Genomic DNA, 57,359 nt, shown 5'->3' with positions numbered 1-57,359 from the left:
GGCCGGTGACGTGTATGTCCAGCCCTTCCACCTTCACCACACGGCAGCGCGAGACGCCGAGCCGGTTCGGGCGGTTCTTGCCGCGCTGGGCGAAGATCCCGACCAGCGGCCAGTCGGGGTTGCCGCGCGGACGGCGCGCGCCCGACTCGATCTTCTCGGGTGCCACCCGGTCGAAGTGGTACACGACCTCCAGATGGGAGAAGTCCGTCAGGCCGAACAGCGCCTCAGGGCCGAACTGTTCGGCGTCGATTTGGATCACCGCCGACTCACCGCCCCAGTGATCGTCGGCCACTTCGGCCCGCCCGCCGACCACCCGCCCCACCGCCCGGCACACCACTTCCGCGCCGCGCGCGTGGGCTCCAACGTCCGCCATGTGCTTCCTCCCGTACCCGATCCGCATCCGAGGGCCGGCTCCGTATGCGATTCGAGGCTGCCCTTGCAACAGTGGTGCCTTGCCGCCCGCCCGAAATCGCATTGCCCATCGATCGACAGGCTGCCAGGATCGTACGCATGATGATCCGAAAGGAGGCCTCACGATCCCACGGTGATCGTTGATGGCCCATTCCACTCCGCCCCAGCCGCTGACCCCCGAGTGGATCAGCGCCCACTTCGACTCCCTGCCGTTCCCGGCCCGGATGCCCGCCCTCGCGCGCTACGCGCGAACGCTCGCCCCGGACGCGTACGCCACCCTGCACCGCGCCCTCGACGCCGGTGACGAGGACGAACGGCACACCGGACTCTTCCTCGCCGTCGCCCGCCGCGACCTCGACACCGTGGTCGCAGCACTCGACGACCCCGTGCTGCGCCGCCGGGCGCTCGCCGCGGCCATCAGGCTCCCGGTGCCGGAAGAGCCGCTCGCCGCCCTCGCGTTGAGCGACATCCGCGCGGTGCGCCACTCCGCGTACCGCGTACTGCGGCTCAGCCGCCGTCGCCGCCTCGCCGATCGGCTCCTGCCCGAGGTGTACGAACGCCACGGCGCCCAGGAAGCGGCCCGGCTGCTCAGCGCCTGCTCACCCGGGACAGTCGCCCGCTGGCTGCCCCGGACGGATGTCCCGCCAGGGGTGCTGTCCACCCTCGCCCGTACCGCGCCGGCCGCCGTCGCGGCCCTGCTGATCAAGGAGTACGGCGAACGGGCCGACGGTCCGTACGCCTACCGCTATGCGCAGGGCAGGAAGCTCGTCGCCACCGTCGTCGCGGAACGCGACGCGGCGGCGGGCCTGTCTATGCTGCGCGACGCGCCCCGCCTCATCGGGGAACGCGCGGCTGTCGCACTCCTGCGACGCCCCGCCGAACTCCTCGACGTCCTGCGGGGCATCCGCGCACTCTCGCCTGTCCCGCTGAGGGAGGAGGCCGGACCCTTCGAACTGACCGTACCGGCGGGCCCCTTGGGCCGGGCGGCCGTCGCCGCGCTCCGCGCCCTCCCTGCGCCCGACCTCGTCGAACTGGCCACTCGTTGCCGCGCCACGGGCAGCCATATGCGCGCACCGGGACGGCAGGAGGTGGCCGCCGACCCCCTGCTCGCGCTGCTGCCCCCGGCCGAACGGCGGCGGCTCGTCGCCGAACGGGCAGGCGGCGACACGGGACACCGGGTCCCGCTGGTCGCCCTCGCCGCCCTCGAACCGGCCGACCGCGCCGAGTTCAGTGACGCATGCCTTGAGCGCTGGAAGCGACGCCCGGTCCATCTCATCGCCGTGGCCGTCGGCCTGCCTCTCGCGGACGCCGAACCGATCCTGCGAGAACAAGCCTCCCAGCATCGGATCCACCAGCGAGTGTTCGCGTGGCCCGCGCTGCTGGCATGCGCCGAACTCAGGGGAGATCCGGACGAGTTCTCCCGCATCGCACTGAGCTGCGAACGGGCCTGGCACGACCAGGAGGAGGTGCGCCGCTGTACGCTGCAACAACTGGCGGGAACCGCCGCGCGCCTGCTGGCCGCCCTACCCGAACAGGTCCTCCGGGACGCCACACTGACGGCCGTCCAGTCCCGCGACTCCAAGGCGGAGACCCTCGCCGCCGCCGCGTCGCTGCTGCGCCGCACGGCGGAGAGCGCCGCCGCGCGCGGAGACCGGGAGCGCGCGGCGACCGCCGCCCTGCTCCTCTGCCAGGTCGTCACCGACCCGCGTCACCGCGGCTCGTCTCGCCCGCTGCGCGTGGATCTGGCCTCGGCACGTCATATCTGGGAGACGGCATCCTCGTCTGAGCCGGCACAGCCGGCATCACCCGAGGACCCCGCTCTTCGGATCGTGCTGGCCGAACTGCTCGCGTCGCACCTCACCGAACTGCCGGACGCCGACGCCCTGATGCGCCGGACCGCGCTCACGGACGACGACCCTCGGGCCGCCGCCCGCGCGGCCGCCGTATGGGTGGCCCCGGTTGGTATGCGGGAGGACCGCTCTGCCCAACTGATCGCGGCGGACCCGTCGTTCGCCGCCGTACCCGAGGTGCTGACGACGATCACCGAACGTCGCACCGATCTGCTCGCACCCGTCCTCGCGGCCGTGCAAGCGGGCGACGGGCGGGGGCTGCGCGGCAGGATCCGGCCACGAGGCGGGGCATGGGTGCCCCGGCCGAGAGCCGGAGCCTCCGGACGCTGGCGGCCGAAAGAACGCCAGGAGTGGTACGAGGCGCTTGCGGTGGTCGCCACCGACGAGCGGGCGCCGATGCGCGTCCGCGCCGACGCGGCGGCCCACCTCCGGTCACCCGCCCACCTCCACCCCCTTGCCGAGCATGCACTCCAACCGGTCTCGGCCGCTGCCCTCACCGCCCTCGGTGAGACCGGTCCGGCCACGCCGGAGTTCCTGGTCACACTGCTGCGGCACGCCGGAACCGGTGGCGTGCGCGGCCGCGCGGCCGTCGCCTCCCTGCGTCGTCTCCTGGCCGAGGCTCCCGACGGCCAAGCGATCGCGCTACTCACTCCTCTTCTCAACTCACCGTCGATGCCGGTTGGTTCCCGAAAGGAGGCGGCCCGTACGCTCGGGGTTCTGGGTGGGGAGGGCGTCGGCGCGGCACTGATCGAGGCGTGGGACCAGCCGCACCAGCACCGGGACGTACGGGCCGCGATCGCCCCCTTCCTGCTTCGGCTCGCGGGCCGGGACGGCATCGGCCGCCGGCTGTTGGAGGGTGTGCGCGAACCGGCCGTCCGGGATGCGGCCATCACGCGGTCCGTGGCGTCCGCCGCGTACATCGCCTTCCTCGCGCGCGTGGTCCGCGAGGGCGACGACGACAGCGCCGCCGCGGCCTGCGCCACTCTGGCCGGGCAGATTGTGGGGGAGAGTCCCGTCATGCGGGACGCGGCCCACGCGCTGGGGGAGGCCGCGGTTGCGGAGGGGCGGCCGTCGAAGGTGTGGCATGCGGCGGTCGCGGCGATTGCGGGGATGACCTCAATCGCCGAGGGCGCCGGGGGCGTCGAGGCTGCCGTGGTCGCTGAGGCGGCTGAGGCGGCTGAGGCCGCTGGGGCCGCTGAGGTCGCGATGGGGCGCCCGTCGAGTGATGTTCTGGGGTGTGTCCTCAGCGTTCTCGTGGAAAAGGCGACGGCGAGTTCGAACACGGAGCACGTGAGGCGGCGAGACGCCCTGCGGCGGCTCGAAGGGTGCGCGACCGCGGTCAGTTCGGGCTACGGCTCGTACGTGGAGGTGCGCCGCGCCGACGCACTGGCGACAGCTCTGGAGGATGCCGGGCTGCTGCGCGAGGCCGCGCGCCTCGCCCTGGATGCGGCGTGGGCCGCACTCCGGCGTGGCGACCCGGCGCCCGAACGGTGGGCGAAGGCGCTGCGGCTGGTCGCGGACCATCCCGGTCGGCTGCCGGACCTGAGCGGGTTCAGCCTCGGAGCCACACCTGTCCGCCATGCCGAGACCACGCTCCGCACAGCCCGCATGCTGCGTGAACGCGGCACACCATCCGCCGGACTGCTTGCGGAAGTCCTCGTACGGGCATCGGGGGCGCGTACGGGTTGGGACGCGGCATGGCGCGCCGAACTGTCCGCGCTCCGCCGCCATCCCGACCCCGATACGGCGATGGCGGCGCTGCTGACCGAGCCTGTTGGGGGTGGGTGAGGGGAGCGGGCCGGGGGCGGGCTGAGACGGCCGGGGGGCGGCTTTGGGTGCGCGGGTGTGGCTCAGGACGGCCGTACGGCGATCGCGTCCAAGGCTTCCAGGAGCTCCGGCAACTTGGGTCCGCGCCCCACCGGCGTCACCTCGCCCGGCTCGTCGTCCAGCAGCACGAACGCGATGTCGTCGGTCCTGGCGACGATCGACCACCCAGGGCCATCGGCCCGCAACATACGCGCCCCGCCCGGCGCGAAGCTCGACCGGACACGCCCGAGCGGGGGAGGGGAGTCGAGGTACTGGCGTACCTCGTCGAGAACTCGCTCTACGCGCGCGTTGAGGATGCCGGTGGCGGCGGAGGCGTCGGCATCTGGCTCCTCCGAGGTCTCGGAAGCCGACGGTTCGGCAGAGTCCGATTCGGCAGCTTCCGGTACGGAATCCGCAGGGTCATTCGATTCTGCGGACGCCGTCGGCTCCGCGTCCTCGCCGCCGCCGTCGCTGCCGCCCTCGCCCTCATCCTCGCCGTCGGCTATCTGGCCGCGCCACATCGCCCACTGGAGGGCGACTTCGTCGGCGCCGAGACGCCGTTGCGCGGAGCCCCACACGCTCGTGTCGGGTGGCGAGAGCGGCGGCCGCATCGTGCCGTCTTCGTCCGGCTCGGGCTCGGGGTCGTGCGGCGGCGCCACTCCGGGCGCGGCGACGGCGAGTTCCAACGGCCAGCCCGGCAGCGCGGCCACCACAGTACGCTCGTCCGGAGACAAGTCGTACTCCATCCCGCAGTCCCACGACGCGATCGCCACCGCGACCAGCGACACGTCGTGGATGATCACGGTCCAACGGGCGCCGCTCCCGTCCTGGCCGAGGACCAGGCCGTAGCCACCCGGGTACGGTTCGAGGTCGAGGGCTGCACACGCCTCCGGGAAGTCGTCACCGAGCACGCTGGGGAATTGCGCGGGCGTGAGCAACACCGCCGTGAGCACATACAGCGCGTCGTCATCGACCGCGTCGGCTGCGGCTGTGGCAGTCGCGGCCTCGTCCGTCCCGGTCACGGAACCCTCCCCTTCGGATCGCTCGTCGGCGCACCATAACCAGTCGGTAACCCGATCGTCGAGGGTTTGCTGCACCGGAGGACGCTGCGAAGGAAACCGATGGGACCGGGCAAGGTGAGAGGTCAGGCGCGGCGCGCGGAGAGATCGGGTGACATCGGAGGGGATGGGGCGAGATCGCGTGGAATCAGCCCAGATCGCGTGCCCTGATCGTGCACCGACCCAGCCGGTACGGGGTCAGGCGGCCGGCAACCCCATGAGCGAGCGTGCAACGGCCTGTGGCGACTCGTCGCGCTCCCGCGCCAGCGCGATGAGCGCCCGGCACGCCAGCTCCCGCACCCCGAAGGACATCGCCTCCGGCGACACCCACCCGACCGCCTCGTCGAGCGCCTCCTGGTCGTCGTCCGCGCAGGCCGCGACGTAGGTGGCGGCGGCCTCGAAGATGTTGTGCTGTCGCACGGGCTCGCGCCGTTCCGGCTTCCGGAATTTGCCGAACATACGAAACATCCGGACCGCCTTCCCTGCGGGTGCGCTCGCCTGGTGCGAATCAACGTGCCTTTCTCAAGCTAGAGTTGACGACCTGGTGACAGATAGGGGTCGGAGCGGGTCGGTTGACGTGAACCGTCGGCGAGTGCCGTGCCGTGAGCGGCTTACGAGCGGTTCGAGCCGCGCGACCTCGTTGTGCCGGTCACATCGGTCGTGTCGGTCGTGGCGCCCGGCTCGGGTGATCCAAGCGACCGGAGCGTGGCACGCAGCCACTTCAACTCCGCCGCACTCGTGGCCCGGGCCACGGTAAGAATCCCCTGCCGGAAAGGGTCGTCCAACTCCTCGGCCCTGAGCGGACGTTCGCCCTCGTAGAAGAAGCTCGCGGGCTCCTCGAGGAAGCGTAGTCGTCGCCACAGCACCTCGGCCTGCCGGGCGGGCTCGGGCAAGTGCCGCAGAAACGCGAGCAGCGTGAACCACCGGTTCTCGTCCGTGATCTCCACCTGCTCGGGTTCCGCGAGCCGCCGCACCAGCTCCGCCCTGCCCTCGGCGGTGAGGGTGAGCGTGTGGCGGGGCGCCGCCACCGCACCGGGCTGAGTCTCCCGCGCCAGCAGCCTTGCCTTCTCCAACCGCTTGATCGCCGGGTAGAGCGTGCTCTCGGCGACAGGTCGTACGTGTCCGGTCAGCGCGGTGATCCGTTTGCGCAGCTCATAGCCGTGCAGCGGCGCTTCGTACAGAAATCCCAGGATGGCGAGCTCAAGCATGACCGCATTCTGCCGCATGAGCGCTGTACATCGATGTCGCTATACATCCAGACCGATGTATAGTCAGCGCGCCGAAGCAAGCCTTGGAAGCGCCGGGCAGGCGCAAGCAGAACGGGGGACGGAACCGTGCGACAGACGGCATTCGACAAGCAGGGCAGCCAGATCCGCTGGACCGAGTCGGAGGGACTGCCTGATTCGGAGGAACTGTCTGAGGCAGTACGGCTCGACGCGGCCCGACCGGAGGCGGGCCGCGGCGAACGCAGCCCGAACGCCGCCAAACCGCCACTCGTCTACGTACACGGCCTCGGCTCGGCATCAACCGTCTACCACGCCCACGTCGCCGCCGACCCCCGCCTCGCCGCCCGCAGGCAACTGTTCGTAGACCTGCCCGGCCACGGCATCAGCGACCGCCCGGCCGACTTCGGCTACAGCCTGGAGGAGCACGCCGACGCCCTCGCCGACGCCCTCGACGCGGCGGGCGCCGCCGGAGCCGACATCGCCGGGCACAGCATGGGCGGCGCCGTGGCCATCGTGCTCGCCGCCCGCCGCCCCGACCTCGTGTCCCGCCTCGTCCTCACCGAGGCCAATCTCGACCCCCACCCCACCCCGACGGCCGGGAGCAGCGGCATCGCCACATACGCCGAGGACGACTTCGTCCACGGCGGCGGCTTCGCGGCCGTCCTCGACCGCATCGGCCCGCTGTGGGCGGCGACGATGAGGCTCGCCGACCCCCTCGCGCTGCACCGCACCGCCCTCGGCCTGGTACGCGGCACCCAGCCCACCATGCGCCACCTCCTGATGGGCCTGCCGATCGACCGCACCTACCTGGTAGGCGACGTCGATAACGACCTCCCCGGCCGCGAAGAACTCACCGCCTCGGGCGTCCACGTAGAGGTCGTACCGAACGCCGGCCACAACATCATGTTCGACAACCCCCAGGCTTTCATCTGTGCGGTGGCAGGCGGCAACAGCCCGGCGGCGGGCCACCACCAGCCCTGACCGGAACCGTCAGGCAAGGGGAGGGGGCCCCTTCCCCCTCCCCCCACCCCCGTCACCCCTCCCGCACAGCAATCGCAAGAAAACGCGCGTCCTCGTCCACGTACGACACCATCCGCCAGCCCGCCCCCGCGAGCAGCGGCCGCAACTGCGGCTCCGCCCGGAGGTCGTCCGGTGTGATCTGCCGCCCCTGGCGTGCGGCAAGGGCCGCGCGTCCGATGGGGTGGAAGAGCGCCAACTGCCCACCCGGCCGCACCACCCGCGCCAACTCCCGGAGATTCGCCCCCGGTTCCGGAAGGTGTGAGATCAGGCCAGCCCCGAACACCGCATCCAGCCCTCCGGTCCGAAGCGGCAGCCTGGCCACATCGCCCAGGGCCAGCCACCCGGCCCGGCCGCGCCCGGCCCGTACCGCCGCTTCCAGCATCTCGGGCGTCAGGTCGAGGCCGAGCACCGTGCCCCCGGGTCCCACCGCGTCCCGGAGCGGCGGCAGCGCACGGCCCGTCCCGCACCCGGCGTCGAGTACGGAGGCTCCGGATTGCAGCCCGAGCTCCGCGACCGCGGCCGCGTACGCCGGCCCGTCGTCCGGAAAGCGGCTGTCCCAGTCCGCTGCCCGAGCCCCGAAGAATTCCTGAACGTGTGTGTGGTCATCGGCCATCTGGCCATGATCCCTCACCGGCTCGAACGGTCCACCGCTGACTCGTCTGGCTGAGACGAGTCCTCGGTGCGCACGTTCGAACGCGGCGCGATCGTTCAGAGGCCCAGTCATGTCAATTTTCAACAGCTTTCGAAATGCGCCCCAGTCGTGCGCCCCCGGCCGGACTACCGTCCCGGGGCCATGGGACACCTGGACCACGCCGCCTTCGGCTGGCTTACCCCCGTGCTGTCGTACGCGATGGCCTGTATCGGCGCTGCCCTCGGGCTGCGCTGCACCGTCAGGGCGCTCTCGGCGACCGGCCGCTCCCGCCGCAACTGGCTTGTCACGGCAGCGTCCGCGATCGGCACCGGCATCTGGACCATGCACTTCGTGGCGATGCTCGGCTTCGCCGTCACCGGCACGGACATTCACTACAACGTGCCACTCACCCTCCTCAGCCTCCTCGTCGCGATGCTCGTCGTCGGCGCCGGGGTCTTCGCCGTCGGCTACGGCAAGGACCGCACCCGGGCGCTACTACTGGGGGGCCTCACCACCGGACTCGGCGTCGCCAGCATGCACTACCTCGGCATGGCGGCCCTGCAACTGCACGGCCAGGTCCACTACGACCCCGCGCTCGTAGGTCTTTCCGTGCTCATCGCGGTCGTCGCCGCCACTGCAGCCCTATGGGCCGGACTCAACATCAAGTCGCCTGCCGCTGTTGCCGTCGCAGCCCTGGTCATGGGCGCGGCCGTGAGCAGCATGCACTACACCGGCATGATCGCCGTGAGTGTGCACGTCACCCCGTCCGGCGCAGATCTGCCCGGAGCGACTGCCATGCAGTTCATCTTCCCCCTCGCGGTCGGTCTTGGCTCCTACCTCTTCATCACCTCTGCCTTCGTCGCGCTCTCGCCCACCGCCGGTGAGCGCAGCGCCTACCGCTCTGCCGAACTCACGGATGTGGACGCGCCTTTGGCATCCCCTCGCGACGCGATCGCCCCCTGACCGCATTCGCGTCTCTGGCCCCGTTCACCCCTCGCCCATCCACTCTCCACAACGACCGTCCATGGCCCGAAGTTCCGCTCGCAGAACAGCCGTTCCCAGATTTTTTGCAGAACCGTTCCCGTAAGCGAGGCGAACCGTGCGCACACCCCGCAAGGCCCCGGGCGCCGCCCCCCGGCCGCTCCCCCCGTCACCCCCACCCGCACGCGGCCGACGCGCGCACGCCGGGCCGCCCGCTGCTGAGGACCACTCCTCAGGGGCTGACCGGATCGAGGGTCCATGGGCGTATGAGCGAATGGTTCGCGCTCGCACGGAACCAGGGGAGCCGGGGGAGTCAGGGGCGCGCGGTCGGCTCCGCCCGACGACCGTCCGGGCGAAGATCGTGTCTCTGCTGATGGTTCCGATCGTCTCGCTGCTGGCCCTCTGGGGATTCGCCACCGTCACGACCGCGCAGGACGTCTCGGCCCTGCGCCAGCTGCGCCGCGTCGACGAGCAGGTGCGTACACCCGTGGCCGCAGCGGTCGCTGAGGTCCAGGCCGAACGGCGTGCGGCGGTACGGTACTTGTCCTCCCCGGCCGGCGACCGTGCGGCCGCGCTCACTCAACAGGCCAAGCGCACCGACGGCGCGCTCGCCCAGCTCCGCCTCGGTGACAAGAACACCGTCGCGGACGACGGCGACCTTCCAGGCGACGCGGCCGACCGGCTGCGGCAGTTCGTGTCCCGCGCCCAGCAACTGCCGGCCCTGCGGGCGAACGCCCTCGGCCGGAAGGCGGACTGGGATGCCGCCTACCAGCAGTACACCGACACCATCGCTCTCGCCTACGACGTAGCCGGTGCGCTCACCGGTATCAAGGACGGCTCACTCGGCTCCGACGCGCGCGTGGTCCACGAGTTCAGCCGCGCGGCGGAGATGCTCGCCCGTGAGGACGCCCTGCTCAGCTCGGCCCAGCTCGCGCGCACGTTCACCCTTCCCCATCACACCGCATTCGCCGGTGCCGTCGACTCGCGCCGCACCCTCACCGACGCTGCCACAGCCGACCTGAGCGGCGCGGAACGCTCCGCCTGGCGCACCCTGAGCGGGCAGCCCACGTACGCCGCGCTCCGTGCAGCCGAGGACAAGGTGCTGACCGCGGCGCCCGGACGCGACGCGGCCCAGGTCGTACCGGAGGCCGCCTGGGACGACGCGCTCACCACTGTTCAGAAGGGCATGCGCGACATCGAGTCCGGTGCCGTGAGCGATGTCGTGGCCCGCGCCGATCCGTTCGCCCGAGGCCTGCTCACCCCGGCCGGGGCGGCCGTCCTCTTCGGGCTGGTGGCTGTGGCCGCGTCCCTGGTCATCTCTGTCCGGATCGGCCGCGGTCTCGTCGTCGAACTGGTCAGCCTGCGCAACACGGCACTGGAGATCGCCCGGCGCAAACTCCCCGCCGCCATGGGTCGGTTGCGGGCGGGCGAAGACATCGACGTCGAGGCCGAAGCGCCCAGGGGCCCGGCGTCCGAGGACGAGATCGGCCAGGTCGGGGAGGCGCTCGGCACGGTACACCGGGCCGCGCTGGCCGCCGCCGTGGAACGCGCCGAACTCGCCAGCGGCATCTCGGGGGTCTTCGTCAACCTCGCCCGCCGCAGTCAGGTTCTCGTCCACAGACAGCTCAACCTACTCGACAGCATGGAACGCCGTGCCGAAGACCCGGGGGAGCTGGGCGACCTGTTCCGCCTCGACCACCTCACCACCCGGATGCGCCGCCACGCGGAGAGCCTCATCATCCTGTCCGGGGCCGCCCCCGGGCGCGCCTGGAGCGTGCCCGTTCCGCTCACGAGCGTCGTTCGGGCAGCGGTGTCCGAAGTCGAGGACTACGCGCGCGTAGAGGTGCGCCGGCTTCCCGAGGCGGCAGTCACCGGAGGCGCCGTCGCCGACCTCACCCATCTGCTGGCCGAACTCGTCGAGAACGCGGCGCAGTTCTCGCCGCCCCACACCAAGGTGCGCGTCAGCGGCGAACCCGTCGGCAACGGCTACGCCCTGGAGGTCGAGGACCGGGGCCTGGGTATGGGCAGAAAGAGCCTCGACGAGGCGAACCACCGGATCGAGTACTCCGAAACCGTCCACCTCTTCGACACCGACCGCCTCGGCCTCTTCGTGGTCAGCCGACTTGCCGCACGGCACGGCATCAAGGTCCAACTGCGCACCTCGCCGTACGGCGGCACCACTGCCGTCGTCCTTCTGCCCACGGCGCTGCTGGACAGCGCCATCACCGCCGTCGCGCGACAGGCAACGCCCTCCGGCCCCGACGCAGAGCGGGCACCGCTTGCCAGGTCGGGCGCAGAGTGCGACGACCGAGCGCCCACTGGGGCGCGACAAGAACAACGCAGGACGCTCGCCCCAGCCCCGGCCCCAGCCCCGGCCCCGGCCCCGGCCCCTCGGCCCGAAGGGACAGACGACGATCGCCCTGAGAGCCCCAGCACGACTGTCTCCACCGCGCCGACTGCGGTACGCCCCGCCCTCGTCGCCCAGCCCGGTACTCCACCTACGCGCGCGACGACCGTGCCCGCGACGGCTCCCGCGCCGCCGCCCGGTGTGGCCACGCTGCGTCATCGGGCCCGGACTGTCGCTCCCGACAGCGCTCATGGGGACGGACTTCCGCGCCGCGTACGACAGGCGAGTCTCGCCCCCCAACTGCGCGAAGCCCCCACCGAGGAGCCTCTGACCGACGAAGCCGCCGACACACGCACTCCGGAGGTGGTCCGGGACCGTATGACCGCGTACATGGGCGGCTGGGCCCGTGGCGGCGCCTCCCATGGAGGTGTCTCCCGTGTCGGCGCGGCCCAAGGCACGACCTCTCGCGCCCCTGAGGTCGGTGCTGACACCGATCGCACCACCACCGGCTCTTCCGCCGCCGAAGACGCCTGCGGCGACGACCACACGAGCGAAGGAGACCACGCATGATCGACCACCAGAGGCTCGACTCCCCGGTTCGCGCCGGGGAAGTCGACTGGCTGCTCGACGACCTGGTCCTGCGGGTCGGAGAAGTCCGGCACGCCGTCGTACTGTCCAACGACGGACTGGCCGTCGGCGCGTCCAACGGCCTCAGCCGCGAGGACGCCGAGCATCTCGCGGCCGTCGCCTCGGGGTTCCACAGTCTCGCCAAGGGAGCCGGACGCCACTTCCACACCGGAGGTGTGCGACAGACGTTGGTCGAGATGGACGAAGGGTTCCTCTTCGTCGCCGCGGCGGGGGACGGTTCCTGCCTCGCCGTGCTGAGCAGTCTCACCTCGGACATCGGGCTCATCGCCTACGAGATGGCCCGTCTCGTCAGGCGTGTCGGCGAGCATCTGCACACCCCGCCCCGGCACACCCCGCCCCGGCACACCCCGCCCCGGCACATCCCGCCCCGGCACACCGCGCGGCCTCCGGCCGCTGGTTGACCGGACGACGAGGGACGTCACACTCCATGACCGAGCACGAGGAGGCCGCCCCGGGGCCGGTGGGAAACCGCTGGTACGACGCCGACGCGGGTCCGCTCGTCCGCCCGTACGCCATGACGGGCGGCCGTACCGAACCGGCCGCCGGTGGCATCCGGCTCGACTTCATCGCCCTGGTCTCGATGGCGACCGACGCCCCGGGCGCCGCCGAGGAGTCGTTACTGGGGCCCGAACACCGGTCCCTGCTCGCCCTGTGCCGGACGGAGCCCCAGTCGGTCGCTGAACTGGCCGCCGACGCGGATCTGCCCGTCGGGGTCGTCCGGGTCCTCATCGGCGACCTCCTCGAAGCCGGTCACATCAGCGTGCACCGGCCCGTACCGCCCGCGCAGTTGCCCGACGAGAAGATCCTGAGAGAAGTGATCGATGGCCTCCGAGCACTCTGACCCCACTCCCGCTCTCGCGCTCAAAATACTGGTGGCAGGCGGATTCGGGGTCGGCAAGACCACCCTCGTCGGCGCCGTGAGCGAGATCCGGCCCCTGCGCACCGAAGAACTGCTCAGCGAGGCGGGTGAGAGCGTCGACGACACCGACGGCGTCGACCACAAGACGACCACCACGGTGGCCATGGACTTCGGCCGCATCACGATCCGGTCGGGTCTGTCCCTCTACCTGTTCGGCACCCCTGGACAGGACCGCTTCTGGTTCCTGTGGGACGAGCTGTCGCAAGGCACGCTCGGCGCGGTCGTCCTGGCCGACACACGACGCCTGGAGGACTGCTTCCCCGCTGTCGACTACTTCGAGCACCGCCGCATCCCGTTCGTCGTCGCCGTCAACTGCTTCGCGGGCTCGCGCGCCTACGGCGCCCATGAGGTCTCCCGGGCCCTCGACCTCGACCAGGGCACCCCCGTCGTGCTGTGCGACGCCCGCGACCGCGACTCCGGAAAGGAGGTCCTGATCCGCCTCGTCGAGTACGCCGGGCGCGTTCACACCGCCCGGCTGCTCGATTCCGTCGGATGACAGGTGCCGTTACCGCCCGGAACCCCTGCTTGCCCCTACGCGAACCATGGGTAAGGCTTGCCGCAGACCTGGGGGAAACGGGGAACGCATGAGTGGGGTGAGGCTGTAATGGCACTGAACAAGGAACTCGACTGGCTGCTCGACGACCTGACCAAGCGGGTCGAGCACGTGCGGCACGCCATCGTCCTGTCCAACGACGGTCTGGTCACCGGCGCCAGCGCCGATCTGCCCCGCGAGGACGCGGAACACCTCGCCGCGGTGTCCTCGGGGCTGCACAGCCTGGCCAAGGGGTCCGGCCGCCACTTCCGGGCCGGCCGCGTGCGCCAGACGATGGTCGAGTTCGACGAAGCGGTTCTCTTCGTTACGGCGGCGGGCGACGGGAGTTGTCTGTGCGTGCTGGGCACCGCCGAGGCCGACATCGGCCAGATCGCGTACGAGATGACGCTGCTGGTCAATCGTGTCGGTGAGCACCTCGGCGTCGCGGCACGGCGGCCCGGCCCCCCGGTATCCGGCCTCTGAGCAGCGGTTATACGGCGAAGACTGTCCAACTTGCGAAAGTTATCCACAGGCCCAGCGGGATGTCCGCACGGAGAGTTACGGTCGTCACCGAGAGTATTGGCAACTCGCGGGGGAGGACCTCATGACCACTACGACCACGGCCAAAGTGAGCGGAAAGACAGCCGCGTTGGGCCGAGCGGCCCAGCAACTGGCGCTGAAGCGCGGCGAATTCGACCTTGCCGTGCAGCTCGGCCATGTCCGCACCGTGCGGGAAGACCTCAGTGCGCGCCCACGGGTCGCCCAGGAAGAGATCGAGCGGATCCGCTCGGCCGAAGGCTTCCCGGAAGCGCTGCGTGAACGAGTCCGCGTGGTGGGCACGGCGGAGGCGTCGCAGTTGCTCGACGTCCCCGCCCACCGCTTCACGCGGCTGGCCCGCGGGGGCCACTTCACGCCGGTCAAGTGCTACCTCAACCGCTACAGGGCCGTCGTCTGGCTCTACCTTGCCGAAGAGGTGACCGACCTGGCCCTTCGGCATCCGGAGCTGCTCAACGACCGGCAACTGCCCAAGGAGACGCTGGTCCGGCTGGGCGCGGGCGAGGACCGGCGCCCGCGCAACTGGCGTGGCCGCCGCGCCGCCATGCTGCTGCAGCAGACCGAGGACCCGTGGGAGCGTGCCGCAGGCATCGCCTCCGCGCTCGCCTCCGCGCATCTGGCAGAGGTGGTCACGGACCCCTACGAGCGGGCGTATCTGAGCCGACTCCGACCCGAAACGGTCCGGGTCGGCCCGGATTCGCCCACCGCTCGGGAGATCATCGAGCGGCTGCAACTGGCTCAGGACCCGGACGAGGTCCTGTGGTACCGCATGGATCTCGCGCAGCACCTGAGCACCGCCCGCTCGACCCGTCCGGCACCGCGGCCGGAGTGGGAGCGACCCGCGATCGGTGCGGCCGCCACCGCGCGCCCGGTCCACGTGCGTGGGCCAGCTTCCACTCCCGGGCCGGTGGAACCCAAGCAGAGCGAACCCAAGCGGAGTGACCTCAAGCAGAGTGAACCCCAGGGGAGGGAACTCGAGCCGGTCGGGGTCGAGCGGGTGGATCCGATGGCCCGCCACGGAAGGCTGAGGCGTGGCCTGGCACGCTTGCGGCGGCCCAGGACGGCCGTCCGCTCGACGACCACCGCGCCCTGATCCCCGGTGGCAGCGATGACGGGGAGAGGGCTCCTCAGTGGGATCGGAGCGGCGGTCGGATCAGCTCTGCACCGGATGCTGTGCGGTGGCTGGAGGCCGCCCGCGCCGCCCGTGTCCGCGCCTGCGTGTGCGGTCCCGCTGCGGCCACATCAGCACGTACGTCGTGGAGATCACCACAAACGCGAGACGTATCAGGCCCTGTGCCGAGTCGTCCGGGACGACGAAGACACTGCCGTACAGGGCGATCAGCGCGAGCCAGCTCCACCACGGCACCAGCCGGCGCTGACCGATCACGTCCCAGAGCAATGTGCCCAGCAGGACGGACGCCGTGTAGTACGTGTAGACGCTCGGGTCGAGGACGATGCGGGCGTTGGCGCCGAGCAGCACCACGGCCGTCCAGCGTTTGCGCCAGACCGCGATGCCGCCGAGCACCAGGCTCAGCGCTGCCTGGGCGGGCCGGTCCCAACCGGGGGTCTCGGCATCGCCGACGCCCAGCCAGCGCAGCGCGGAGGCGGGTTGGTTGGGTATCGCGAATCCGGTGGCGGCGAAACTGTCCGCGTTGCCGAGGAAGAACGGCAGCCAGGCCAGGGCGACGAGCCCCGCGCACCACAGCCCGGCCCGCAGCCACGACTGTCTGGGCAGCGCGAAGAGCAGCATGGCGAAGCCCAGCGCGGTCGGTTTGGAGTCCATGGCCAGGGCGAGCCAGATGCCCGTTCCGGCCGCGTTGCCACGGGTGACGGCCCGCACGGCGAGGGTCGTGAAGAACAGCGCCAGCACATCGTCGAGGTGGCCGAACCGGACCGAGACCTCGATCCACATCGGGATGAAGGCCAGTCCCGCGATGAGGACGCGCTGGCGCAGCCGCTGATGGTTGGTGCCCGTGCCCAGGAAGTGCCAGGCGGCGCTGCGGCCGACCAGCACCAGGATCACCAGGCCGAGCACCGACATCAGCGCCGCGGCGAGGAACTGCCCGGTCGAGTCGGGGAACGGATTGAACAGCCCGGCGATCAGAAAGCTGACCGGCCCCATCTGCAGCTCGGGATGGTGGGCGTACAAGTTGAGCCCGCCGGTGCCGTCGCCGGACGGCCCCTGGTAGATCAACTCCCCGCCGGTGCGCAGGTAGTGCCAGGAGAAACCGCCGTTCGGCTCCACCACGACGAACCAGAGAGCGGTCCAAGCGGTGAGCAGCACGAGGTGCATCCGCTGACTGATGGCCGGCACGTGTGTTCAGCTCCTGTTTCCCCGCCGGGTACGTCGACTGCTCGCAGGGGCCTGCGGAGTCCGGCAGGGAAGACGGGAGTCCGGTACGACTCGTTCATCGGGGCGCGCAATTGTGCTTCCGCCCACACCCGAAGGGTGACGAATGGGTCAGCTCACGCTGATCACCTTGGCGACGCTCGGTACGCCGTCTGTATTGAGGGCGAACAGCAGGTACGTGCCGGGGAGCGCGACTCCCGGGTCGCTCGGGATGGAGAGGTCGTAGGAGCCTTCGCCGGCCTGCCGGAACGTCAGCGGCACGCGCCGCTGGTCATTGTCGATGGAGTGGGTCGCGGCCCCCGAGCGGACCAGGGCGAAGGCGCTGACGGGCGCCCCAGTGGTGACCGGCAGCGTCGAGCCGAGCGTCACATGGGTCGGTGGGGTGCTGGTGATCACGGGCCGGGGCCGCTCGCTGCCGTCCGGGTTCAACAGGTAGGGCGGGGTGAAGACCGCCCCGTTCAGGTGATTGGTCGCGCAGTCGCCACAGAGCCCGCCGCCACCCGAGAAGATCCGTCCGTCGGGCAGCAGGTTCGCGGTGCTGTGATAGTTGCGGGGGACCGCCATTGTGGCGAGCGGTGTGAAGTGGCCGGTGGCCGGATCCCAGATCTCCGGGGTCATGACCGACTTGGCGTCGCTGAACGGAACCGGGGTCTCCTGGCCGCCGAAGACCGCGACCTTTCCGTCCGGCATCACCACACTGTTGCTGAACGCGCGGGCGGCGGCCATGTCGCCGGTGCGGGTCGCCGTGGGCCGTCCGCCCCCGTTGAGGTCGACCGTGTAGGCACGGCGGGTGGCGGGGGTGTCCTGGTAGGCGGGCGCGCCGCCCAGGGTGAGCAGCTTCCCGATGTCGTACGAGACGGCGTTGCCGTTCATGGCGTCCTGGCTGTCGGCCCGTGTGCCGGCGGGGGTGATGCTGCCGTTGCCGTCGGTGGAGATCCAGTTCATCTGCTTGCTGGGGCCGAACTGGAGGACGCGACCCTGGGAGGTGGCGTGCAGCCACATGTGGTTGTCGGCCCGGTAGGCGCCCTTGGGGTCGGCGGTCATGGCGCCCTCGACCGGCACGCCCGGGAGCTTGCGCCAGGTGCGGGCGGTAGCCGACCACACTTCACCGTCCTTGGGGCCGTCCCCGCCGCTCCAGGACCCGCCGAGGACGAAAGCGTCACCGTTGGAGAGCAGCGTCATCGCCTGGTAGCCGCGGGCGATGTTCATGTCGGCAGTCGAGGACCAGGTGTCCGTACGGGGGTCATAGATACTCGCGCGCGACGCGTTGCTGCCGCCGGTGACCAGCACCCGCCCGTCGGCGAGCAGCGCGATGCCGGGGCAGAACATGTCGTGCCCGGTGTTGTCGACGCGGCGCTGGGTCACACGGCCGGTGGCGAGGTCCATGACGGCGGTCTGGGTGTAGCCGTTGCTGCCGCCGTATCGGTCGACGGCGTACGCCGACCAGGCCAGCAGTTTGTTGCCGGGCAGGACGGCCGTGGCGACCGGTACCAGGGGGAAGCCGGTGACCGGCCCCCAAGAGCCCGACACGGAGGGGTCGCTCGGGCCGCTGAGTCGGATCTCGGCGGCGGAGCTCCAAAGGCCGCGCTGCCCTGCCTCGCTGAGGGCGACGAGTCGTACGTACCGTGCGGAGACGGTGCGGGTGAAGGTGGCGGTCTTCACGGTCGCGTCGTCCTTCCAGTGGCCGCTCGCGACCAGCGCGTCGAACGAGGCGCCGTCGAGGCTGGTGGAGACGGCATAGGTGCCGATGCGGCCGTTCAAGCCGGTCTGACGCGGCTGATAGGTGAGTGCGGAGACGGCGGTCGTGCGGTGCATATCGATGACCAGGGCGTGCGGGAACCGTGCGGTCTTCGGTGACCATCTGCTGTGCCAGAGGGTAGTGGGATCACCGTCCAGGACATTGGCGGCGCGGTCGTTCTCCTGGGTCGTCTCCTCGTCGGTTGCGGAGGCTGTCCAGCCGACGACCGGCAGGAAGGCGGTGGACGGCGCCGCAAGGCCGGGGTCACCCAGGAGTTGGACATCGGCTTGGGGGGCGAGGGGTGCGGGCGGGGAGCTGGGGGATGTCCGCTCCATTCCGGCGGCCCAGCCGTCGCGACCAGCGGCCGGTGTCGTAGCCGAGAGCTGTACGTAACGGGTGCCCTGGGCGGCGAAGTTGAGGGTTTTGGTAGTGGTGTCGTCGGCCAGGATTCCGGTGGCGACGGGTTTGGTCCAGCGCCGCCCGTCCGTACTGAGACGGATGGCGTACTCGGTGACGCGGCTGCCGCCGCCGGTCCTGCGCGGCTGGTAGACGAGCGCGGAGACGACGTCGGTGTGGTGCATGTCGATGGTGAGGGAAGTGCCGCTCGCCGTGACGCTCCAGCCGGACTGGGCGAGGACGGGTGAGGTGGGGCGCATGGCGTCGGCGGGTGCCACTCCGTGGTGGGGAGACGTGTTGGGGTCGATCAGAGGGGAGGCAGGGCGGCCGGCGACGGCCGCGTCGCTCGGGGTGACCAGCGGCAGCAGTGCGGCGGTCGTCGTCGCAGCCGCGAGGAGGACGAGAACGCGTGGTCTGAGGCGGGTGAGACGGAATGATCTACGCCAGAACCTGAGTGTCACACGAGCCCCTCGGCTGAGATGTGGCGGCAATGTTCTGGCTGAAACTAGGACATGTGGATGTCATGTCAAGGTGAGTGGCCGGAATTGCCCCGGGCCCCGGGCTTGGACAAGTCCCGGCGCAGGAGCGGTGGGTGGCCCCTCTTGACCCTTGATGGTCCAGACCAATAGCGTCGCCGACGTATGCGCACCGCACGTCTCTTCGCACCTTCTTCCCACCCTCGGCACCGTCCGCGCACCTTGCGGCAGGCGAATCTATCCGCATACGTACAGAAGAGAGCCTCATGCGTCGAAGACTTCTCGGCAGAGCAGCCGCCGCCGGCTGCGCCGTCGCCCTTTTGCCGCGATCGCCTCTGCGGCGTCGGCCCGCGATGGCCAGGGCACGGAAGAAGCTGGCCGACTCCGGGGCGTACAAGGTCTACCGCGACCGTAGGGCCGGATCCGCGTGGCTCTTCGACGGCACGACGCTGTGGACGTACGACGATCCGCAGGTGCTGCGGACCGAGACCGCGTACATGCGCGACCGGGGGCTGGGCGGGTCCCTGGTCTGGTCGCTGGACGGCGACACGGCGAACGGCGAGCTGATGGCGGCCATCGACCGCGGGCTGTCCCACCGGTGAGGCACCGGCCGGCAGTTGCCCGAAGCGGGGGCCACTGCCGGCTGGACTCTCTCGTGGGCTGGACCGGCGGAGGCGAGGCGGTCTGACGCGCCGCCGTGCGCCGCTCGCGTGGCCGCGCTGCGTCGTGCTCTGTTGAGCAGCCACTCGGCCTCGCCCCCGGAGTGGAGCCCCCGTCCGGCCCCGGCAGGCTTTAGCGGGCCACCTCGTACGCCGCCACGCTCGCTCGGCGGCCCGCGAGGGCCAGCAATGCGACGCCCGTCAGGGTCCCGGCGACGAGTACGGTCGCCCCGGTCCATGCGGCGTAGCCGACCGCGTCCGTGAAGGCCGCGCCCGGGTTGTTGGCGCCTGCCGCCAGCCGGTCCGTGAAGTGGGAGGTCATCAGGGTGCCCAGGATGCTGGTGCCCAGGACCGCGCCGACCTGGCGGGCCGCGTTGACCGTGCCGCTCGCCTCGCCCTCGCGGCCGCGCGGGACATGGCTGACGCCGAGTGCGGTGGAGGGCGCGTTGGCCAGTCCGCAGCCGAGGCCGAAGACGACGAGAGCGGCGGCGTACCCGGTGAAGGTGTCGTCCGGCTCGACGGTGGCGAACAGTGCCGCGCCGAGGGCGGCCAGGAGGAGCCCGGCGATGACCAGCGGCCGGGGACCCCACTTGCGTACGAGGATTCCTGCCGCCACCGACGCGGCGATGAAGGTGACGAATTCCGCCAGGAGTTGGACGCCCACGTCCAGGGCGCTCAGTCCGCGTACCTGCTGGAGCCACAGGACTTGCAGCAGTGAGATCCCGACGAAGCCGAAGAGGACGGTGGCGGCGAGCAGCAGGGAGGCACTGTAGGACGGGTCGCGCATCAGGCGCAGGTCGACCATGGGGTGGTCGCGGCGGAGTTCGACGGCGACGAAGGTGCCGAGGAGTACGACTGCTGCGGCGAGTGAGGAGAGTGCGCGGGTGGAGGCGTAGCCGTGGTGGCCGCCGTCGATCAACCAGTAGATGAGCAGGGCGAGCCCGGCCGTGCCGAGCACCTGACCGGCCCAGTCGGGGCGGCCGCCGGGGACGCGTGACTCCTCCACCCTGGTCAGCGCCACGAGGACGGCCAGGGCGCCGAGTGCGAGGTTCAGCCAGAAGGCCGCGTGCCAGGTCCACCATCGCAGTGCGAGCCCGGCTGTGACCGGGCCGATGGCCAAGCCGAGCCCCGAGGTCGCGGCCCAGGCGGAGATGGCCCCCGCGCGGCGGCGCGGGTCGGGGAAGGCGTGACTGACCAGCGCGAGCGAGCTCGGCGTGATGAGCGCCCCGCCGAGGCCCGCGAGGGCCTGGCCGACCAGGACCGTCGACAGGCTGGACGCGAGGACCAGGACCAGTCCACCCGCGCCCATCGCCACGGCGCCGGCGAGGAAGACCCTTCTGCGGCCCCACCGGTCCGAGAGGGCGCCGGCGCCGAGGACGAAGGAGGCGACGACCAGGGTGTACATGCTGGGCACCCAGACCAGGTCGGCGGGGGCGATGTCGAGGTCGTCCTGGACCGCGCTGAGCGTGCCGATGGTCTGGGTGGTCTGGAGGAAGACGGTGAACAGGCCGAGGCAGGCCGCCACGAGGACGGCCATGGGGCTGCCCTTGGAACGGAGTTCAGCGCGCGGCACGCGGCACCCCCGAGAGCGCGGCCTTGACCTGGCGGGTGATCTCGTCGGCGAGCACTTCCTCCCGGCCCGCCTCGACCGCGTCGAGCACCTGGTGGGCGACGTCGACGGGGCTCGTCTTCGGCTGGTCGACGCCTGCGGCCATGTCGGTGTCGATGAAAGCCGCGTGTACGGCGACGGTCAACGTGCCCTGCGGGCGCAGCTCTTCGCGTATCGCGTTGGTCATCGACAGTGCGGCCGCCTTGGAGACACCGTACGAACCGATCTGCGGGAGGGTGTGCCAGGACAGCACGGAGAGCATGTTGACCACGGCCCCGCCACCGTTGTCGGCGAGTACGGGGGCGAAGGCGCGGCACATCGCGAGGGTGCCGAACAGATTGGTCTCCAGCTCCGCCCTCGCCCCTTCGAGTGAGTCCGCCCCGATCAGGGAACTCCCGCTCAGAATCCCCGCGTTGTTGAGGAGAAGGGAGGTGTCGGAGCAGAGTTCGGCGGCCGCGGCGACCTGGGCGGGGTCGGTGATGTCGAGTGCGACCGGGGTGAGACCCGGGTCGGTCACCGTGCGTGGATCGCGCGCCGCCGCGTAGACGGTCTTGGTACCCCGCTCCAGCAGGGCGAGGGCGAACGCACGCCCCAGTCCTCGGTTGGCGCCGGTCACGAGTGCCGTGGTGTTGCGCATGCGTGTCTTCTCTCGGGAGTTGTGGAAGGCCGTCCGGTCCGGAGCCTGGTGAGTTGGAAATCTGGACTCACCATAGCGGAGTGGGTTGGATATTCAAATGGAATGGGGTTCGCGTGGACGAGGGGCGATCGACGGGTGCGAGAAAGGTAGGGGAGAGGGGTGGGAGAGGTGGGGAGCGATTGGGAGGGAGGGTGTTGTGGCGGTTGATGTGGTGGTGCGCGGTGGCGGGGTTCAGATCGCCGCTTCGACCTCCAGATAGCGGTGGCGGCGCGCTCCCCGGTACTCCAGCGACTCCCAGCCCAACGGCCGCAGTGCGTCCGCGCACCGGCGCAGCGCCGCGGGTTCCTCCTGGGCCGCACCGCTCCCGGCCGGGCCCAGCCACTCCACGCGTACGACTGCGGGCTGGTCGGCCGGGCCCACGCGGTAGCCCTTCGCGGTCCGCTCTCCGGCGGCGTCCACGGCCGACGGTGGAATGCCTGCGGCCTCCAGGGTCAGGGCGACCGCGCGCACCATCTGCTTCCGCTCCCAGGCGGCGGGCGTGGAGAGCGGGTCGGGGTGCTCGGTGTTCATCAGGCGCCGGATCTGTCGCAGCCCCTCGAAGGCGACCAGTACCGCGGCCTTCCGTTGGGCGGGCGGTTCCGTCGGTGCGGGCCCGTCGCCGGTCGCCACCTCGAAAGCCGCTGCCGCGGGCCGCTCGCCGCGCTCGTGGGGAGGTGTCACCGTGATCCCTTCTCTGGGTGCCGGGGACGATAAGTGTGGCCGACCTGGAGGGGGTGCGGAGCTTGAGGGTGTGTGGGCCGCGGTCCTCGGTGGCGGTATGGCCCTCGGGCCGATCATCGGCGGTCTGCTGGTCGGCATGGGCGCGGTGCTTTTCCTGGTGACACAGTGGTTCCACTACGCGCAGGGGTACACACCGCTGCAGGCCGGTCTGCGGCTGCTGCCCGCGCCGCTCGGCCTGATCGTCACCTCGATGACCACACCCGCGCTGATGCAGCCTTCCCCATCCGGCATGTGATGGGCGCCGGACTGGTCGCGATGGCGGTGGGGCTCGCGCTGCCCTGGGTCGTCCAGCAGTTCGCCCTTCGGTGTCGCCCTGGCGGTGCTCGGCCTCGGTGTCGGAGTGGCCACCACGGTGGCGTCCGTGACCCTCATGGCCGCCGCACCCAAGGACGACGTCGGCGGCGCGGCCGCGATCGAGGAGACCTGCTACGAACTGGGCGCGGCCATGGGGGTGGCCGTCCTCGGTAGCCTCGCCATCGTCCTGTACACGGCCAATCTGCCGTCGCTCGACCTGACCCGGCCGGGCGCCGACAAGGTGCGTGACTCCGTCGGTGAAGCGGCGCACGTGGCCGACGAGATAGGCGGCCGGCCGGCAAGGCGCTGCTCGACACCGTGTCGCACGCCTACAGCACGGCCGTGCCCCCGGCCATCCTGGTCGCCGCGGGCCTCGCACTCGCCGCCGCCGCGATGGTGTGGGCATGGATTCCGAGGGACCTGCGCCCGACGGAGAACGCGCACTGAGGCGTACGGCCCGCGGCCCCGGCCCGGTCAGTCGCCGTGACCGGGCCGCAGACCGACCAGCTTGTCGGGGTTGCCCTGGAAGCGCAGCTGGTGGATGCGTCCGTCCAGCAGGTCGAAGCTGAGCGCGCCCACCGGGTGGCCGTCCACGCTGAAAAGCAGGCCCTGCTCGCCGTTGAGGGACGCGGACCGGGCCTCCAGGGCTTCCAGGCCGGGCTTGGCGAGGACGCCGAGCATCCACCGCGCCACATGGTCGGCGGTGTGCACCGGCCGGCGGGCGGCGGTGACCTTGCCGCCGCCGTCCGACCAGGCGGTCACGTCGGGGGCGAGCAGCTCCATCACGGCGTTGAGGTCGCCGCCCTGGCAGGCGGCGATGAAACGGCGGGTCACCAGGGAGCGCTGCTCCGCGTCGGTGTCGTACCGGGGGCGGCGCGCCTGGACGTGCTCCCGTGCGCGGTGGGCGATCTGACGGATCGTCGGCTCGGGGCGTTCGAGGACCTCGGCGATCTCCGCATGGCTGTAGCCGAAGACCTCGCGCAGCAGGAACACCGCCCGTTCGACGGGGCTGAGGGATTCCAGGACGACCAGCATCGCCATGGAGACGCTGTCGGCCAACTCCGCCTCCTCGGCGATGTCGGGTGTGGTGAGCCAGGGTTCGGGCAGCCAGGGGCCGACGTATGCCTCACGGGTGACGGCGGCCGAAGTGAGCCGGTTCAGCGCCAGGTTGGTGACCGTGCGCACGAGGTACGCCTTGGGTTGCCGGACCCCGCCCCGGTCGGTCTGGGACCACTTGAGCCAGGCATCCTGGAGGATGTCCTCGGCGTCGCTGACGGTGCCGAGCATGCGGTAGGCGGTGGCGAACAGCAGCCGCCGGTGCTCGGTGAACGGGTCGGGGGCAGCGTCTTCGGCGGTCGTACGGATCACGGCGGTCAGGCTGTCAGACACCCAGGGTGCGGGCAAGTGAGCGCACTCCTTCGACACTGTCGGCGTGGCTCGGCTTCCAGCCCAGCTCCTCCTTGGCCTTGCTGCTGTCCAGGCGCAGATTGGTCGCCATGACGGTGTGTGCGAGCGGGGCGGGCTTGAGCAGCCACAGTGGGATACGCAGCGGAGCCGGGGCGCCGAACGCCTCGGCGACGGCGCGGACGTGGCTGCCGAAGCCGGTCGGCAGGTCGTCCGCGATGTTGTACGCCTGTGAGGGGCGGCCGTGTTCGACGGCGGCCGCGACCGCGCGAGCCGCGTCGTCCACGTCCACCCATGCCAGCGCCCGGCCGTGGTCGGCGACGACCGGCAGCCTGCGCTTGCGCAGCATGGCGAGGACCGTGGTGTCGGTGACGTCCTTGCCGTAGAAGAGGCCGAAGCGCAGGCTGACCGCGTCGATCCCGTCGGCGGTGAAGGCCAGCTCCTCCTTGGCGCGCATCGCGCCGACGTGCTGCTCCAGCCAGGGGTTGGTTCCGGCCGGGCCGAACGGCGTGCCGTCTTCGGTGAGGGGCCGGTCGCCGTGGTCGCCGTAGCCGTAGCCGAACATCATGTTCTCCAGGACGATCCGGCGGGCGCCGGTGGCCCGGGCGGCGGCCAGCAGGTTGGACGTACCCCGCACGCGCAGGGCGTTGGTGCCCGCCATCTCCTGGTGGCGGATCAGGGACGTGCCCTGAAGCGCGGTGGCCGCGTGGATGACGACGTCGAACGCCATCCCGTCGACCGCCCGCAGCACCGCGTCCCCGTCCAGCAGGTCCGCCCGTACCGTGTGGGACGCGCCGCGCCCGAGTCCGGCCACCTCGTGGCCTGCGGCGGTCAGCTCCCGCACGGCCCGCTGCCCCAGCACGCCGCTCGCCCCTGCCAGCAGAATCCTCATCGCCGTTGCCTCCGTCTCGCGTCTCCACTGTGGTGACGTCCATGAGACAAGCGGGGGAGCGCGGACGTGACAGGCTCGAATGTGACCTGCGTCACAGCTTCAGATGGTCGATGCCGATCTTGTCGGTGGCGTCGGGATCGCCGCCGAGCCGGTGGACGAGGACCCAGGTGCCGTCCGACAGGGCGCCCGCGAAGACGGAGGCGTCCTTGGTGGCCCCGTTGTGCCAGAGCAGGCGACCGGCTCGCTGCCAGGACGGGGCGGGCTCGCCCAGCCGGCGTTCGACGAGCAGCGAGGTGACCAGCCGGGAGGCCGCGACCGGGGTGGCCCACAGGCCACCGGCTGGGAGGATCGCACCGGTCATCGTCCACGGTTTGACCGGGCGGCCGAAGGGCCCGCGCGCGACCAGGCGCCGCTCCGGCGCCGGAGCGGAGGTGACGTCGGTGATGTCGAGCGGGCTCAGGACGTATTCGTTGAGCAGTTGCTCGTACGGGGCGCCTCCTGCGGCCGTGAGCGCGGAACCCAGCACCGCGTAACCGAAGTTGGAGTACTCCTCGTGCTGCCCCGGGGGTGCGGTGGCCAGGGTGTCGAGGCGGCGGACGAGCGCGTCGAGCGCCTCGGCGTCGAACGGGGCGTACGGGTCGCGGCGGTTGAGGCCCGGAGGCAGCCGGGGCAGGCCGGAGGTGTGGGTCGCCAGGTGCCGCAGGGTGATGCCGGTGCCCGCCGGTGCGGGCAGGAAGCGTTCGAGGGGATCGTCGAGATCAAGCGCGCCCGTGGCGGCGAGGCGGACCAGCAGGGTGCCGGTGAGGGGCTTGGTCAACGAACCTATCTGGACGAACAGTTCGGGGTCATGGCCGTGCTCCACCCGGGGCGGGGCGGAGCTGCTGAGGATGCAGAGGGGTACGGGGCGCACCCTTCCATGATCACTGATGCGGGTGCGCGGGTGTGCGGCGGGCCCGCCCCGGCCGAGGCGGGCCCGCGAGCTGTTGCCCGGCGTCAGCCGCGGGGCAGCGTCAGGCCCTGGACCTGGGGAAGTGCGGTCCAGTCGTTGGACGCGATGGTCGCGTGGGACTTGGCGAGCAGCGCGATACGGGCCTGGGCGTCGGCCGGGGGCGGGTTCTTGCCGTCCAGGGCCGGTGCGACGTTGTGGGCGTCGGTCATCACCAGCAGATAGTGGTGGGCGTCGTACCAGGCGGTGTCGATGGTGCCGTTGAGATAGGTGGCGGCGTCGCCGTCGAACAGGACGAACCACGGGCGCAGCGAGGCGTCCGCGTAGCGGGCGCGTGGATCGCCGGGCTGGGCGCCGTGGACCGTGGGGAAGATCTGGGCCTGGGCGGCGCGTCCGGCGGTGTGCAGATCGCGGAGGTACGTCGCGTACTCCTTGTCCGTCCACAGGGTGTCGGTCGGATTTCCCTCCTCGACCGTGCCCGGGATGATCTCCAGGATCACCTTTCCGGCGAGCTGTGCGCGGGTGGGCCAGTTCCCGGCCGTGGCCGCCTCGTCGAGGGTGGCGTACTGGCCGCCGCCCGGCTTGGCCAGCAGGTCGGCCGGGCGGAAGACGGCGGACCCGAGATGGGCGCTGATCGCCTGGTCCAACTGGGCCGGGCCGAGGCCGAAGCGGGACTGGAACCCGGCCTTCATCTCCAGCTTGATCATGAGCGGCGCGTGCCCGGGGTGGGCTCCGAGCCAGACCCGTACGTCGTCCAGGCAGCTCTCCAGGTTCTTGTTGGCGCCACCGGAGTAGAGCTGCGCGGGAGTGCTCGCGTTGACGCAGTTGTTGCTGTTGCCCAGGGGGTTGGAGTGGCTGACCTTCCACTCCTTGGTGATGAAGTCGTCCCACACATCGAGCTCGATCATGGAGGTGCCGGTGTCGAGCGCCTGCGCCAGATACCGGAAGGCGGCCGGGTCATAGGTGTTGTGCAGGCCCGACGACGTGGCACCGGACAGCGGCAGGCCCTCGGCTCCGGCGGCCGAGGCACTGGTGCCGCCGCCCGCGCCGACGAGCGCGAGGCCGATGGCGACGGCGCCGGCCAGCGCGGCGCGCAGACGGGGAACACGGCCTCTGGGCAACAGTTCTGACACGGGGACCTCCTGTGGGGGGACGGCTCTTCGTCGGACGGTGACAGCAGAGTGTGAATCGACGAAGTCATGACAAGCAACACAAGCTGCATTCCGGTTGTCTCCGCAGAAACGAACGACAGCGGAACGGGCGGGGGTTGGGCGCCCCCGGCACCTCGGCGCTCCCCGGTTCCCCGTCTTCGCCCGTTCCGGCCACGGGCGTTCCCGCTGACCGAAATGCGCTCTGGCCGCCCCGTGGTCCGCACAGCAGGATGCTGTCCGGCTCGGGTGGTGATCGGCGTGTCGCCCACGCGGCCGGAAGAAGGGGGATGCGGATGACCGGAAGAGCGCCGGCCCGAACAGCGCCGGCCTGCGGGGCGAGGAACCGGAGGCCGTTGATCCAGAGGCCGATGAATCGTAGGCCGGTACGGCAACTGCTGCGCGCGGCCGTCGCGTTGGGCCTTCTCGGTTTGGGCGCAACGGCCACCACCTCGGCCGCCGCCGCCTCCTTCGCCGCCCACGCCCCCCGGCCGTCGCCGCCTGCCCCCTGGACACCGCGGCGCACGGGCTCGCCAGCAGCCCCGTCGCGGGGAGTCTGCTCTCGGTGCCGCGCGCCGACGAGCGGGTCGACCAGTTCCAGTTGTTCTACGACCCCACCGCCACCGACGGGCTGCCCTTCGTCTGGCACCGCGACCGATCCGCTCCGGGCGGCGCCTACGGGCCGTGGACCCGGGTCAGCGCCGCGACCGTCGGCCCCAAGGCCCCCTATGTCACCGCCGCCGAGAACAGCCAGGGTCACATCGAGCTTCTCCTCGCCACCTACGGCCAGTTCTGCCACGCGGTGGAGAACGACCAGCACGACTGGACGGCGCCGGAGCCGTTCGGGCTCCGCCCCCGGGCCGTACATGGGCGGTGTCGTCCTGTTCAAGGAGCGCGACGGCAGCCTCGACGCCTTCGCCCCGACCACGGCCGCCGGGCGTTCGATGGAGGTCCGCACCCAGCGGACCCCGAGCCCGGACCGGGGGCCGGCGCAGTCCATGGACAGGGTGCCCGACCTCAATGTCGGGCTCAGCCAGCCCAACACGGTCACCGAACTCCCCGACAGGCGGCTGCACATGACGGTCCGGGAGTGGAACCGCGACCGGTACTGGCGGAACACCCAGCTCACCGCGCACGGCACCTGGGGCGCCTGGGAGCTGCGCGGCAACGCCCAGTGCACCTGAGGAGTGCCTGCGCACCGGAGAACGCCCGCACCGGAGAACGCCCGCGCACCTGAGAAGCATGCGCGCGCCTGAGACGCCCGCGCACCTCAGACCCGCACGTCCCTCAACCGGCTGGGAGGCCGAGGCAATGACCCGTACCGCATCCCGTACCGCAGTACGTTCAAGGCGCAGACGCGCGTTCCTCGGCGCGGCCGCGGCCTGTGGCACCCTCGTGCTCGCCCTCGTCGGCGCGCAGCCCGGTTCGGCCGCACCCGCGCCCGCTCCCGACGGGCCCACCCTCAAGGTCGACAGGACCACCGGCATCCGCGACGGCGACATCGTCAGCTTCCAGATCACCGGCGGCCCGCCCAAGGAGTACGTCTGGGTCGAGCAGTGCGTGGCGACCCCCGGCGGGGGAAGGGCCTGCGACGAGAACACCGCGCGCCAGTTCCGCGTCTACCCCGACGGCACCTACCAGCTCTCGCCCAAGAAGCTCTACACGCGCCTGGACACCCCGGCCGGGCCGGCCGACTGCCGGGCCGCCACCGCCGCGAACCGGTGCCTGATGGCGCTCACGGACAACGCGGGCGCCGTGCTCACCACCGTGCCCCTGCGCTTCCTGCCGCTCGCCCCGCTCGAAGCTCCACCGACCCTGCGCGCCACGCCGAACAGCGGGTTGACGGACGGCCAGACCGTCCACCTCGGCGGGCAGCGGTACGAGCCGCAGTACCACATCCCGATCCTGGAGTGCCTGGCCGGAGCGGCCGACACCTTCGCCTGCCGCCCGGGCGGCCGTCCGCCCGCGACCACCGACCAGGGCCGGATCGACCAGGACACCACCCTCTCGGTCGCCTTCACGACGATCGACGGGCGCGCGGTCGACTGCCGCAAGGACAACTGCGAGCTGGTCGCGTTCGCCTCGCGCTACCACGGCCCGTCGACGGTGCGCACCCCGGTCGGCTTCGCCCCGGTGCCGTCCGCGTCGCACTGACGCCACCCCAGCCGACGGGCCCGGCCGTCCGGGTACGGGGGCGGCGGCGCCACTTGGCTCCCCACCCGGATGGCCACCCCCGGCCGTGTCGTACGGCCGGGGCGGGCTCTCTCCCGTCCATGATGCGCAAATGCGCAGGTTCAACGCCAAACAGGTACTGGTCGGGCGTCCGCTGGACACCTCACGGCTCGGCGAGACGCTGCTGCCCAAACGACTGGCCCTGCCCATCTTCTGCAGCGACCCGCTCTCCTCGGTGGCGTACGCGACCGAGGAGATCCTGCTCGTCCTGGCGCTCGGCGGTGTCGCACTGCTGCACCTGGCCTGGTACGCGGCGGCCGCGATCGTCTTCCTCCTCGTCGTGGTCGTCGCCTCCTACCGGCAGACCTGCTACGCCTATCCCGGCGGTGGCGGCGCCTATGTGGTGAGCGCCGAGAACCTGGGTGCCACCGCGGCCCTCACCGCGGCGAGCGCCCTGCTCGTCGACTATGTGCTCACCGTCGCCGTCTCCGTGGTCTCCGGTGTCGCAGCCATCACCTCGGCCCTACCCTCGCTCCACGACCACCAAGTGGCGCTGTCCGTGGGCTTCGTCACCGTCCTGACCCTGCTGAATTTGCGCGGCGTGCGCGAGTCCGGCCGCATCTTCGCCATTCCCACTTACGGCTTCGTCGCCGTCATCTACGTGATGTTCCTGATCGCCGGCATCCGCCTCGCCACCGGCACCACCATCCGGGCCGAGTCGGCGCACCTGCCGATCCACCAGGCGGGCACCTACACGGGGATCGCCCTGGTGCTGCTGGCGATGCGGGCGTTCGCGTCCGGCTGTACGGCGCTCACCGGCGTCGAGGCGATCAGCAACGGGGTGCCCGCCTTCCAGAAGCCCAAGAGCCGCAACGCGGCGGCGACGCTGGCCGCGATGGGCTTCCTGTCGGTCACCATGTTCGTGGGCATCACCATGCTGGCCCTGGTCTACAAGGTGCACGTGACGGCGGATCCGGCCGAGCTGGGGCTGCCGCCCGGCACCGCCACCTCGACCGCGCTGGCCCAGATCGCCCGGGCCACCTTCGGCCACGTCGACATCCTCTTCTACCTGGTGCAGGCGTTCACCGCGGGCGTCCTGGTCCTCGCCGCCAACACCGCCTTCAACGGCTTTCCGATGCTCGCCTCGATCCTCGCCCGGGACCACTACGCGCCGCGCCAGCTCTACAACCGGGGAGACCGGCTCGTCTACTCCAACGGCGTCGTGCTGCTCGCCCTCGCGGCCATCGCCCTGATCATCGCCTTCGACGCCGAGCTCACCCGGCTGATCCAGCTCTACATCATCGGCGTCTTCGTCTCCTTCACGCTCTCCCAGGCGGGCATGGTCCGGCACTGGCGCAAGGAGCTGAGCACCGGCCCGGCGGCCCCGCAGCGGCGCAAGATCCACCGCTCCCTCGCCATCAACGCCGTCGGCGCCGCCCTCACGGCTCTCGTCCTCGTCGTCGTGCTCATCACCAAGTTCACCCACGGCGCCTGGCTGGTGATCATCGCGATGCCGGTGCTGTTCATCGGGATGAAGGGGGTGCGGCGGCACTACGAGCACGTGGCCCGGCAGGTCGCCGTCTCGCCGCAGGACAGGCCGCGCAAGCCCGCGCGCCACCATGTGATTGTCCTGGTCGCCTCGGTGCACGCCCCCACCCTGAAGGCGATCGGCTTCGCGCAGGCGCTGCGGCCCAGTACGCTGACCGCGCTCACCGTCGCCGCCGACGAGGACGCCGAGCGGCTGCGGCGGCAGTGGAGCGAGCACGGCCTGGACGTACCGCTGAAGATCCTGCACTCGCCGTACCGCGAAGTGGTCGGCCCCGTCATCGCCCATGTCCAGGAGCTGGCGGCGGCCGACCCGGACGCGATGGTCTCCGTGGTCATCCCCGAGTACATCGTGGGCCATTGGTGGGAGCAGCCGCTGCACAACCAGAACGCGCTGCGGCTCAAGGCCAGGCTGCTGTTCACCCCGGGCGTCGCCGTCATCGACGTGCCGTATCTGCTCCAGTCGGCGCGCCCGCGGGAGGGGGCGGCGGTTTCCGGGCCGGGTGGCGGCTGAGCCACCCGGTGGCGAAGACGCCGAACGGGCCGGACGCGCGTGCGTCCGGCCCGTTCGGCGCGCGGGGGTGTCAGCCCGTGATCGAGAAGACGACCCGTATGCCGGTGGTGGAGTTGATGCGCTCGTTGATGCCCCAGATCCGTCCCGTGTCCGGCGAGTAGCCGAGGTTCTGGGTGAGGACCGGAGAGGTGGTGTACACGTGCGGGGCGTCGTCGGGCAGTGCCCGGTGGATGCACGAGTAGTCGATGGCGTCGCCGGATCCGCCGCCGGTGCCGGTGGGGCAGGTGCCGCTCATGTACCAGTACTGGCCGTTCGTCGCGGCGCCCTGCATCGCCCAGACCGGCGACGAGTAGCCGACGGTGGCGTGGCTGACGCCGTGGCCGGACGGGTCGGTGGTGGTGGGGAGCGCGGTGAGGTAGTTCAGCGGCCAGCGCACGACCCGGCCGCCCGCCCCGCCGGGCTTGTACTCGGCGGAGACCAGGCCGTCCTGGCCGGTGCGATCCAGGCTCAGCGAGTTCAGACAGGGGCTGGTGCCGGTGGCCACCACACAGGCGGTGTTGTCGTCGGCGGTGGTGCGGTAGCGGCCGACCATCGGCAGCGCGTAGTTGCTCCAGCGCGCCGAGGACGTCGTGCCGGTGATGCCGACCGACTCCTGGCCGGCGTTGACCTTCCAGATGTGCTGGAGGTCGTACACCTGCAGCCAGCGGCCGTTGGCGACGAAGACCTTGTTGCCGTACCAGACCACACCGTCGGCGTGGGTGCCCTGGACGGCCCGGAAGTCGCCGTCGCCGCCCGCCCGGGTGCCGGTCGGTTCGACGAGCAGCAGGTGGTTGTACGCGATCTTGCCGTTGTCGGCGTTGACCAGGCTGACGCGGGCGAACTCGTTCGCCACCGGGTTGGCCCCGCCCATGCCCCGGCTGAAGTGCCAGGAGGCCAGGAACGCCTTGTGGCCGTCCCACAGGCCGCCGGGCTGGGCGTCGTAGGAGCCGGTCAGGCCCTGCGGCGTCCAGCCGCCCGCGTCGGTGTACGAGTTGGACGTGTCGTCCGCCTTGTCCCAGCAGAAGCCCGCAGGGCTCAGGCCCGACGCCAGACCGGTGGTGTGGCACAGGCCGTTGGTGCCGGCGCGGCCGCCCGAGGTGAGCACGCTCGTGGCGTTCACCTGGGCGACCGCGCCCTTCGCCTCCACCGCCTTGATCGCCTCGTCGTAGACGTCGAAGGTGTTCTGGCGCTGTGCGCCGAAGTCCGCGACCGGGTCGAGGGCGAACTGGCTGACGACGGCGCTGTCGATCGAGCCGAACGGCGTGGCCGCCTGGGCGGAGCCGGCCGTTGCCAGGGAACCGGCGACCGCGGCGAACCCGGCGGCCAGGGCGGTGAGCCCCGTCTTCCATGATCTGGTCATGGGTAGGAAGGGTATGCGTCAGAGCGGCGGGCGCACATCCCTGGCCGGGGACGTGAAGTGATATATGGGGCCTTGTTCGGCATGAGGGAAGGTCAGCAGGGTGATCTCCACGGTGCGGTGGTGCTGGTCGCGCACCTCGCGGTGGATCTCCAGCTGCGGGACTCCGTCGGAGCGGTCGTCGCCGGGGGCCATGGTGAGCTGTTCGTTGTGCTCCAGGCTGAGTCCCGCGTCCGCCGCCCAGGCGTACAGGCGGCGCAGGTCGCTGTGGGTGTGGTGGGACAGCGTCCGCTCGTAGCGGGCGAGGAGCGGGATCTGGGCGATGAGGCTGGGGGAGAGGTAGCTGACCGCGTGCTGGATCACCCTGTCGCCGGCCGAGGCCGTGTAGTAGTGGACGAGGGTGCGGGCGCCGGGCCGCAGGCCCAGCTTCGTCGCGTACGTCGCGGGAGCGGCCTCCCATACGAGCCGGGTCGCGGCGGCGATGCCCGCCCGGGGGCTGAGCGCGCCCAGGGGGAACTGCGCCTCCGGAGGTGCCTGGAGCAGCCGTGCGTGCGCTTCGCCGGGGCGGTCGCCCCGGACGAAGGAGCCGCGCTTCTCGGTGCTGATGAGCCCCTCCTGCCGCAGTACGTCCAGGGCCTGACGGATCGTCTGGCGGTTGCTGCGGTAGTGCTCGGCGAGGATGCGCTCGGCGGGCAGCCGGTGCCCGGGGGCCGAAGTGCCGGACTCGATCGTGGACTTGAGGTCGTGGGCGATCTCCAGGTACCGGGGAACGGGGGGCAGGGAATGACCATGTGTGCCGGGCATGTGTCTCCCTAGAGGTGATCACTGCGGGTGTCTGAACGGTTCTGTGGAGCGACTGCCTTTGTATCATTGGTCTAGACCGCCGAGGCGACCCGGGCCTTCTGATTGGCGAGATTGCAACACGCCCGACGGGCGGCGCGGGGGTCAGGCGGGCAGGAATGGCCGGAGCGCGTCGTTTGCGTCCGGAAATCCCCTCAGGTCGGCCTCTGTCGCGAACTCGTGGTCCGCGTAGTCGAAGCCGGGGGTGACCACCTCGGCGACGAGGCCCTGTACGGCGCCGTCGACGAGGTGGGAGGCCTTCCAGTGGCCGCCCGGGACGAGCAGGAACCTCTCGTCGTCGTCGCCGAGGCGGACCCGGCCGAGGCTGCCGTCCGGGGCGAGTGTCACATACTCGACCGGCCCGCCGTCCACCAGGAAGTGGAGGATGTCGCTGCGGTTGCGGTGCAGACGGCCGCGCGGCTCGTCGCCGGTGAGCAGGTAGTAGATGGACGTGGCGGCCGGGCGGGCGCCCCGGGGCAGCGACAGTCTGTGCTCGCTGGTGTAGATCCGCCGGAAGTACCCGCCCTCCGTGTGGGGTTCGAGTCCGAGCTCCGCAACCCAGTCCCGCATGGCGTGCACCCTTCCGATCGCCTTCGCCGCCTCGGAGCCCCATAGTGGCAGGCCCGGCCGGACGTCATGGCCCCGAGGCGCACGTATCGGTCTGCAAGTCCTCCACCAGTGCGAACAGTCTGGCCTCGTTGCCCGCCAGGCCCGCCGCCCGCAGCGACTCCTCCGCCTCGGCCATCGGCCCGGCGAGCAGTGCCAGGGCGCGAGGCGCCGTCGTCGGGTCGGCGAGCACGGCCTGCGCGGTCTGCAGCAGCCGGACGTACGCCTTGGCGGCCGTGCGCTCCGGTTCGGTCATCTCGGCTTCTCCCTCGTGTCCTTCGGAAAGGTGTCGGACCGTCAAGCATCTCTCGCGGCACTGACAATGAGGGTCGCGCGGCGCGCGGGCGGCCGCGGCGGCGTGTCCCGTACGTTCCGTATGTCCGTCGTCGCAGGTTCGAGGATCACGTCGCAGGTTCAAAGATTCCCCATGGTCTAGTCCAAGTTGTTGACGTGCCCCGGGCACGGCTCGATTCTGCTGGGAACCCATCCCCCCTCGGGGGTCCCGGCGGGCCCTCGGGGAACTCCCCCCACCCAGGAGACCTGGACATGAAGCGTCTTCGCGCTCTCCTCTGCGGTGCCGCAACCGCCGCGCTCGCCACGGCGGGCCTCTCGGCCTTCGTCGCCGGTCAGGCGTCCGGGGCGCCCGCCGCTGCGGCCGCGCTGAGCAACCGGTGGTACGCGGCAGCGCCGTATCTGATGCCCCTCGACAACAACCCGCCCAACGCGGGCGCCATCATGGATGCCACCGGGCTCAAGGCGTTCCAGCTCGCGTTCGTCCTCGCCCCCAACGGCGGCGGGTGCAGCCCTACTTGGGGCGGCACGGCGTCCGTCTCCTCCGACACGGCGGTCGCCTCCGTCATCGGCGCCATCAGAGCCAAGGGCGGCGACGTGTCCGTCTCCATCGGCGGCTACGGCGGCACCAAGCTGGGCCAGACCTGCTCCGACGCGTCCAGCACCGCGGCCGCGTACCAGCAGGTCATCACCAAGTACCAGCTGAAGGCGATCGACTTCGACCTGGAGGAGCCCGAGTACGAGAACAGCACGGCCATCGCCCATGAGATCGGCGCCGCCAAGATCCTCCAGCAGAACAACCCCGGCCTCTACGTCTCGGTGACCACGGCCGGAACGGCCGACGGCACCGGCTGGTTCGGCAAGCAGATGCTCAACGAGGCCAAGGCGCAGGGCTTTGTGCCCAACAACTTCTCGATCATGCCGTTCGACGGGGGGTTCAACGGCGCGGCCGCCCAGACGAGCGCCCTGACCGGCTTCAACTCCATCCTCCAGTCCACCTTCGGCTGGAGCGCGGCGACCGCCTACGCCCATGAGGGCTTCTCCGGGATGAACGGCCGCAGCGACACCGGCGAGTACTTCCGCCAGGCCGACTTCCAGACCGTCCTCGACTACGCCACCGGCCACGGCATGGACCGCTTCACCTTCTGGTCGCTCAACCGGGACCGGCAGTGCTCGCCCCCCGACAACAACGGCACCACCTCCGGCACGTGCAGCAGCGTGGCCCAGGCCGACTGGGACTTCGCCCAGTACGCGGTGCGGTTCGCCGGCGCCACGCCGCCCACCGACCCGCCCACCACGCCTCCCACAACCCCTCCCGGCAGCTGCTCGGTGACGGCCTGGAGCAGCACCGTTGTCTACACGTCGGGCAACGAGGTCTCCCACAGCGGCCACAAGTGGAAGGCCAAGTGGTGGACCCAGAACGAGGAGCCCGGGACCACCGGCCAGTGGGGCGTGTGGCAGGACGAGGGGGCGTGCTGATTCGCCCCGACGCGTCCGTGTGTCCGGCGCGCCCCCTTGACCGGGGGCGCGCTTACACGTTTTCGGGGGCCGATGGGGGCAGTTGAGTCGGTTCGGGCGCGCGGTGCGTATGTGAGGTGGTGGAATCCGTCACTAACACCACTGTCCATTTCGTCATAGAGGACATAGAGACGACGCTGGTGCCCGTCCCGAGGGGGGAGACATGGAAGAGATCTGCGTACCGCTGTATGTGGAGCTGCTGCACGAGGGGGGTGATGCCATGACGCCGGTGGAAGCCGTGATGACCTATGACTCCGACGACCCGCTCGCGGTGTCCGTGGACTTCGTGTGCGGCAACGGCACCCACACCACCTGGACGATGGGCCGGGACCTGGTGGCCGAGGGGCTGACGTCGCGCCGCCCGGTCGGCATGGGTGATGTACGGGTCTGGTACTGCGGCGACGGGGGGTTACGGATCAGGCTGGATTCGGACGAAGGCAGCGCCGACCTGCTCGCCGGTCTGGAGGATGTCGCGGAGTTCCTTTCCCGTACGTACCAACTCGTTCCGGAAGGGAGTGAGCTGGACGGCTACGACGTGGACGCGGTCCTCGACCTGCTGTTCGCACCGGCCCCGTCACCGGCCCAGGCCTGCCGCTGGTGCGGCCGGGAGTGTCCGTGTCTGGACCACGGCGCCCAGTAGACCCGACGGGGGGAACGGATTCCTGAGCCCGCCGCCCGCCCCGGCGCTTCCCGGAGCGGGCGCGGCTCGAAAGCGTCCCGCGTGAACATGTGTGGCTGCTGCGGCTGTTGACAGTTCTGTCAATGACATGAACATTGCTAGTCGCTCCTCCGGTTCCGCCGCGGCGCACCACCCCGCGCCGCCGCCGGACCGTGCTCCCACCTCCACCGTCGTACCCCATGACGTCCGGACCCCGGGTCCGGTCCGGAGGGGCCATGTGAACAGACACACGCCCACCCGAGCGAGGTCTGCCAGATCCGCGAGAACCGCCCTCGCGGCCGCCCTGCTCGTCACTGCCGCGGCACTGGGCACCGTGCAGAGCGCCGGCACCGCCGCCGCCCGGCCCGCCGGACGCCCCGGCGCCGCACCCTCGCCCGACGCCCGCGCCACGGCGCCGTCGCGGGAGCCCGCACCCCCGGCCACGACGCGGGCCGCGACCGCGCCGTGGAGGCACTCACGGACGGCCGCGCCGCCCACCGCGCCGCGCGCGCCGCCGCCCTCACCCACAACTGGTGGGGGATCTCCCCGCAGCCCGGCACCCACGACGGCATCACCGCCACCCACAGCGTCGACGCCGCCTACCACGTGAGCGACGCGGACAACTTCACCTGCGCAAGAACGGCGTCCGGAAGCCCGCGCGACCGGCCGACTCCCCGTGGACCGAGGCGAACCCGTCCGGGCGGGACTTCCTCTGCCCGCCGCTGAAGTTCCTCCAGGCGGGCGCCAACGACCACTGGACCGTACGGCAGTGATCGCGCCCTGACCGCATGCCGGCGTCCGGCCGCCTTCCGCCGGGGGCCGGACGTCACGGTGCGTCGGCCGTCCACCACCGCGCCTTGTACAGGCTCGACCCCTTGAGCTCCTCCTCGCCGCCCGGCCCGTGGAAGCGGATGCGCGAGGTACACCAGGAGCAGGGGGAGCCCGGCTCGGGGCTGACCGTGAGGACCCGCCCGGTGGCCGGGTTCTGGCTGACACTCTTGATCGTGGGCCGGTCGACGGCGCTCTGGTTCGCGTACGGGACGAACGCGCCGGTGCGGACGGCGAACTGGCGCACATGGCCGCTCGTCGACAGCCACATCGGGGCGTCCGCACCGAGCGCCCGCGCCAGGTCGTGGCCGCCGGACTCGGGCAGCGCGAAGGTGCGCGCCGCCGTCAGCCGCGGGCTCGCGGCGCCGCCCTCCACGGCGAGGCCCACGAGCAGCCCGTCGCCGAGCGCCCACAGCAGCCCGCTGCCCGCGTCCCAGAGCAGCCCGTGCGCGCCGGGCAGGTCGAACGAGGCGTACACCCCGGAGCGCGCGCCCTGCGAGGCGGTGTAGACGCGGACGAAGCCGCCGGTGCTCGCCGCCACCACGATGTTGCCGTCCGGCAGCAGCTCGACGGTGTGCGGGTTGGTCCACCCGGGCAGCGACGCCGCCCAGTACACCGCCCCGCCCTCGCGGTGGACCGCCGCCACGAACCCGCCGGAGGCACAGGTCAGCAGGAGCGGGCCGGAGGCGGTGGACCGGGCCTTGGCCTCGCTGACGTTCCGCCAGCCGCTGCCCGGATCGAGATCCGCGAGGCCGGGGTCGTCCACCGGCGTCCAGGACCACAGCGGCAGCAGATCGGCGGCCCGCGCCGTCCGGTCGGGGTTCCCGGAACGCCAGTAGGCACTGGTCGCATCGAGCAGGAGCACCGACTGCGACGCCTGGTCGCAGGCGAGGATCAGGGTCTGCGGCGCCCCGGGCGCCCGGGGCGCGGAAGCGGTGGACGGGACCCGCCCGGCCGCATGGGCCCTCGGCGCCGCCGTCGCGGCGAGCCCGCCGGCCACGGCGGCGCGCAGCAGGGCCCGGCGGGGAGCGCGCGGAGAGGATGCGGATCGCGTCGGGGACACGGGGCCCTACGTTGGCAGGCGCTGTCATTTCATACGGTGATGGGGCGCCGAGTCCGCGCCTACTCCACCCGGACGGGCCAGCGGGCCCGCCGGGCTCGGCGGGCGGGGCCGTCGTGCGCACCCGACTATGGAGCGGTGAACACCACGTCGCACATCGCACCCGGGGGGTTTCTGACGCGCCCGATGGACAAGGCCGACGTTCCCGCCTGGCTGGGCCTGCGCGGCGAGACGGAGCGGGTCGACCGCACCGGCCACCACGTCGACGCGGACGACCTCGCCGAAGAGCTGGAGAACCCCAAGCTGGACCTGGAGCGGGACACCCTGACCTTGTGGGACGGCGCGCGGATGGTCGCGTACGCCGTGGTGCACGCCCCGGACGGCGCCGTGGACGCGGCCCGCTTCCGCGGCGACGCGGCGGTCCGGCCCGAGTGGCGGCGCCAGGGGCTCGGCCGCCATCTGGTCGCCTGGATGGCCTCCCGGGCCCGCACGCTGTACGCCGAGGGCTTCGCGCACCTGCCCGGCGAGCTTCTGATCAGCGGGAAGTCCGGCGACGCCAACCTGCTGTCGCTCGCCGCGAGCGCCTCCTTCACCGCCTGCCGCTGGTGGTTCGAGATGACCCACCCGCTCAACACGGGCCGCCCGATGACCGGAGGCGTACCGGAGGGACTGCGGCTCGTGGCGTTCGAGCCCGGATACGACGAGGCCACCCGGCTGGCCCACAACGACGCCTTCCGGGACCATTGGGACTTCACCGAGATGGACGGGACCGACTGGCGGACCTGGGTCGTGGGCGCCCGCTCGTTCCGCCCGGCCCTGTCGCGGCTGCTGCTCGACGGGGAGGAGGTGGTGGCGTATCTGATCGCCGAGGAGTACGACGCCGACACCGCCGCCGAAGGCACCCGCGACTGCCACATCGGGTATCTCGCCACCCGCCGCTCGCACCGGGGCCGCGGCGCCGCCCCCGCCCTGATGGCCGCCACCCTCGACGCGGCCCTGACCCGCGGCTACGACAGCGCCTCGCTCACCGTCGACACCGCCAACCCGTCCGGCGCCCTGGGCCTCTACGAACGGCTGGGCTTCACCACCCACCGCGAATACGTCACCTACGCCCGGCCGCTGGGGTAGCGCCGAGCCGCCCCATACATGGGGCGGCCGGCCCGGGGCCGCCTGGTGGTTCTTCCTGTTCCGCTTCTTCACGGGATTCGGCATCGGCGGCGAGTACGCGGCCATCAACTCCGCGATCGACGAGCTCATCCCCCGTAAGTACCGCGGCCGGGTGGACCTGATCATCAACGGCAGCTACTGGCTCGGCGCGATGGGCGGCGCGCTGCTCTCCGTACTCGCCCTCAACACGGACATCTTCCCCAAGGACCTCGGCTGGCGGCTCACCTTCGGGCTCGGCGTGGTGCTCGGCAACTTCCTCGGGCCGCTGCTGCTCGGCCGGTTCTTCGACACCGTCGGGCGCAAGGTGATGATCGCCGGGACGTATCTGCTCTCCGGCGCCCTGCTCTTCGTCACGGCCTGGTTCTTCAGCCAGGGGTGGCTGAACGCGACCACGATGACCGCGTGCTGGTGCGTGGTTCTGTTCTTCGCCTCGACGGGCGCCAGTTCGGCGTATCTGACGGTAAGTGAGATCTTCCCGATGGAGACGATGGCGATGGCGATCGCCTTCTTCTACGCGATCGGCACGGCCGCCGGCGGCATCTCGGGGCCGCTGGTGTTCTCGGATCTGACGTCGAGCGGAGTGGTCGACGACGCGGTCCTGGCGTTCTGTATCGGCGCCGCCCTGATGACGGCGGCGGGCACGGTGGCGGCGTTCTTCGCGGTCGACGCCGAGGGCAAGGCGCTGGAGGACATCGCCACACCGCTGTCGGTGCGGGAGGCGACCGCCGGGGGATGAGCCGCTCGTCGGTGGCGCCGGAGGCCGCCCCGTGGGGCGGCCTCGGCACGGGCAGGGTTCAGGTCAGTTCACGTTGACGGCGCTCCATGCCGCCGCAACCGCCGCGTACTCGGTGCTGCCCGCCCCGTACAGATCGCGGGCGGCGGCGAGCGTCGAGGTGCGGGCGGCACGGTAGTTCGCGTTGGAGGTCAGGTACTGGGTCAGGGCGCGGTACCAGATCGCTGCCGCCTTCGTGCGGCCGATGCCGAGGAGCTTGGCGCCGTTGACGGTCGGGCTGTCGTACGAGATCCCGTTGATCACCCGGGGGCCGCTGCCCTCCGCGAGCAGGAAGTAGAAGTGGTTGGCCACGCCGGAGCCGTAGTGCGGGTCCAGGTTGGGCAGCGACGGTGACCAGTAGTCCGGCGAGACGCCGTCGCGGGAGGGGCGGTCCATGTAGCGCAAGGGTGTGCCGTCGCCGTTGAAGTCGGGCTTCTCGCCGATGAAGTAGTCCGGCACATCGGCGGGGATGTTGGCGTAGAACTCGACCATCGTGGCGAAGACGTCCGAAGTGGCCTCGTTGAGCGAGCCCGCCTCGCCGCTGTAGCCGAGCCCGGCGGTGGCCGAGGTGACCCCGTGCGCGATCTCGTGGGCGCCGATGTCGAGAGCCGTGAGGGGATGCGAATTGCCCGCCCCGTCACCGTAGTTGATGCACCCGCACGCGTCGCTCCAGAAGACGTCGGGGTAGTTGGAGCCGTAGTGCACGACGCTGCGGACGCCCTTGCCGTCATTGCGTACGCCCAGGCGGTTGAACGAGGACTTGTAGTAGTCCCACACCGACGCCGCCGCGAACTGGGCGTCCACCCCCGCCGACTGACGGTTGGCCGGCAGCCCGTTGCCCCATGTGTTGTCGGCGTCGGAGAGGATGGCGTGGGTCTGCCCGTCGACGGTGTTGGTGTTGCCCCGGGTCGGGTCCTGGAGCAGGTACGACGTGGCCGTCCTCGTGGTCGTCAGCGGCACCTTGCCGTCGAAGATCCCGGTGCCGCTGCCCAATGCGGGGGAGTCGGCCGCGGCCGGCGGGGCGCCGGTCAAGCCCGCGACGGTGGCCGATACGGCGAGTACGGCCGCCGCGAACGCGGCCCGGCCGCGTCCGGTGGTGTGCGTGGGTCTGGTGCTGCGGTTGCTCTGTCGGTCCATCTGCTGCCTGCCCCTCGGTCGGCGACGCGGGCGCGGTGGCGCCTCGCTCTCGGGGCGCCGGTCGCAGCATGGGGGAGCGGCGCACGGGTTGGCAGGATCCCGTCAAGAAAATGGCTCGGCTTCGCCGCTGGGGCGACGGAATCCGGTCATTGAACGGCGAAGGCGCCCCCGCGAGTCCCGCGGGGGCGCCTCCTCGGAACTACGTCGGACGTCAGTGCTTCGGCGTGTTCGCCGCGGTGACGTTGACGGCGGCCCAGGCCTTGTCGACCGTCTTGTACTCGACGCTGTTCGCGCCGTACAGGTCGGTCGCCGCCTTCAGCGTCGCCGTGCGGGCGTCGTGGAAGTCGGTCGTGGAGACCATGTAGCGGGACAGGGCGCGGTAGAAGATCTGCGTCGCCTTGTCCCGGCCGATGCCGGTCACCGTCGAGCCGTCGTACGTCGGCGAGTCGTAGTCGACCTCGCCGATCGTCTTCTTGCCGCTGCCCTCGGCGAGCAGGTAGTACGCGTGCGAGGAGACACCGGAACCGGCGTGCACCTCGGTGTCGTACGACGCCGCCGACCAGTAGTCGACCGTGCCCTCAAGCGTGTCGAGCGACGGCTTGTCCAGACGGCGCAGGAAGGTCTGGGCCAGGCCCAGCTTCTCGCCCATCAGGTAGTTCGGCGCGTTGTTCGGGTTGTTGGTCTGGAACTCGACCGCGCTGCCGAAGATGTCCGCCAGCGACTCGTTGAGCGAGCCCGCCTCACCGAACTGGTTGTCGTTCTCGTCGACCCGGGTCGGCTGCAGGTTGGCCGTGGCGTCGACGACGCCGTGGCTGAGCTCGTGGCCCGTGACGTCGAGCACGACCAGCGGCTTGGTGAAGGTCTGGCCGTCACCGTCGCCGTAGAGCATGCAGCCGCAGTCCGAGTACCAGAAGGCGTTGCCGACGTTGGTGCCGAAGTGCACCATCGCGCGGGCGCCGGCGCCGTCGTTCTTGATGCCGTTGCGGCCCAGCACCTTCTTGTAGAAGTCGAGGGTGCTGGCCACGCCGAACTGGGCGTCCACGGCCGCCGTCTGACGGCTGTTCAGGGCACTGTTGCCCCAGGTGTTGTTGGTGCTGGTGAACGGCTTGCCCTGGGAGAACTGCACCAGCTCGCGGCCGCCCGCGTCGCGCGTCTCGGTGTTGCCGCGCGAGGCGTCCTTGAGCAGGTAGGAGGTCGTGCCGGTCTTCAGCGTGTTCAGCGGGACCTTGCCGACGTACAGCGAGTTGCCGGAGCCGAGCGCGGGGATGCCCGCGGTCTTCGGCGGGTTGAAAGGCCGGGCAGGGGAGGTCGTGGCGGCCGCACCGGAGGGCGCGGTCGCACCGGTCTGGGGCGTGATCTTCTCGCCGCGCTGGCGCAGCTTCGCCTTGAGCTGCGGCGAGACGAACTGGTCGTTGACCGGGGCGTTGCTGAGCACGGCACCGGTGGCGGCGTCGACGACGACCGTGCGGGCGCCGCCCGCCTCGGTGGTCTTGCTGCCGGTGACCTTGATCTGGTAAGCGAGCGCCGTGCGGCCGGCGCGCGCGTCGACGACCAGCTCGGCCGAGCCGGCGTCGCCCTTCGCCACCGAGGCCGCCTTCGCCTTGGCCTGCTCGGCCGTCAGCTTCGGGGTCTTGGCGGGAACGGCGACCTGCTTGCGGGTGGCCCGGGTCACGTCCAGGTACGCGGACTTGGCATCGAGGTGGACGACCAGGTCGCCGCCGAGGACCGGCAGGCCCTTGTGGGCGCGGACGAACCGGACGTGCTGCTTGCCGTCCGGGTCGATCAGCGTGTCGGTGGCCGTCAGGGTGTCGTCCTTGGAGACACCGGTGGCGGAGGCGTGCGCGAACGCGGCGGCGCGCGCCGCATCCACGACCGACTTGGCGGACTTGACGGAGGCGACGGAGGAAGTCCCGCTGGCGGCGGAGGTCGCGACGGCGGTGCCCACGCCCCCAGCCGTGATGGTCGCGGCCGTGGTGACGGCCAGGGCGATCGCCAGTCTGCGTATGTGGGGTGTACGCACTATGGAGGGTCCTTATGTGTTGCGGGGGCGGCCGGCTACAACCGCCCGTACGCACGGTGCCCTTGAGCACCGCGGGGACTGTATGGCCCCGAGCGAACCCTGCTACGCCTGACATGTGCATGTAAAGGCGTTTGTTCGGCTTATGTGGCTTTGGAACTCAGATTTAACAATCGCCCCCGCGCAGGTGGACGCAGGGCGACAAGCTGTGCGTTCTCTGTGTTCCGTCGGTCGTGCCACCGTTCCAGATGCACGCACGGCCGGGTTGGTTGCGTCGTCCGCGCACTGTGCTGGTGATCACAGTGCGCGGACGGCGCTTTCTCCGCGTACGTACGGTGCTTCCTACGCGTATGTGTACAGACACGTGTGGTCCAGCAGGTCCGCCGGGGTGATCGTCTCACCCCTCTCGCTCCGCGGCGTCATCGGCCGGTCGAGCGTGACGACGTCCTTCACCGGCGGTACGGGCAGACAGCCCGAGCCCGGACGGGTCAGCCCGCCGAGCGGCTGGCCGACGGGCCGGTCCAGTCGGCGGCGACATGGCCGGTCCGCACCCGCTGCGGGTGGTCGCCGACCGCGACGGACACCGTCTTCTGCCCGGTCGCGAAGTCGATCGCGGTGATCCGGTCCGCCCCGGCCTCGGAGATGACACAGGACTTGCCGTCCCCGCTCACGGTCGCCCAGTACGGCTTGGACGCGGGAACCAGCGGGCCCTCCTGCAACGTTGTACGGTCGACGACCGTCGCGTAGTCGTCCATCGTCCCGGCGACGCAGAGCTTGGCCCCGTCGGGGCTGATCGACAGCCCGTGGTGGCGCGAGTCGTTGACCCAGGTGGTGCGGTCCTCGCTGGTCGCGGGGTTCTTGGGGAGCGTCTTGGAGCGGGTGATCCGGTCGTTGGCGATGTCGTATTCGAGGAAGCCGTTGAAGAACGACACCTGGAAGTAGATCTTCGACTCGTCGGGTGTGAAGACCACGGGCCGGACGGCGTCGGAGAGGTCCTTGCGGCCGAACGCGTCGAGCCGGTCGCGCATGTCGATGGTCTTGACGGGCTTGAAGGTGTGCGCGTCCACGACGGTGATGTGCCGGTCGCCCTTCGTCCAGTCCAGCCACGGTTCGTCGAGGGCCGTGTTGACCTCGCCGATCGCCATGTTCCACAGGTACTTGCCGCCGCCGGTGAAGACGTTTTCATGGGGTTTGTCGCCGGTCGCGAACGAGCCGAGCTGTCGGCCGGTCGCGATGTCGAGTACGTGCACGGTGTTCGAGGTGGAGGCGGAGACGGCGACCCGGGTGCCGTCGGGGGAGACGGCCATGTGGTCCGAGCGGTAACCCGAGACGGGGAAGCGCCAGTTGATGTGTCCGGTGGCCAGGTCGATCGACACGACGTCGGCGAAGCTGGGCCGGGAGACCACGACGGCGGAGCCGTCGGGCGTGGAGTACATGTCGTCGACGAACTGGTCGTGGCCCTCGCCGGGCCCCTGTCTGATACCGAGGAAATAGGCCAGCTTGATCGGGTTGAGGTAGATTTCGGTCATCCGCTCGTCCTTGTCCGGGATGACGTTCACCCGCCCGATCCGGGCCAGATCGCCGCTGGACCTGACGACGTCGGCGGTGCCGTCCCAGTTGTTGCCCACGAACAGGACCTCCCGCAGTGCCCCGGCGCCGGCGGGCTTCGCCCCGGTCGCGGAATCGGAGGCCGAAGGGGGCGCGGACGCGGTCGCGGCCGCGGAGGACCCGGCCACGGCCAGGGTCACAACCGCCGCCAGGGAGGCGAGCGTTCGGTAAACGGGCATCGTCACTCCGGATGATCTCGTGGGGGGCATGACAATCGCGGTGCGAGGTGGCTACGGGACGGTAATGAGCGGGGGCCGACAAGACAAGAGCCATGACGACGGCGGCTGCCGGGGGTGCGCGTCCCTGTTATGGATCTGTTGGCGGCCCACTGGATGATCGCCTCCGAGCGGCGCCGAGCCGCTCGGCACATCGGCAGTACACGGCCCGCCCGGCGGGCCGGGAGATCGGGGGCAGACATGTTCAAGAAGTTCGGAGCCAGGGCCGCGATCGTGGGAGCCACCGCGGCCCTCGCGGTGAGCGGCCTCGCCGGGACGGCGCAGGCGAGGGCCGGTGCGCCCTCCATCGGCGACGGTTACGCCAACAACACCACTGCGGTGTGGTGCGTGCAGCACATCATCAACAACTGGAAGGCGAGCTGGGGTCCGGGCGCACCGCAGATCGCGCAGGACGGCGTGTGGGGTCCGCAGACGCGCCAGGCGGTCATCGACTTCCAGAGCGCCTTCACCTCGAACCAGGTCGACGGTGTCGTCGGACCGCGCACCGGTTACGCCCTCCTGACGAACGACCCGTCGGACGGCTACGCCGGTCACGGCGCCTGCTACGCCTACATTCCCTCGACGTCGGGCTACTGACAGCCGCCGGACGCACACGAACGCCGCCCACCCGCAACGGGGTGGGCGGCGGTCTGTGTTGGTCGACCCGGGGGTCAGCTCACATCGAGCGCCGTGTCGTCGATGACGAACGACGTCTGGAGCTGGGAGCCCTCGGTGCCGGTGAACTTCACGGTGACCGTCTGCCCGGCGTACGCGCCGAGGTCGAAGGTCCGCAGCGTGTAGCCGCTGGCGGCGTTGAGGTTGGAGTACGTGGCGAGGGTGGACAGCACCGTTCCGCTGCCGTTGACCACCTGCGCCTTCAGTGTGTCGTACGCCGTCGTCGTGGTCGTCTCGGCCGTGTCGATGTGCAGATAGAAGCTGAGCTTCGCACTGGTGCAGCCCGCCGGGACCGTCACCGACTGGGAGAGCGTGTCGGTACGGGCGGAGCCGTAGCCGTCCAGCCATGCCTTGTACGTGCCCGTGCGCGCGGCCTCGCCGGAGTCCGTGGTGATGACGCCGCTGGTGCCCGACCACGCCGAACCGCCCGACTCGAAGCCGGGGTTGGCGAGCAGCTGGGCGGCCGTGCAGGTGCCGCCGCCGTCTCCGCCACTGCCCGAGCCCGCGGCGCCCGCGAGCCACTCCGTACCGTTGAGGGCGAGGGCCGCGTCCGTGCCGGCCGGGTCGTTCCAGCCGTCGTAGAGGGTGTTGCCCGACTGGCCGGTGCCGTCGTCGATGGGCGAGCTGTCGCCCCAGAACGCCACCCGGCCGCTGCCGAACGTGCTGGTCGCGAAGAACGCGCCGGTGTTGCCCGAGGAGCCCGTGCGGTACACCAGACCCTTGACGGCAGGGTTGTCCGCGGGCTTCAGGGTGGCCGTCGTGCCGTTGCGGATGATGCTGCCGGTGACCTTGCCGAAGGAGCCGTTGAGCACCGGGTCCGTCGCGCTGGAGACGGCCCTCGGGTTGTCGGTGCCGATGTTGAGCGAGTCGATGGAGAACCCGAACGGGTCGGTGCTGTCCACGCTGTTGTTGGTCATCAGGTCGTTGAGGACCTTGACCGCGTCGGCGCCGTCGTTGTTGCGGTCCGAGCCGGTGTGGTCGGAGATCATGAAGAGACCTCCACCGTTCTGCACGAACTTCATGACGGCGGTTTTTTCCGATGCCGACAGCAGTACGTTCGGTTCGGGCAGCACGAACGTGTCGAAGTTCTGGAGGTCGAGCGCCGACGACGTGCCGTAGGTGATCGTGTTGCCGGAAGGCAGTGTCTTCAGCGAGTAGTCGCCCGTCTTCTGGAGCGCGACGCCCCAGGACGACAGCGCACCGGTCCAGTCCTTCTCCGCCGTGGGGTCGGCCTTCTGGCCCAGCGGGTCCGGCTGGCTCGTACCGATGATCCAGTCGGCGTTGCCGGCGGTCTCGGCCTTCGAGTTGTCGAAGAGCACGCGGTGCGGGGTGGTTGCCGCGGCGGCCGGGGGAGCGGTGACGGCCAGCGCGGCGGTGCCGGCGCCGATCATGCCGAACACGGCGAGTGCGGTCGTGAGTCTCTGCCGTGACCTTGGGGAACTCCGGGGTCGGAGCATCCTGCTACCTCCATGAGGGGTGGGGGAGAGGCGGTGCGGGCGCCCAGTCTGCGCGCGTAGAACGGCAGTTGGGAGGCTGCCGGACGACACGTATTTGAACGGTACATGGCGAGATCGCGTCGGTGCAGTGTCCAGGCGGGGCCGATGTGAACCGGCCACGCTCGACCGTGCCGCGCGCGGATGTGCGAAGGCCCCCGCCGACCGTGCCGACGGGGGCCTGATGAGCCGTCAAATCACCTGATCGGTACGGAGACTGTAGAAGCCGCGTCCGAAGGTGGCCGCCACCAGACGGTGGTGGACCGGGTCGTATGTGATGTCCGACACCGGCACCAGCGGGAGCCCGCCGCCGAGCCGCCGCCAGCCGCCCCGGCCACTGACGAACACGCCCTGGTCCGTGGCGGCGTAGAGCGTGTTCCGGCCGCCGAGCACCACGTCGTTCACCGGGGCCTGCGGAAGGTTTCCGGACAGATCGCTCCAGCTCGCGCCCGCGTCCCGGGTCCGCAGCAGATGAGGCTGCGACGAGCCCGACCGGTACCCGGAGAGCGATACGTACGCGGTCGCCGGGTCGTCCGGGTCCACCGCGATCCGGGTCACCCACGGCAGGCCGTCGAGAACACGGGTCCAGTGGGCGCCGAGGTCGCGGGTCACCCACACCCGGCCGTCGTCCGTGCCCGCCCAGACGGTGTGCCCGTCACGCGCGGCCGCGACCGTGGTGATCGTGCCGTAGGGGTAGGAGTCGTGGCCCGGGCCGCCCGTGAGGTCGGGGCTGATGGGCTGCCAGGTCGCGCCGCCGTCGGTGGACCGGTTGAGGCGGTTGCCGCCGTAGTAGAGGACGCCGGGTTTCACCGGGTCGAACTGGACGGGCGTGAGCCAGTTGCGCCGGTCGGCGGTGGTGGAGTCGGTGTACTCGGTGAGCGTGGCGCCGCCGTCCGTGGAGCGGAAGCAGTTCCCGTACTGGTAGCAGGCATACACCCGGTTGACGTCGGTGGGGTCGATCAGGTTCTGCAGCCCGTCGCCGCCCAGGTACTCGTTGAACCGGTCACCGCCCCAGGACCGGAGGGAGCCGTTGTCCTGGGCTCCGCCGGAGATCCGGCCGGTGTCCTGCGGGGTCGCCGCCACGGTGTAGAGCTGGGTCCACGGCTCATACGTCGCCTTGGTCCAGCCGCCGTCGCCGCGCACCTCGGAGCGGTAGACGCCGCCGTCGTTGCCGAGGTAGACGCGGCCGGGCGTGCGCGGGTCCCAGAGCATGGCGTGCTGGTCGGCGTGGACGGCGTCCTCCTCCGTCCAGGTGGTCCCGCCGTCCTTGGTGGTGAGCAGGTCCACCCCGGCGACATGGATGTGCCGGGCATCGGCCGGATCGACCCACACCTTGCCGAACCACCAGGAGTAGCTGGACTGCGACTCGGCCAGGGTCGCGCTGCCCGGAAGCTTCGTCCAGCTGTCGCCTCCGTCCGCTGAGGTGAGGAAGGAACCGAAGGTGCCGTCGGTGGCGCCGACCAGGGCGTACAGACGACCGGGCTCGGAGGCGGCGATGCCGAGGCCGATGCGCCCCGAGTCGGCCGCGGGCAGCCCGCCGCCGAGGCGTCGCCAGTGGGCGCCGCCGTCGTCCGACCGGTAGACGCCGGAGCCGGTGCCGCCGTAGGTGCGCTTGTCCGGCTCGCGCCGGTGGTCCCAGAGCACGGCGTACACGCGGTCGGCGTTCACCGGGTCGCGCTGTACGTCGACGGCGCCGGTGAACGCGTTGGGCACGTCGAGCACCCGCCGCCAGGAGCCGCCCGCGTTCTCGGAGAGGTACACACCCCGGTCACCGCCAGGATTGTAGAGCGAGCCGGTGGCCGCCGCGAGGACCCGGCGCGGTGTGCGCGGGTCCACGGCGAACGCGCCGACCGCCCCCGAGTCCCGCAGCCCGACCGCCCGCCAGCTGCGGCCCTGGTCGGTGGAGCGGTAGACGCCGGTCCCCTCGTACGTGACGCTTCCGCCGCCCGGGTTGGGCTCGCCGGTGCCGGCGTAGAGGGTGCCGTCGGGGGCGGCGGCGAGCGCGCCCATGGCCTGGGTGCCGCGCTCGGGCCAGGCGGGGGTGAAGGTCCGGCCCGCGTCGGCCGAGCGCCACACCCCGCCGCTGGCGGCGGCCGCGTACAGGGTGTCGGCGTGGTGCGGGTCGAGGGCGAGCGAGACGACCCGGCCGCCGATGTTGGTGGGCCCGACGGGCTGCCAGGTGCCGCCGGTGGCGGGCAGGGCGGCGGCCTGAGCCGCCGCGGTGTCGTAGGCGTGCCGGGGCAGCGGCTGCCCGGGTACCGCCTTCTGCAGATAGCTGTACTCGGCGGGGGCGGCCGGGCCGCCCCCGTCGTCCTCCTCCTGCGTCCCGGCACCGGCGGCCGGGCCTCCCGGGACCAGCAGTCCCGCGATCGCCAGGAGGGCGACCGCGGCCGCACGCATCCCTCTTGATCTCCCTGTACGCATGGACGGCTCCTTCCGCGGCCGGTGCGACCGGCGCGCGACGAGTGGAAGAGCATTCCTGGGCACGTAACAGGGGGAGAGTGTTCATCAACTGCCGCAGTGGCACCAGTGGTTGGGGCGAACCAGGGGCGTGAATCCGCCGCCCGCCCGTCGAAGCGGAAGCCGTCTCCCGGGCCGCCCGTCGTCTCACCCGCCCTGCCGCTCATCTGAGCGTGGATTCATCACGATCGGGTCTCGGAGCGTGGGAAGGGGCTTGTCCATGCGGCTGTAATCGATTCCAATCCTCCGTGTAATCGATTCCACGGGCTCACAAGGAGGTGATCCGACGCATGGCCAGCATCAAGGACGTGGCCGCCCGCGCGGGCGTGTCCGTCGCCACGGTCTCCCGTGTCCTCAACAGCCACCCGTCCGTCAGCCCCGAGGCGCGCACCCGCGTCCTCGCCGCCGTCGACGCACTCGGCTACCGGCCCAACGCCGTGGCCAGATCCCTGCGCACCGACCAGACCCGCACCCTCGGCCTGGTCATCAGCGACGTGCTCAACCCCTACTTCACCGAACTGGCCCGCTCCGTCGAGGAGGAGGCCCGCGCGCTCGGCTACAGCGTCATCATCGGCAACGCCGACGAGCGGCCCGAGCTCCAGGACCACCACGTCCGCACGCTCCTCGACCGCAGGATCGACGGGCTGCTCGTCTCGCCCACCGACGGCGGCTCCCCGCTGATGCTGGACGCGGCCCGCGCGGGCACCCCCATGGTCTTCGTCGACCGCTGGATCCCCGGCATGGACGTCCCCGTCGTCCGGGCCGACGGCCGCGCCGCCATCCGCGACCTGGTCGCCCATCTGTACGGCCTGGGCCACCGCAGGCTCGCCATCATCGCGGGCCCGGCCGTCACCACCACCGGCAGCGAGCGCGTCGAGGCCTTCCGGGACGCCCTGCGCGAGCACCACCTCGCGCTGCCCGAGGCCTACATCGGCCACGGCGACTTCCAGGCCGACAGCGGCCGCCGCTGCACCGAACGCTTCCTCGCGCTCCCCGAGCCGCCCGAAGTCGTCTTCGCCGCCGACAACTTGATGGCGCTCGGCGCGCTCGACGCGATCCGGGCGCACGGCCTGCGCGTGCCGTACGACATCGGGCTCGCCGCCTTCGACGACATCCCGTGGTTCGTCCACACCGATCCGCCGATCACCGCGATCGCGCAGCCCACCGGAGAACTGGGCCGGGCCGCCGTCCGCGCCCTGGCCGACCGGATCGAGGGGCGGCCCCCGCAGTCCGTCACCCTGCCCGCGCGCCTGGTCGTCCGCAGCTCCTGCGGCGAGGACGCCCCGACCCGTAGGAGCAACCCGTGAGCGCTCCCCACGACTTGCTGCGCGTCGAAGGCATACGCAAGGCCTTCCCCGGAGTGGTCGCCCTCGACGGCGTCGACTTCGATCTGCGCCGGGGCGAGGTGCACGTCCTGCTCGGCGAGAACGGCGCGGGCAAGAGCACCCTCATCAAGATGCTCTCCGGCGCCCATCGCCCCGACAGCGGCCGCATCCTCGTCGACGGGCGCGAAGTGCGCGTCCACGGCGCCCAGGACGCCGAACGGCTCGGCATCGCCACCATCTACCAGGAGTTCAACCTCGTCCCCGACCTCACGGTCGCGGAGAACATCTTCCTCGGCCGTCAGCCGCGCCGCTTCGGGATGATCGACCGCAAGCGGATGGAGGCGGACGCCGCCGTGCTCCTGGAGCGGGTCGGCGTCGACGTCCCTCCCCACGCGCGCGTACGTGAACTGGGCATCGCCCGGCTCCAGATGGTCGAGATCGCCAAGGCGCTCAGCCTGGACGCGCGCGTCCTCATCATGGACGAGCCGACCGCCGTCCTCACCTCCGAGGAGGTCGACAAGCTCTTCACGATCGTCCGCTCGCTGCGGGCGGACGGCGTGGGCGTCGTCTTCATCACCCACCACCTCGAAGAGATCGCCGCCCTCGGTGACCGCGTCACCGTGCTGCGCGACGGCAGGAGCGTCGACCAGGTACCGGCCTCCACCCCCGAGGACGAACTCGTCCGTCTGATGGTGGGGCGCGGCATCGACCAGCAGTATCCGCGCGAACGCCCGGACGTCGGCGCCCCGTTGCTCTCGGTTCGCGGGCTCACCCGCGACGGCGTCTTCCATGACGTCGGCTTCGAGGTGCGCGCCGGTGAGGTCGTCGGCATCGCCGGACTGGTCGGCGCGGGCCGCACCGAGGTCGCCCGCGCCGTCTTCGGCGCCGACCGCTACGACAGCGGAACCGTCGAGGTGCTCGGCGCACCCCTGCCCCGGCACGACGTGAACGCCGCCATGGGCGCCGGGATCGGCCTCGTCCCCGAGGACCGCAAGGGCCAGGGGCTCCTCCTGGACGCCTCCGTACAGGAGAACCTGGGCCTGGTCACGCTGCGCTCGGCCACCCGCGCCGGGCTCGTCGACCGCAAGGGACAGCGGGCGGCCGCCGCACGGATCGCCGAGCAGCTGGGCGTACGGATGGCCGGGCTCGGCCAGCAGGTGCGCACCCTGTCCGGTGGCAACCAGCAGAAGGTCGTCATCGGCAAGTGGCTCCTCGCCGAGACCAAGGTGCTCATCCTCGACGAGCCGACCCGTGGCATCGACGTCGGCGCCAAGGTCGAGATCTACCAGCTCATCAACGAACTGACCGCCTCCGGGCACGCCGTCCTCATGATCTCCAGCGATCTGCCCGAGGTGCTCGGCATGAGCGACCGGGTGCTGGTCATGGCCCAGGGGCGGATCGCTGGCGAACTCCCGGCCCAGCAAGCGACCCAGGAAGCGGTCATGGAACTCGCCGTCGGCGCGGCCCCCGCGTCCGCCCCGGCAACGCACGAAGAGGAGGGCTCCCGTGGCCACTGACACGCTCCGGAGCACTACGGGCGCGAGCGGCGCCCTCACGGTCCGACGACTGCTGCTCGACAACGGCGCCCTCAGCGCCCTGGTGGTCCTGGTGGTGGCGATGTCGCTGCTCTCCGGCGACTTCCTCACCACGCAGAACCTGCTCAACGTCGGCGTCCAGGCCGCCGTCACCGCGATCCTCGCCTTCGGCGTCACCTTCGTCATCGTCTCGGCGGGCATCGACCTCTCCGTCGGCTCCGTGGCCGCGCTCAGCGCGACCGTGCTCGCCTGGACGGCGACGAAGCAGGGCCTGCCGGTCTGGTTCGCGGTCGTCCTCGCCATCGGTACGGGCCTGGCCTGCGGCGTCGTCAACGGCGCCCTCGTCTCGTACGGCAAACTCCCGCCGTTCATCGCCACCCTGGCCATGCTCTCGGTCGGCCGCGGCCTCTCCCTGGTCATCTCCCAGGGCAGCCCCATCGCCTTCCCCGAGTCCGTCTCCCGGGTGGGCGACACGCTCGGCGGGCACCTGCCGGTCCCGGTGATCGTGATGGTCGTGATGGGGCTGCTCACCGCCCTGATCCTGTCCCGTACGTACATCGGGCGTTCCATGTACGCGATCGGCGGCAACGAGGAGGCGGCCCGGCTCTCGGGGCTGCGGGTCAAGCGGCAGAAGATCGCGATCTACGCGCTCTCCGGCCTCTTCGCCGCCGTCGCGGGCATCGTGCTCGCCTCCCGGCTGGTCTCCGCGCAGCCGCAGGCCGCCCAGGGGTACGAGCTCGACGCGATCGCGGCCGTCGTCATCGGCGGCGCCAGCCTGTCCGGCGGCGTCGGCAAGGCGTCCGGCACCCTCATCGGCGCGCTCATCCTCGCGGTGCTGCGCAACGGCCTCAACCTGCTGTCGGTGTCGGCCTTCTGGCAGCAGGTCGTCATCGGTGTCGTCATCGCGCTCGCGGTGCTGCTCGACACGGCGCGCCGCCGCGCCGGGGCCGCGCCCGGGGCGGCGACGACCGGTGCGGGAGGCGGCTTCGGCGGCAAGCGCGGCGCGGCGAAACTCGCGGTCGCGGCCGTCGCCCTGGCTGCGGTGCTGGGCGCCCTGTCGTTCGTGAACACCGGCTCGTCCGGCTCGTCCACCAAGATGGGCATGTCGCTCTCCACCCTCAACAACCCCTTCTTCGTCCAGATGGCGGCCGGGGCCAAGGCGGAGGCGAAGGCGGCCGGAGTCGACCTCACCGTCACCGACGCCCAGAACGACGCCTCCCAACAGGCCAACCAGATACAAAACTTCACCGGCGCCGGTGTGAAGTCGATCATCGTCAACCCGGTCGACTCGGATGCCGTCGGGCCGTCCGTGCGCGGCGCCAACAAGGCGGACATCCCGGTGGTCGCCGCCGACCGGGGCGTCAACAAGGCCGAGACCGCCACCCTCGTCGCCTCCGACAACATCGCGGGCGGCAGGCTCGCCGCCAAGACCCTCGCCGACAAGCTCGGCGGCAAGGGCAGGATCGTCGTCTTGCAGGGAACCGCGGGCACCTCCGCCAGCCGCGAGCGCGGCCAGGGCTTCGCCGAGGGCATCAAGGCGTACCCCGGCATCACGGTCGTCGCCCGCCAGCCCGCCGACTTCGACCGCACCAAGGGCCTCGACGTCATGACCAACCTGCTGCAGTCCCACGCCGACGTCACCGGAGTCTTCGCCGAGAACGACGAGATGGCGCTCGGCGCGGTCAAGGCACTGGGCGCCAGGGCGGGCAACTCGGTCGCCGTGGTCGGCTTCGACGGCACTCCCGATGGCCTGAAGGCGGTCGCAGCGGGCACGCTGTACGCATCGGTCGCGCAGCAGCCCGCCGAGCTCGGCCGCATCGCCGTCCGCAACGCGGTGCGGGCGGCGAAGGGCGACGCGGTCGAGAGCACCGTGAAGGTTCCGGTCAAGGTCGTCACCCGGCAGAACGTCGCCGACTTCTCCTGACGGACGTCCACCCGCCACTCAGCGAAAGCAGGACAGGGATGTACGACTACGACCTTCTGGTCGTCGGGTCCGCCAACGCCGACCTCGTCATCGGCGTCGACCGGCGCCCCGGTCCCGGCGAGACGGTGCTCGGCTCGGACCTGGTGGTCCACCCGGGCGGCAAGGGCGCCAACCAGGCCGTGGCCGCCGCCCGACTCGGGGCGCGCGCCGCGCTGCTCGCCCGCGTCGGTGACGACGGGCACGGGCGGCTGCTGCTCGACTCCCAGCAGGCGGCCGGCGTCGACACCGTCGGCATGCTGGTCGGCGGGGGGCCCACCGGGGTCGCGCTGATCACGGTGGACCCGTCGGGGGACAACAGCATCGTGGTCTCGCCCGGCGCCAACGCCCGCCTCACCCCCCAGGACGTACGTGCCGCCGCCAGCCTCTTCCAGGCCTCGCGCGTGGTCTCCGCGCAGCTGGAGATCCCGCTGGAGACGGTGGTGGAGACCGTCCGCAGCCTCGCCTTCGACAGCCGGTTCGTCCTCAACCCCTCGCCGCCCGGCCCGCTGCCCGCCGAGGTGCTCGCGGCCTGCGACCCGCTGATCGTCAACGAGCACGAGGCCCGCTTTTTGCTGGGCACCTCGGCGGGCCCCGTCCCCGAGGACTGGGCGCGGGCGCTGCTCCTGCGCGGCCCGCGCTCGGTGGTGATCACGCTGGGCGCGGCGGGCGCCCTGGTCGCGGCCGGCAGCACCAACTCGTTCGTACGCGTGGAGAGTCCACGGGTCGACGCGGTGGACACGACGGGCGCGGGAGACGCCTTCACCGCCGCCCTGGCGTGGCGGCTGAGCCGGGGCGAGACCCTGGCGGAGGCCGCCGCCTTCGCCGCGAGGGTCGGCGCGGCCGCCGTCACCCGGCAGGGGGCGCAGGAGTCCTTCCCCACCGCCGAGGAGGTCTTCGCCCGGTGAAGAAGACCGGCATCCTCAACCGTCATCTGTCGGGCGCGCTGGCCGAGTTGGGCCACGGCGACGGGGTCCTCGTGTGCGACGCCGGCATGCCCATCCCACCCGGCCCGCGCGTGGTCGACCTGGCCTTCCGGGCCGGGGTGCCGTCGTTCGCGGAGGTGCTCGACGGGCTGCTGGCCGAGCTGGTGGTGGAGGGCGCGACCGCCGCACGGGAGGTGCGCGAGGCGAACCAGTCGGCCGCGCGCCTGCTGGCCGCACACTTCCCCCGGCTCGAACTGGTCGCGCACGACGAGCTGAAGGCGCGGTCGGCGGGGGCGCGGCTGGTGGTACGGACGGGGGAGGCGCGGCCGTACGCGAATGTGCTGCTGAGGTGCGGAGTGTTCTTCTAGGGGTCCCGCGCGGGACCGCCGGTCGTCTCCCGCCCTCTCCCGACATCAATTATCGGCCATACACGTACATATCCCGGAAAGTGCCCCCGCGGCCCCCTACCGTGATCCCGATGCGTCGCTCGACGCAGCACCACACGGCCCACGGGGGCCTCGGGCCAGGGAGTCACCGGAATGAACCGACGGTTGGGCACCTTCGTGGCGGTCGGCGCGCTGACCCTCGGCGTGACCGGCGCGGGCACGGCTGCGGCCTCGGCCCCGCCCTCGGCCGGGCCGGGCCACACCATCGCGACGGCCGAAATCTTCGCCACGAACAACACGACGACCATCACCGACCCCGCCGACCCCCGCCTCAAGACGCGCCTGGGCCGCTTCGACCACGAGGTCCGGGACATCATCCGCACCCACGGCGCGAAGGCCGGTCGCTCGACGCTCCTTGACGGCGTCTTCTGGTCGTCCGACCTCAAGCAGGCGACGTACGAGCGCTCGCGCGAGTTCGACGTCGACCACGTCGGCGCGGCCGGGCTGCACCACATCGCGGACATCATCCGCAAGCAGTACAGGCAGGAGTCCGTCCTGACGTTCCGCCACCTTCCGCGTACCTCGCCCGAGACCAACGCGGTCGACATCGAGGCGACCGGAGTGACCTCGCGCAAACTGCACGACGCCCTCCTCGCGGACCCCGCCGCCCGCGACGAGCTCGGCGGCGGCTCGGTCACGGCCCGGGACGGCCGCCTCATCCTGATCGCCCCCCTCACCGACCTCCCGCTCGCCAAGAAGTTCGTGGGCGAGCTGGGCGTGGACTGGAACGAGGCGGAGGTGCGGTACGGGGCGGAGGAGTTCGTCGGGGGATAGCGCGCGGCCGGGGGGGGGGGGGGGGGGGGGGGGGGGGGGGGGGAGGGGGGGGGGGGGGGGGGGGGGGGGTTGGCGCGGAGGCAACCGCGCTTGAGGTGTGGGGGGGAG

General features: G+C 71.3%; 49 protein-coding genes and 2 pseudogenes (1 of these 51 cut by a window edge). 27 read left to right on the top strand and 24 right to left on the bottom strand.

The genetic code is table 11. The features are described from left to right. Positions 1–373: the 5' portion of an SAM-dependent methyltransferase gene (locus tag ACZ499_RS34790; protein WP_468680517.1), read on the bottom strand. 155 nt of this gene lie to the left of the window's left edge; the window shows 373 of its 528 coding nt (coding positions 1–373); its start codon is at positions 371–373; its stop codon lies beyond the left edge, outside the window. A gap of 181 nt (positions 374–554) precedes the next feature. On the opposite strand from ACZ499_RS34790, the gene ACZ499_RS34785 reads away from it, so the two are divergent. Further along, positions 555–4,049: a hypothetical protein gene (locus ACZ499_RS34785; RefSeq protein WP_468680515.1), complete on the top strand. Its 3,495-nt coding sequence runs from the start codon at positions 555–557 to the stop codon at positions 4,047–4,049. 62 nt (positions 4,050–4,111) lie between these two features. On the opposite strand, the gene ACZ499_RS34780 is transcribed toward ACZ499_RS34785, so the two are convergent. The 3 genes from ACZ499_RS34780 to ACZ499_RS34770 form a co-directional block, all read right to left on the bottom strand. After that, a complete protein-coding gene (locus ACZ499_RS34780) occupies positions 4,112–5,089 on the bottom strand; it encodes a hypothetical protein (RefSeq protein ID WP_468680513.1) in 978 nt (325 codons plus the stop codon). Between the two features lie 234 nt (positions 5,090–5,323). Continuing rightward, positions 5,324–5,593, bottom strand: coding sequence for a hypothetical protein (locus ACZ499_RS34775; protein WP_468680511.1), 270 nt, complete (start codon positions 5,591–5,593; stop codon positions 5,324–5,326). Positions 5,594–5,736: 143 nt separating this feature from the next. Then, the gene (locus ACZ499_RS34770; RefSeq protein ID WP_468680509.1) at positions 5,737–6,333 is read right to left on the bottom strand and encodes a PadR family transcriptional regulator; all 597 of its coding nucleotides are present in this window, start codon (positions 6,331–6,333) and stop codon (positions 5,737–5,739) included. Between the two features lie 126 nt (positions 6,334–6,459). Here ACZ499_RS34770 and ACZ499_RS34765 point away from each other — a divergent pair, with 126 nt between their 5' ends. After that, entirely contained in the window at positions 6,460–7,332 is an 873-nt protein-coding gene (locus ACZ499_RS34765) for an alpha/beta fold hydrolase (RefSeq protein WP_468680507.1), read from the top strand. Positions 7,333–7,384: 52 nt separating this feature from the next. Here the strand turns inward: ACZ499_RS34765 and ACZ499_RS34760 are convergent, their stop codons facing one another. Then, positions 7,385–7,984 carry a class I SAM-dependent methyltransferase gene (locus tag ACZ499_RS34760; RefSeq protein WP_468680505.1) on the bottom strand — a complete coding sequence of 200 codons (600 nt, stop codon included), beginning with the start codon at positions 7,982–7,984 and terminating at the stop codon, positions 7,385–7,387. A 180-nt stretch (positions 7,985–8,164) separates the two neighbouring features. Here ACZ499_RS34760 and ACZ499_RS34755 point away from each other — a divergent pair, with 180 nt between their 5' ends. The 7 genes from ACZ499_RS34755 to ACZ499_RS34725 all read left to right on the top strand — a co-directional run bounded on the left by ACZ499_RS34755 (position 8,165) and on the right by ACZ499_RS34725 (position 15,077). Continuing rightward, positions 8,165–8,965, top strand: a complete 801-nt coding sequence (locus ACZ499_RS34755; protein ID WP_468680503.1) for an MHYT domain-containing protein — start codon at positions 8,165–8,167, stop codon at positions 8,963–8,965. Between the two features lie 136 nt (positions 8,966–9,101). Beyond that, positions 9,102–11,900, top strand: a complete 2,799-nt coding sequence (locus ACZ499_RS34750) for a sensor histidine kinase (RefSeq protein WP_468680501.1) — start codon at positions 9,102–9,104, stop codon at positions 11,898–11,900. Continuing rightward, a complete protein-coding gene (locus tag ACZ499_RS34745) occupies positions 11,897–12,379 on the top strand; it encodes a roadblock/LC7 domain-containing protein (protein WP_468680499.1) in 483 nt (160 codons plus the stop codon). Before ACZ499_RS34750 ends, ACZ499_RS34745 begins: the two co-directional genes overlap by 4 nt. Positions 12,380–12,405: 26 nt before the next feature. Further along, positions 12,406–12,819 (top strand): DUF742 domain-containing protein, encoded by a 414-nt coding sequence (locus ACZ499_RS34740; protein WP_468680497.1) that lies wholly within the window; start codon positions 12,406–12,408, stop codon positions 12,817–12,819. Further along, positions 12,800–13,393, top strand: coding sequence for a GTP-binding protein (locus tag ACZ499_RS34735; protein ID WP_468680495.1), 594 nt, complete (start codon positions 12,800–12,802; stop codon positions 13,391–13,393). Before ACZ499_RS34740 ends, ACZ499_RS34735 begins: the two co-directional genes overlap by 20 nt. Positions 13,394–13,501: 108 nt before the next feature. After that, the gene (locus ACZ499_RS34730; protein ID WP_101391259.1) at positions 13,502–13,912 is read left to right on the top strand and encodes a roadblock/LC7 domain-containing protein; all 411 of its coding nucleotides are present in this window, start codon (positions 13,502–13,504) and stop codon (positions 13,910–13,912) included. A 121-nt stretch (positions 13,913–14,033) separates the two neighbouring features. After that, positions 14,034–15,077 carry a DUF6397 family protein gene (locus ACZ499_RS34725; RefSeq protein WP_468680492.1) on the top strand — a complete coding sequence of 348 codons (1,044 nt, stop codon included), beginning with the start codon at positions 14,034–14,036 and terminating at the stop codon, positions 15,075–15,077. 60 nt (positions 15,078–15,137) lie between these two features. Here ACZ499_RS34725 and ACZ499_RS34720 read toward each other — a convergent pair whose 3' ends face one another. Together ACZ499_RS34720 and ACZ499_RS34715 are read right to left on the bottom strand one after the other, a co-directional pair. Beyond that, a complete protein-coding gene (locus ACZ499_RS34720) occupies positions 15,138–16,277 on the bottom strand; it encodes a hypothetical protein (protein ID WP_468680533.1) in 1,140 nt (379 codons plus the stop codon). A gap of 168 nt (positions 16,278–16,445) precedes the next feature. Continuing rightward, positions 16,446–18,929, bottom strand: a complete 2,484-nt coding sequence (locus ACZ499_RS34715) for a discoidin domain-containing protein (protein ID WP_468680491.1) — start codon at positions 18,927–18,929, stop codon at positions 16,446–16,448. Between the two features lie 374 nt (positions 18,930–19,303). Between ACZ499_RS34715 and ACZ499_RS34710 the strand changes: the two are divergent. After that, positions 19,304–19,546, top strand: a pseudogene (locus ACZ499_RS34710) (glycosyl hydrolase family 18 protein); the annotation flags it as partial. Positions 19,547–19,736: 190 nt separating this feature from the next. On the opposite strand, the gene ACZ499_RS34705 reads toward ACZ499_RS34710, so the two are convergent. The 3 genes from ACZ499_RS34705 to ACZ499_RS34695 form a co-directional block, all read right to left on the bottom strand. Beyond that, entirely contained in the window at positions 19,737–21,140 is a 1,404-nt protein-coding gene (locus tag ACZ499_RS34705) for an MFS transporter (protein ID WP_468680489.1), read from the bottom strand. 22 nt (positions 21,141–21,162) lie between these two features. Then, on the bottom strand, positions 21,163–21,849 hold the full coding sequence (locus ACZ499_RS34700) for an SDR family oxidoreductase (protein WP_468680487.1): 687 nt from the start codon (positions 21,847–21,849) through the stop codon (positions 21,163–21,165). 231 nt (positions 21,850–22,080) lie between these two features. Continuing rightward, positions 22,081–22,569, bottom strand: a complete 489-nt coding sequence (locus ACZ499_RS34695; RefSeq protein ID WP_468680485.1) for a hypothetical protein — start codon at positions 22,567–22,569, stop codon at positions 22,081–22,083. A gap of 70 nt (positions 22,570–22,639) precedes the next feature. On the opposite strand from ACZ499_RS34695, the gene ACZ499_RS34690 reads away from it, so the two are divergent. Together ACZ499_RS34690 and ACZ499_RS34685 are read left to right on the top strand one after the other, a co-directional pair. Beyond that, positions 22,640–22,864 carry a hypothetical protein gene (locus ACZ499_RS34690; protein ID WP_468680483.1) on the top strand — a complete coding sequence of 75 codons (225 nt, stop codon included), beginning with the start codon at positions 22,640–22,642 and terminating at the stop codon, positions 22,862–22,864. A gap of 377 nt (positions 22,865–23,241) precedes the next feature. Further along, positions 23,242–23,370 carry a hypothetical protein gene (locus ACZ499_RS34685; protein ID WP_468680482.1) on the top strand — a complete coding sequence of 43 codons (129 nt, stop codon included), beginning with the start codon at positions 23,242–23,244 and terminating at the stop codon, positions 23,368–23,370. 27 nt (positions 23,371–23,397) lie between these two features. Here ACZ499_RS34685 and sigJ read toward each other — a convergent pair whose 3' ends face one another. The 4 genes from sigJ to ACZ499_RS34665 form a co-directional block, all read right to left on the bottom strand. Beyond that, on the bottom strand, positions 23,398–24,210 hold the full coding sequence (gene sigJ / locus ACZ499_RS34680; protein ID WP_468680531.1) for an RNA polymerase sigma factor SigJ: 813 nt from the start codon (positions 24,208–24,210) through the stop codon (positions 23,398–23,400). A 94-nt stretch (positions 24,211–24,304) separates the two neighbouring features. After that, positions 24,305–25,219: an NAD-dependent epimerase/dehydratase family protein gene (locus tag ACZ499_RS34675; protein WP_468680480.1), complete on the bottom strand. Its 915-nt coding sequence runs from the start codon at positions 25,217–25,219 to the stop codon at positions 24,305–24,307. Positions 25,220–25,310: 91 nt separating this feature from the next. Then, positions 25,311–26,129: a serine hydrolase domain-containing protein gene (locus ACZ499_RS34670; RefSeq protein WP_468680478.1), complete on the bottom strand. Its 819-nt coding sequence runs from the start codon at positions 26,127–26,129 to the stop codon at positions 25,311–25,313. An 83-nt stretch (positions 26,130–26,212) separates the two neighbouring features. Then, positions 26,213–27,298: a phosphatidylinositol-specific phospholipase C domain-containing protein gene (locus ACZ499_RS34665; RefSeq protein ID WP_468680476.1), complete on the bottom strand. Its 1,086-nt coding sequence runs from the start codon at positions 27,296–27,298 to the stop codon at positions 26,213–26,215. Positions 27,299–28,179: 881 nt separating this feature from the next. On the opposite strand from ACZ499_RS34665, the gene ACZ499_RS34660 reads away from it, so the two are divergent. The 3 genes from ACZ499_RS34660 to ACZ499_RS34650 all read left to right on the top strand — a co-directional run bounded on the left by ACZ499_RS34660 (position 28,180) and on the right by ACZ499_RS34650 (position 31,544). Further along, positions 28,180–28,497 (top strand): hypothetical protein, encoded by a 318-nt coding sequence (locus ACZ499_RS34660; RefSeq protein WP_468680474.1) that lies wholly within the window; start codon positions 28,180–28,182, stop codon positions 28,495–28,497. Positions 28,498–28,624: 127 nt separating this feature from the next. Continuing rightward, positions 28,625–29,467: a neocarzinostatin apoprotein domain-containing protein gene (locus ACZ499_RS34655; RefSeq protein ID WP_468680471.1), complete on the top strand. Its 843-nt coding sequence runs from the start codon at positions 28,625–28,627 to the stop codon at positions 29,465–29,467. Between the two features lie 130 nt (positions 29,468–29,597). Continuing rightward, entirely contained in the window at positions 29,598–31,544 is a 1,947-nt protein-coding gene (locus ACZ499_RS34650) for an APC family permease (RefSeq protein WP_468680469.1), read from the top strand. Positions 31,545–31,614: 70 nt separating this feature from the next. Here the strand turns inward: ACZ499_RS34650 and ACZ499_RS34645 are convergent, their stop codons facing one another. The 4 genes from ACZ499_RS34645 to ACZ499_RS34630 form a co-directional block, all read right to left on the bottom strand. Next, positions 31,615–32,943, bottom strand: a complete 1,329-nt coding sequence (locus ACZ499_RS34645) for a hypothetical protein (RefSeq protein WP_468680467.1) — start codon at positions 32,941–32,943, stop codon at positions 31,615–31,617. Between the two features lie 18 nt (positions 32,944–32,961). Next, the gene (locus ACZ499_RS34640; protein ID WP_468680465.1) at positions 32,962–33,744 is read right to left on the bottom strand and encodes a GntR family transcriptional regulator; all 783 of its coding nucleotides are present in this window, start codon (positions 33,742–33,744) and stop codon (positions 32,962–32,964) included. 141 nt (positions 33,745–33,885) lie between these two features. Continuing rightward, on the bottom strand, positions 33,886–34,350 hold the full coding sequence (locus ACZ499_RS34635; RefSeq protein ID WP_468680463.1) for a cupin domain-containing protein: 465 nt from the start codon (positions 34,348–34,350) through the stop codon (positions 33,886–33,888). 64 nt (positions 34,351–34,414) lie between these two features. After that, a complete protein-coding gene (locus tag ACZ499_RS34630) occupies positions 34,415–34,642 on the bottom strand; it encodes a hypothetical protein (protein ID WP_385537842.1) in 228 nt (75 codons plus the stop codon). Between the two features lie 290 nt (positions 34,643–34,932). On the opposite strand from ACZ499_RS34630, the gene ACZ499_RS34625 reads away from it, so the two are divergent. The 3 genes from ACZ499_RS34625 to ACZ499_RS34615 all read left to right on the top strand — a co-directional run bounded on the left by ACZ499_RS34625 (position 34,933) and on the right by ACZ499_RS34615 (position 37,579). After that, positions 34,933–36,156, top strand: coding sequence for a carbohydrate-binding protein (locus tag ACZ499_RS34625; RefSeq protein ID WP_468680461.1), 1,224 nt, complete (start codon positions 34,933–34,935; stop codon positions 36,154–36,156). Between the two features lie 202 nt (positions 36,157–36,358). Next, on the top strand, positions 36,359–36,835 hold the full coding sequence (locus ACZ499_RS34620; protein WP_468402438.1) for an SsgA family sporulation/cell division regulator: 477 nt from the start codon (positions 36,359–36,361) through the stop codon (positions 36,833–36,835). A 483-nt stretch (positions 36,836–37,318) separates the two neighbouring features. Continuing rightward, positions 37,319–37,579 (top strand): hypothetical protein, encoded by a 261-nt coding sequence (locus tag ACZ499_RS34615; RefSeq protein WP_468680459.1) that lies wholly within the window; start codon positions 37,319–37,321, stop codon positions 37,577–37,579. 100 nt (positions 37,580–37,679) lie between these two features. On the opposite strand, the gene ACZ499_RS34610 is transcribed toward ACZ499_RS34615, so the two are convergent. Continuing rightward, positions 37,680–38,744, bottom strand: a complete 1,065-nt coding sequence (locus tag ACZ499_RS34610; protein WP_468680457.1) for a DUF6528 family protein — start codon at positions 38,742–38,744, stop codon at positions 37,680–37,682. Between the two features lie 135 nt (positions 38,745–38,879). Here ACZ499_RS34610 and ACZ499_RS34605 point away from each other — a divergent pair, with 135 nt between their 5' ends. Both ACZ499_RS34605 and ACZ499_RS34600 read left to right on the top strand, forming a co-directional pair. Further along, positions 38,880–39,869 (top strand): GNAT family N-acetyltransferase, encoded by a 990-nt coding sequence (locus tag ACZ499_RS34605; protein ID WP_468680455.1) that lies wholly within the window; start codon positions 38,880–38,882, stop codon positions 39,867–39,869. A 37-nt stretch (positions 39,870–39,906) separates the two neighbouring features. Next, positions 39,907–40,644, top strand: a pseudogene (locus tag ACZ499_RS34600) (MFS transporter); the annotation flags it as partial. Between the two features lie 63 nt (positions 40,645–40,707). Here the strand turns inward: ACZ499_RS34600 and ACZ499_RS34595 are convergent. The 3 genes from ACZ499_RS34595 to ACZ499_RS34585 form a co-directional block, all read right to left on the bottom strand. Then, entirely contained in the window at positions 40,708–41,817 is a 1,110-nt protein-coding gene (locus ACZ499_RS34595; RefSeq protein ID WP_468680453.1) for a M4 family metallopeptidase, read from the bottom strand. A gap of 211 nt (positions 41,818–42,028) precedes the next feature. Next, the gene (locus tag ACZ499_RS34590) at positions 42,029–43,837 is read right to left on the bottom strand and encodes a M4 family metallopeptidase (RefSeq protein WP_468680449.1); all 1,809 of its coding nucleotides are present in this window, start codon (positions 43,835–43,837) and stop codon (positions 42,029–42,031) included. Between the two features lie 485 nt (positions 43,838–44,322). Then, positions 44,323–45,621, bottom strand: a complete 1,299-nt coding sequence (locus tag ACZ499_RS34585) for a YncE family protein (protein ID WP_468680446.1) — start codon at positions 45,619–45,621, stop codon at positions 44,323–44,325. Between the two features lie 237 nt (positions 45,622–45,858). Here ACZ499_RS34585 and ACZ499_RS34580 point away from each other — a divergent pair, with 237 nt between their 5' ends. After that, a complete protein-coding gene (locus ACZ499_RS34580) occupies positions 45,859–46,254 on the top strand; it encodes a peptidoglycan-binding domain-containing protein (RefSeq protein WP_468680444.1) in 396 nt (131 codons plus the stop codon). Between the two features lie 74 nt (positions 46,255–46,328). On the opposite strand, the gene ACZ499_RS34575 is transcribed toward ACZ499_RS34580, so the two are convergent. Together ACZ499_RS34575 and ACZ499_RS34570 are read right to left on the bottom strand one after the other, a co-directional pair. Further along, a complete protein-coding gene (locus tag ACZ499_RS34575) occupies positions 46,329–47,723 on the bottom strand; it encodes a hydrolase (RefSeq protein ID WP_468680442.1) in 1,395 nt (464 codons plus the stop codon). A 294-nt stretch (positions 47,724–48,017) separates the two neighbouring features. Beyond that, a complete protein-coding gene (locus ACZ499_RS34570; RefSeq protein ID WP_468680440.1) occupies positions 48,018–50,225 on the bottom strand; it encodes a WD40/YVTN/BNR-like repeat-containing protein in 2,208 nt (735 codons plus the stop codon). Between the two features lie 350 nt (positions 50,226–50,575). On the opposite strand from ACZ499_RS34570, the gene ACZ499_RS34565 reads away from it, so the two are divergent. The 6 genes from ACZ499_RS34565 to ACZ499_RS34540 all read left to right on the top strand — a co-directional run bounded on the left by ACZ499_RS34565 (position 50,576) and on the right by ACZ499_RS34540 (position 57,251). Continuing rightward, the gene (locus ACZ499_RS34565) at positions 50,576–51,592 is read left to right on the top strand and encodes a LacI family DNA-binding transcriptional regulator (RefSeq protein WP_468680438.1); all 1,017 of its coding nucleotides are present in this window, start codon (positions 50,576–50,578) and stop codon (positions 51,590–51,592) included. Beyond that, entirely contained in the window at positions 51,589–53,127 is a 1,539-nt protein-coding gene (locus ACZ499_RS34560) for a sugar ABC transporter ATP-binding protein (protein ID WP_468680436.1), read from the top strand. The genes ACZ499_RS34565 and ACZ499_RS34560 overlap by 4 nt, the downstream gene beginning before the upstream one ends. After that, a complete protein-coding gene (locus ACZ499_RS34555) occupies positions 53,117–55,069 on the top strand; it encodes an ABC transporter permease/substrate-binding protein (protein WP_468680435.1) in 1,953 nt (650 codons plus the stop codon). The genes ACZ499_RS34560 and ACZ499_RS34555 overlap by 11 nt, the downstream gene beginning before the upstream one ends. A gap of 38 nt (positions 55,070–55,107) precedes the next feature. Continuing rightward, positions 55,108–56,013: a ribokinase gene (locus ACZ499_RS34550; protein WP_468680431.1), complete on the top strand. Its 906-nt coding sequence runs from the start codon at positions 55,108–55,110 to the stop codon at positions 56,011–56,013. Further along, positions 56,010–56,399, top strand: a complete 390-nt coding sequence (rbsD, locus tag ACZ499_RS34545; RefSeq protein ID WP_468402413.1) for a D-ribose pyranase — start codon at positions 56,010–56,012, stop codon at positions 56,397–56,399. The genes ACZ499_RS34550 and rbsD overlap by 4 nt, the downstream gene beginning before the upstream one ends. A 171-nt stretch (positions 56,400–56,570) precedes the next feature. Further along, positions 56,571–57,251 (top strand): hypothetical protein, encoded by a 681-nt coding sequence (locus ACZ499_RS34540; RefSeq protein WP_468680428.1) that lies wholly within the window; start codon positions 56,571–56,573, stop codon positions 57,249–57,251. Positions 57,252–57,359: the final 108 nt, after the last annotated feature.

The sequence above is a fragment of the Streptomyces sp. NPDC031265 genome (assembly GCF_055570295.1).
This window is presented reverse-complemented; position numbering and strand designations above follow the sequence as displayed.

Coding starts and splice junctions, on each gene's coding strand:
- ACZ499_RS34785 (WP_468680515.1), top strand. CDS start 555: ATGGCCCATTCCACTCCGCCCCAGCCGCTGACCCCCGAGTGGATCAGC.
- ACZ499_RS34775 (WP_468680511.1), bottom strand. CDS start 5,593: ATGTTTCGTATGTTCGGCAAATTCCGGAAGCCGGAACGGCGCGAGCCC.
- ACZ499_RS34770 (WP_468680509.1), bottom strand. CDS start 6,333: ATGCTTGAGCTCGCCATCCTGGGATTTCTGTACGAAGCGCCGCTGCAC.
- ACZ499_RS34760 (WP_468680505.1), bottom strand. CDS start 7,984: ATGGCCGATGACCACACACACGTTCAGGAATTCTTCGGGGCTCGGGCA.
- ACZ499_RS34755 (WP_468680503.1), top strand. CDS start 8,165: ATGGGACACCTGGACCACGCCGCCTTCGGCTGGCTTACCCCCGTGCTG.
- ACZ499_RS34745 (WP_468680499.1), top strand. CDS start 11,897: ATGATCGACCACCAGAGGCTCGACTCCCCGGTTCGCGCCGGGGAAGTC.
- ACZ499_RS34740 (WP_468680497.1), top strand. CDS start 12,406: ATGACCGAGCACGAGGAGGCCGCCCCGGGGCCGGTGGGAAACCGCTGG.
- ACZ499_RS34735 (WP_468680495.1), top strand. CDS start 12,800: ATGGCCTCCGAGCACTCTGACCCCACTCCCGCTCTCGCGCTCAAAATA.
- ACZ499_RS34730 (WP_101391259.1), top strand. CDS start 13,502: ATGGCACTGAACAAGGAACTCGACTGGCTGCTCGACGACCTGACCAAG.
- ACZ499_RS34725 (WP_468680492.1), top strand. CDS start 14,034: ATGACCACTACGACCACGGCCAAAGTGAGCGGAAAGACAGCCGCGTTG.
- ACZ499_RS34720 (WP_468680533.1), bottom strand. CDS start 16,277: ATGCACCTCGTGCTGCTCACCGCTTGGACCGCTCTCTGGTTCGTCGTG.
- ACZ499_RS34705 (WP_468680489.1), bottom strand. CDS start 21,140: ATGGCCGTCCTCGTGGCGGCCTGCCTCGGCCTGTTCACCGTCTTCCTC.
- ACZ499_RS34700 (WP_468680487.1), bottom strand. CDS start 21,849: ATGCGCAACACCACGGCACTCGTGACCGGCGCCAACCGAGGACTGGGG.
- sigJ (WP_468680531.1), bottom strand. CDS start 24,210: ATGCTCGGCACCGTCAGCGACGCCGAGGACATCCTCCAGGATGCCTGG.
- ACZ499_RS34675 (WP_468680480.1), bottom strand. CDS start 25,219: ATGAGGATTCTGCTGGCAGGGGCGAGCGGCGTGCTGGGGCAGCGGGCC.
- ACZ499_RS34660 (WP_468680474.1), top strand. CDS start 28,180: ATGGGCGGTGTCGTCCTGTTCAAGGAGCGCGACGGCAGCCTCGACGCC.
- ACZ499_RS34655 (WP_468680471.1), top strand. CDS start 28,625: ATGACCCGTACCGCATCCCGTACCGCAGTACGTTCAAGGCGCAGACGC.
- ACZ499_RS34650 (WP_468680469.1), top strand. CDS start 29,598: ATGCGCAGGTTCAACGCCAAACAGGTACTGGTCGGGCGTCCGCTGGAC.
- ACZ499_RS34645 (WP_468680467.1), bottom strand. CDS start 32,943: ATGACCAGATCATGGAAGACGGGGCTCACCGCCCTGGCCGCCGGGTTC.
- ACZ499_RS34640 (WP_468680465.1), bottom strand. CDS start 33,744: ATGCCCGGCACACATGGTCATTCCCTGCCCCCCGTTCCCCGGTACCTG.
- ACZ499_RS34635 (WP_468680463.1), bottom strand. CDS start 34,350: ATGCGGGACTGGGTTGCGGAGCTCGGACTCGAACCCCACACGGAGGGC.
- ACZ499_RS34630 (WP_385537842.1), bottom strand. CDS start 34,642: ATGACCGAACCGGAGCGCACGGCCGCCAAGGCGTACGTCCGGCTGCTG.
- ACZ499_RS34625 (WP_468680461.1), top strand. CDS start 34,933: ATGAAGCGTCTTCGCGCTCTCCTCTGCGGTGCCGCAACCGCCGCGCTC.
- ACZ499_RS34620 (WP_468402438.1), top strand. CDS start 36,359: ATGGAAGAGATCTGCGTACCGCTGTATGTGGAGCTGCTGCACGAGGGG.
- ACZ499_RS34595 (WP_468680453.1), bottom strand. CDS start 41,817: ATGGACCGACAGAGCAACCGCAGCACCAGACCCACGCACACCACCGGA.
- ACZ499_RS34585 (WP_468680446.1), bottom strand. CDS start 45,621: ATGCCCGTTTACCGAACGCTCGCCTCCCTGGCGGCGGTTGTGACCCTG.
- ACZ499_RS34580 (WP_468680444.1), top strand. CDS start 45,859: ATGTTCAAGAAGTTCGGAGCCAGGGCCGCGATCGTGGGAGCCACCGCG.
- ACZ499_RS34575 (WP_468680442.1), bottom strand. CDS start 47,723: ATGATCGGCGCCGGCACCGCCGCGCTGGCCGTCACCGCTCCCCCGGCC.
- ACZ499_RS34570 (WP_468680440.1), bottom strand. CDS start 50,225: ATGCGTGCGGCCGCGGTCGCCCTCCTGGCGATCGCGGGACTGCTGGTC.
- ACZ499_RS34565 (WP_468680438.1), top strand. CDS start 50,576: ATGGCCAGCATCAAGGACGTGGCCGCCCGCGCGGGCGTGTCCGTCGCC.
- ACZ499_RS34550 (WP_468680431.1), top strand. CDS start 55,108: ATGTACGACTACGACCTTCTGGTCGTCGGGTCCGCCAACGCCGACCTC.
- ACZ499_RS34540 (WP_468680428.1), top strand. CDS start 56,571: ATGAACCGACGGTTGGGCACCTTCGTGGCGGTCGGCGCGCTGACCCTC.